This window comes from Pseudomonas sp. GW821-FHT03C07 (genome assembly GCF_059420925.1).
Genome location: NZ_JBWKUQ010000013.1, coordinates 55868 through 105363 on the forward strand (window position 1 = coordinate 55868; position 49496 = coordinate 105363).

General features: G+C 63.2%; 45 protein-coding genes (1 of these 45 cut by a window edge). 28 read left to right on the forward strand and 17 right to left on the reverse strand.

Annotated features, from left to right (window positions below; all coding sequences use genetic code 11):
- Positions 1-543 carry the 3' portion of a fimbrial protein gene (locus AC07VG_RS22755; protein ID WP_495003097.1) on the forward strand. 447 nt of this gene lie to the left of the window's left edge, so 543 of the gene's 990 nt are visible here — the last part of the coding sequence; the start codon falls outside the window, past its left edge; its stop codon occupies positions 541-543.
- 20 nt (positions 544-563) lie between these two features.
- Positions 564-1097: a fimbrial protein gene (locus AC07VG_RS22760; protein ID WP_248800128.1), complete on the forward strand. Its 534-nt coding sequence runs from the start codon at positions 564-566 to the stop codon at positions 1095-1097.
- A gap of 31 nt (positions 1098-1128) precedes the next feature.
- On the opposite strand, the gene AC07VG_RS22765 is transcribed toward AC07VG_RS22760, so the two are convergent.
- Positions 1129-1980: a hypothetical protein gene (locus tag AC07VG_RS22765; RefSeq protein ID WP_495003098.1), complete on the reverse strand. Its 852-nt coding sequence runs from the start codon at positions 1978-1980 to the stop codon at positions 1129-1131.
- A 124-nt stretch (positions 1981-2104) separates the two neighbouring features.
- Positions 2105-4036, reverse strand: coding sequence for an MAC/perforin domain-containing protein (locus AC07VG_RS22770; protein ID WP_495021901.1), 1932 nt, complete (start codon positions 4034-4036; stop codon positions 2105-2107).
- A 171-nt stretch (positions 4037-4207) separates the two neighbouring features.
- On the opposite strand from AC07VG_RS22770, the gene AC07VG_RS22775 reads away from it, so the two are divergent.
- Entirely contained in the window at positions 4208-7537 is a 3330-nt protein-coding gene (locus tag AC07VG_RS22775; RefSeq protein ID WP_495021902.1) for an ATP-binding protein, read from the forward strand.
- 26 nt (positions 7538-7563) lie between these two features.
- Here AC07VG_RS22775 and AC07VG_RS22780 read toward each other — a convergent pair whose 3' ends face one another.
- Positions 7564-8487 (reverse strand): LysR family transcriptional regulator, encoded by a 924-nt coding sequence (locus AC07VG_RS22780; protein ID WP_495003101.1) that lies wholly within the window; start codon positions 8485-8487, stop codon positions 7564-7566.
- 122 nt (positions 8488-8609) lie between these two features.
- On the opposite strand from AC07VG_RS22780, the gene AC07VG_RS22785 reads away from it, so the two are divergent.
- Positions 8610-8813, forward strand: coding sequence for a tautomerase family protein (locus AC07VG_RS22785; protein ID WP_495003102.1), 204 nt, complete (start codon positions 8610-8612; stop codon positions 8811-8813).
- A 144-nt stretch (positions 8814-8957) separates the two neighbouring features.
- Here AC07VG_RS22785 and AC07VG_RS22790 read toward each other — a convergent pair whose 3' ends face one another.
- Together AC07VG_RS22790 and AC07VG_RS22795 are read right to left on the reverse strand one after the other, a co-directional pair.
- Positions 8958-10169: an MFS transporter gene (locus tag AC07VG_RS22790; RefSeq protein WP_495003103.1), complete on the reverse strand. Its 1212-nt coding sequence runs from the start codon at positions 10167-10169 to the stop codon at positions 8958-8960.
- Between the two features lie 286 nt (positions 10170-10455).
- Positions 10456-14766, reverse strand: coding sequence for an Lhr family helicase (locus AC07VG_RS22795; protein ID WP_495003104.1), 4311 nt, complete (start codon positions 14764-14766; stop codon positions 10456-10458).
- A 337-nt stretch (positions 14767-15103) separates the two neighbouring features.
- Here AC07VG_RS22795 and AC07VG_RS22800 point away from each other — a divergent pair, with 337 nt between their 5' ends.
- Together AC07VG_RS22800 and AC07VG_RS22805 are read left to right on the forward strand one after the other, a co-directional pair.
- Complete coding sequence (locus AC07VG_RS22800; protein ID WP_495003105.1) at positions 15104-15988, forward strand: sugar nucleotide-binding protein; 885 nt, start codon at positions 15104-15106, stop codon at positions 15986-15988.
- Positions 15981-16910, forward strand: coding sequence for an NAD-dependent epimerase/dehydratase family protein (locus AC07VG_RS22805; protein WP_495003106.1), 930 nt, complete (start codon positions 15981-15983; stop codon positions 16908-16910). The genes AC07VG_RS22800 and AC07VG_RS22805 overlap by 8 nt, the downstream gene beginning before the upstream one ends.
- Before the next feature lie 129 nt (positions 16911-17039).
- Here AC07VG_RS22805 and AC07VG_RS22810 read toward each other — a convergent pair whose 3' ends face one another.
- The 5 genes from AC07VG_RS22810 to AC07VG_RS22830 form a co-directional block, all read right to left on the reverse strand.
- Positions 17040-17723 carry an OmpW/AlkL family protein gene (locus AC07VG_RS22810; RefSeq protein WP_495003107.1) on the reverse strand — a complete coding sequence of 228 codons (684 nt, stop codon included), beginning with the start codon at positions 17721-17723 and terminating at the stop codon, positions 17040-17042.
- Positions 17724-18016: 293 nt separating this feature from the next.
- Positions 18017-18550 (reverse strand): DUF3299 domain-containing protein, encoded by a 534-nt coding sequence (locus AC07VG_RS22815; protein ID WP_495003108.1) that lies wholly within the window; start codon positions 18548-18550, stop codon positions 18017-18019.
- 8 nt (positions 18551-18558) lie between these two features.
- Entirely contained in the window at positions 18559-19824 is a 1266-nt protein-coding gene (locus tag AC07VG_RS22820) for an ABC transporter permease (RefSeq protein ID WP_495003109.1), read from the reverse strand.
- Position 19825: 1 nt separating this feature from the next.
- A complete protein-coding gene (locus tag AC07VG_RS22825) occupies positions 19826-20536 on the reverse strand; it encodes an ABC transporter ATP-binding protein (RefSeq protein WP_100944382.1) in 711 nt (236 codons plus the stop codon).
- A 129-nt stretch (positions 20537-20665) separates the two neighbouring features.
- Positions 20666-21277, reverse strand: coding sequence for a DUF2796 domain-containing protein (locus tag AC07VG_RS22830; protein WP_495021903.1), 612 nt, complete (start codon positions 21275-21277; stop codon positions 20666-20668).
- A gap of 135 nt (positions 21278-21412) precedes the next feature.
- Here AC07VG_RS22830 and AC07VG_RS22835 point away from each other — a divergent pair, with 135 nt between their 5' ends.
- Positions 21413-21763 carry a hypothetical protein gene (locus AC07VG_RS22835; protein ID WP_495003111.1) on the forward strand — a complete coding sequence of 117 codons (351 nt, stop codon included), beginning with the start codon at positions 21413-21415 and terminating at the stop codon, positions 21761-21763.
- A 141-nt stretch (positions 21764-21904) separates the two neighbouring features.
- On the opposite strand, the gene trxA is transcribed toward AC07VG_RS22835, so the two are convergent.
- The 3 genes from trxA to AC07VG_RS22850 are packed head-to-tail and all read right to left on the reverse strand — an operon-like array spanning position 21905 to position 23949.
- The gene (gene trxA, locus AC07VG_RS22840) at positions 21905-22777 is read right to left on the reverse strand and encodes a thioredoxin (RefSeq protein ID WP_495021904.1); all 873 of its coding nucleotides are present in this window, start codon (positions 22775-22777) and stop codon (positions 21905-21907) included.
- Positions 22778-22807: 30 nt separating this feature from the next.
- A complete protein-coding gene (locus AC07VG_RS22845) occupies positions 22808-23494 on the reverse strand; it encodes a class I SAM-dependent methyltransferase (protein WP_495021905.1) in 687 nt (228 codons plus the stop codon).
- Entirely contained in the window at positions 23491-23949 is a 459-nt protein-coding gene (locus tag AC07VG_RS22850) for a hypothetical protein (RefSeq protein ID WP_495021906.1), read from the reverse strand. Before AC07VG_RS22850 ends, AC07VG_RS22845 begins: the two co-directional genes overlap by 4 nt.
- A gap of 141 nt (positions 23950-24090) precedes the next feature.
- Between AC07VG_RS22850 and nrdR the strand changes: the two genes are divergently transcribed.
- The 11 genes from nrdR to AC07VG_RS22905 all read left to right on the forward strand — a co-directional run bounded on the left by nrdR (position 24091) and on the right by AC07VG_RS22905 (position 31997).
- On the forward strand, positions 24091-24555 hold the full coding sequence (gene nrdR, locus AC07VG_RS22855; protein ID WP_164886258.1) for a transcriptional regulator NrdR: 465 nt from the start codon (positions 24091-24093) through the stop codon (positions 24553-24555).
- Positions 24552-25691: a bifunctional diaminohydroxyphosphoribosylaminopyrimidine deaminase/5-amino-6-(5-phosphoribosylamino)uracil reductase RibD gene (gene ribD, locus AC07VG_RS22860; RefSeq protein WP_495003115.1), complete on the forward strand. Its 1140-nt coding sequence runs from the start codon at positions 24552-24554 to the stop codon at positions 25689-25691. Before nrdR ends, ribD begins: the two co-directional genes overlap by 4 nt.
- A 45-nt stretch (positions 25692-25736) precedes the next feature.
- On the forward strand, positions 25737-26399 hold the full coding sequence (locus AC07VG_RS22865; RefSeq protein WP_495003116.1) for a riboflavin synthase: 663 nt from the start codon (positions 25737-25739) through the stop codon (positions 26397-26399).
- Between the two features lie 31 nt (positions 26400-26430).
- Positions 26431-27522 (forward strand): bifunctional 3,4-dihydroxy-2-butanone-4-phosphate synthase/GTP cyclohydrolase II, encoded by a 1092-nt coding sequence (ribBA, locus tag AC07VG_RS22870; protein ID WP_100944390.1) that lies wholly within the window; start codon positions 26431-26433, stop codon positions 27520-27522.
- 91 nt (positions 27523-27613) lie between these two features.
- Positions 27614-28090: a 6,7-dimethyl-8-ribityllumazine synthase gene (ribH, locus tag AC07VG_RS22875; protein WP_495003117.1), complete on the forward strand. Its 477-nt coding sequence runs from the start codon at positions 27614-27616 to the stop codon at positions 28088-28090.
- The gene (gene nusB, locus AC07VG_RS22880) at positions 28087-28587 is read left to right on the forward strand and encodes a transcription antitermination factor NusB (RefSeq protein WP_177101688.1); all 501 of its coding nucleotides are present in this window, start codon (positions 28087-28089) and stop codon (positions 28585-28587) included. Before ribH ends, nusB begins: the two co-directional genes overlap by 4 nt.
- An 18-nt stretch (positions 28588-28605) precedes the next feature.
- Entirely contained in the window at positions 28606-29571 is a 966-nt protein-coding gene (gene thiL, locus AC07VG_RS22885) for a thiamine-phosphate kinase (protein ID WP_495021907.1), read from the forward strand.
- Positions 29568-30071, forward strand: coding sequence for a phosphatidylglycerophosphatase A family protein (locus tag AC07VG_RS22890; RefSeq protein WP_495003119.1), 504 nt, complete (start codon positions 29568-29570; stop codon positions 30069-30071). Before thiL ends, AC07VG_RS22890 begins: the two co-directional genes overlap by 4 nt.
- 10 nt (positions 30072-30081) lie before the next feature.
- Positions 30082-30864 (forward strand): ABC transporter substrate-binding protein, encoded by a 783-nt coding sequence (locus AC07VG_RS22895; protein ID WP_495003120.1) that lies wholly within the window; start codon positions 30082-30084, stop codon positions 30862-30864.
- 99 nt (positions 30865-30963) lie between these two features.
- Entirely contained in the window at positions 30964-31581 is a 618-nt protein-coding gene (gene ribA / locus AC07VG_RS22900; RefSeq protein ID WP_495003121.1) for a GTP cyclohydrolase II, read from the forward strand.
- Positions 31578-31997: an MFS transporter gene (locus AC07VG_RS22905; protein WP_495021908.1), complete on the forward strand. Its 420-nt coding sequence runs from the start codon at positions 31578-31580 to the stop codon at positions 31995-31997. Before ribA ends, AC07VG_RS22905 begins: the two co-directional genes overlap by 4 nt.
- A gap of 127 nt (positions 31998-32124) precedes the next feature.
- Here AC07VG_RS22905 and dxs read toward each other — a convergent pair whose 3' ends face one another.
- The 4 genes from dxs to AC07VG_RS22925 form a co-directional block, all read right to left on the reverse strand.
- Complete coding sequence (gene dxs, locus AC07VG_RS22910) at positions 32125-34023, reverse strand: 1-deoxy-D-xylulose-5-phosphate synthase (protein WP_495021909.1); 1899 nt, start codon at positions 34021-34023, stop codon at positions 32125-32127.
- Between the two features lie 112 nt (positions 34024-34135).
- On the reverse strand, positions 34136-35023 hold the full coding sequence (ispA, locus tag AC07VG_RS22915; protein WP_495003124.1) for a (2E,6E)-farnesyl diphosphate synthase: 888 nt from the start codon (positions 35021-35023) through the stop codon (positions 34136-34138).
- A complete protein-coding gene (locus tag AC07VG_RS22920; RefSeq protein WP_100944400.1) occupies positions 35020-35262 on the reverse strand; it encodes an exodeoxyribonuclease VII small subunit in 243 nt (80 codons plus the stop codon). The genes ispA and AC07VG_RS22920 overlap by 4 nt, the downstream gene beginning before the upstream one ends.
- Before the next feature lie 609 nt (positions 35263-35871).
- Complete coding sequence (locus AC07VG_RS22925) at positions 35872-36243, reverse strand: LysR family transcriptional regulator (protein WP_495021910.1); 372 nt, start codon at positions 36241-36243, stop codon at positions 35872-35874.
- A 409-nt stretch (positions 36244-36652) separates the two neighbouring features.
- Here AC07VG_RS22925 and AC07VG_RS22930 point away from each other — a divergent pair, with 409 nt between their 5' ends.
- From AC07VG_RS22930 to AC07VG_RS22975, 10 genes are all read left to right on the forward strand, one after another.
- Positions 36653-37252 (forward strand): chorismate--pyruvate lyase family protein, encoded by a 600-nt coding sequence (locus tag AC07VG_RS22930; protein WP_495021911.1) that lies wholly within the window; start codon positions 36653-36655, stop codon positions 37250-37252.
- Between the two features lie 91 nt (positions 37253-37343).
- On the forward strand, positions 37344-37658 hold the full coding sequence (locus AC07VG_RS22935; protein ID WP_152742125.1) for a transcriptional regulator: 315 nt from the start codon (positions 37344-37346) through the stop codon (positions 37656-37658).
- Positions 37651-37935 (forward strand): helix-turn-helix domain-containing protein, encoded by a 285-nt coding sequence (locus AC07VG_RS22940; protein ID WP_495003128.1) that lies wholly within the window; start codon positions 37651-37653, stop codon positions 37933-37935. Before AC07VG_RS22935 ends, AC07VG_RS22940 begins: the two co-directional genes overlap by 8 nt.
- Before the next feature lie 358 nt (positions 37936-38293).
- Positions 38294-39085 carry a YfaP family protein gene (locus tag AC07VG_RS22945; RefSeq protein WP_495003129.1) on the forward strand — a complete coding sequence of 264 codons (792 nt, stop codon included), beginning with the start codon at positions 38294-38296 and terminating at the stop codon, positions 39083-39085.
- Positions 39086-39120: 35 nt separating this feature from the next.
- A complete protein-coding gene (locus AC07VG_RS22950; RefSeq protein ID WP_495021912.1) occupies positions 39121-40845 on the forward strand; it encodes a DUF2138 domain-containing protein in 1725 nt (574 codons plus the stop codon).
- Positions 40830-41492, forward strand: coding sequence for a DUF1175 domain-containing protein (locus AC07VG_RS22955; protein WP_495003131.1), 663 nt, complete (start codon positions 40830-40832; stop codon positions 41490-41492). Before AC07VG_RS22950 ends, AC07VG_RS22955 begins: the two co-directional genes overlap by 16 nt.
- Complete coding sequence (locus AC07VG_RS22960; RefSeq protein WP_495021913.1) at positions 41489-46060, forward strand: alpha-2-macroglobulin family protein; 4572 nt, start codon at positions 41489-41491, stop codon at positions 46058-46060. The genes AC07VG_RS22955 and AC07VG_RS22960 overlap by 4 nt, the downstream gene beginning before the upstream one ends.
- A gap of 1 nt (position 46061) precedes the next feature.
- A complete protein-coding gene (locus tag AC07VG_RS22965) occupies positions 46062-47708 on the forward strand; it encodes a DUF2300 domain-containing protein (RefSeq protein ID WP_495021914.1) in 1647 nt (548 codons plus the stop codon).
- A gap of 3 nt (positions 47709-47711) precedes the next feature.
- Positions 47712-48530: a YfaP family protein gene (locus AC07VG_RS22970; RefSeq protein ID WP_495021915.1), complete on the forward strand. Its 819-nt coding sequence runs from the start codon at positions 47712-47714 to the stop codon at positions 48528-48530.
- A gap of 396 nt (positions 48531-48926) precedes the next feature.
- Positions 48927-49184 (forward strand): DUF6429 family protein, encoded by a 258-nt coding sequence (locus tag AC07VG_RS22975; protein ID WP_495003135.1) that lies wholly within the window; start codon positions 48927-48929, stop codon positions 49182-49184.
- Positions 49185-49496 lie beyond the last annotated feature (312 nt).

Here is a 49496-nt window from a genome sequence, read left to right on the forward strand (position 1 = left end):
CAGGCGCGTTTTTACAAGATCGGGCCAGTTGCCAGCGGCACCTACGCTAGCGGGAATCTCCATGAAAACAGATGGTATGGAAACAATATCCATACGGCGGTCCTGAACACGGCCGTGCGCTTTGTCGCCCCCAGTGCCACCTGCGATCTCGCCGCCGGCGATGTCAACCGCGCCATTACCTTGAATAACGTGCGCGTCAGTGATTTCACCAACGCAAACTCGGCGGGCGCCCGCGACTTCGAGTTGACGGCCAATTGCAGCGATGCCTCCAGCGTTACCTTCGCCTTTTCCGGTACGCCCGCTCCCGGGAGCAGCTATCGCTTCGCCAACACCGGCACGGCCAGCGGTATCGGCCTGCAGCTCTATTCACGCATCGGCGGAGTCGCCCAGACCATCCGTGCCGACGGTACCGACAGCCGGCGCACCGTGGCGGTGTCCGGCAACCGCGCGGTGCTACCGCTGGGAGCCTCGTACTGGAAGATCGGCACGGTCGGCAAGGGTACGCTCGCCAGTACCGCCACCGTCTCTATTACCTATAACTGAAACCGCATGAGGACTACCCGATGAACCTTCGAGCCTTGCCTTTGCTGTTGGCGATCAGCGTCAGTATTACCGCCAGCGTGGCCCACGCCGCCACTACCGGCATCCTGCGTTTCAGCGGTCGGATCGACGGTGGTACCTGTAACCTGGCGCTCAGTGATGTGAACCGCCCGATCACGCTGCCCACCGTCAAGGTTCCGGATTTTGAGGGCGTCGCGCATGCTGGAAGCTACAACTTCCAGATCAGCGCCAACTGCGATACGGACATCCGCAATGTGACCTTCCTGTTTGCTGGCACGCCTGCCGCCGGGGATGGCGCGCGCTTTGCCAATACCGGGACCGCGAGCGGTATCGGCCTGTGGCTGGCGCAGCGGCCGGCAGGTGGCGGGACCTCGACCATTCCCGCCAATGGCACGGTTGCCCAGCGCAGTCGCACTGTGGCGACGACCGGTAGCCTGGCGGTCCTGCCGTTGCTCGGGGCCTACCACAAGACCGCTGGCGCGCTCGGCCAGGGGACCCTGGCCACCAACGTGACCATCTCGATCACTTACGATTGATTCCCGGGGCGTCACGGCTGCCGATGGTGTATCAGAGGAAATCCGCCGGTGTTTCATGCCGGGTCGGCGCCTGTTCTTCGTGATAGTGGGGCCTGCCCGTTTCGGAGTTCATCAGGTCATGATTGGCCAGGATGGTTTCCGTCAACAGGCTGTCCTCACCCTCCTTGAACCAGCAGGCGAGGGCTGAGTTTCGATTGCCGTGCATATCGACGATCTTCAGGCGCTTTTGCTCCGGGGACGCGCCGGACAGCGGGGCATCGGGAAAGGTCTTGGGGGGCAGTACCAGCGCGTCCCCGGGGCGCAGCCACAGGTCGGCGAGAAAGATCTCGTCCACGAAAGGCCGCCAGCGCGCCACGCTGATGACCAGTGGCAGCCGGCCATAGCGGGAAAAAAACGCATGGGGAAAGGCGTGGTATTCCAGGTCGGTCGGATTGTAGGTCAGCAACTCGCGCTGGCGCGCCACAGCGAGGTAGGGCGATTGGTGCCCGGCCCATTTGCCGTAGGTGTACTGGCCCAGGATCAGTTGCTCATAGTCGAAGCGGATGCATTCACCGCTGCGCAGCAAGGTCATGCCAAAGGCCTGCGCCGTTTCTTCCGTGGCCCACATCGGTTCATAGCGCACTTCGCGGGCATGAAAGTCGAACGACTTGATCGTGTAGGAACCGCTGCTGGTGGGGATTTCCTTGGGCTTCCAGGTGATGCCTTCATAGCGGGCCCCCCGTTCAAGCTCGGGGTTGTCCGGCGCCAAGTGGATCAACCGACCCTCTTCATGAGCCTTGAGGCGTGCCAGGCCATGGTCGTTGTATAGATAAGGGAACTGGCGGGTGTCGAGATCGACCTCATCGCCATCGCCGATAAAAGGTACGCAGTTGAAGACTTGCATCGTGGTCGGACCGCCAAGGTAAGAGTGAGGCTGCAAAGGCCGCAGTGTTCCGCTGCCTGTTCAAGACTGGTCGCCCCGGCGTACGGGCCGGGACGACGAGCGTTATCCGCCAGGCGTCATGCCGTCAATTGAACGGCACATGCGCCTCGCGAAACCAGTCCATGCCATGGGGCTCGCGCCAGGGGCGTACCGCCGCGCGCTTTTCGACCTGAGTCAGATTCAGATGGTGGTGATGGTAGTACACCATCAGCAGGTGAAAGACATGGTCGCCACGCCGGTCCCAGATCACGTCGTCCTGCTGCCGGCCAGGGCCCATGGGGGTCAGACGGCAGTCGCCCTGGTCGAGCATGCCTTGCAGGCAAGTCCCCGTCTGGTAGTTGATCAGCAGAATCGGGTGGTTGATTTCAGGGTAGGGCTTTTCCAGTTCGGGCATGTACCAGAATTGCCCGGGGTTTTGCGTATCGGGTGTCTGCATCGCCACCCGGTCCTGGTGTTGCGGATCCATGGCCAGCGCCGGGTTGGCGCCGGTGTTGTTGCGCACGATATACAGCACGGTTTTCGGGTCTTCGAGGGTCTTGCCCGTCTGGACCACTTTCACCCGGCCGAACGAGTCATGGGCAAGGCGTGCCACAACCTTCACCGTCGGGTTGAGGTCTTTTCCTGGCTGACCGAAACCGGCGATCAGGCCATCGACCCCTGGAAATTCGAAGTCATTGCCGGCCAGCACATAGGTCAGGCCGGCGATCGGGTTGGCTTGGCTTTTCTGGGTCAGGCTTTCCCAGCGTTGCAGCGATCGCTCGCTGGCGCCGTTCTGGCGCAGCGCCTCACGCATGGACGGGCTCGGGTAGTGTTTTTTATCCCGTGGCCAGCGTTCGGTCGCCATCAGCAACTTATAGCCGGTCTTTTGCTTGAGCAGCAGGGCCAGGGCGTCCCAAAACTGATCGAAAGTTTCCTGGGAGGCATCCGCCTGTGGGGGATAGTGAAAGCTTTCGCTGGTGCCTTTGCTGTTGCTGTCGACGAACACCATGCGCAAGGCCGGGCCTTTTGCCGCGGCGTTGACGGTGGTCGGCAGGCTGGAGCGGCCGACGATAATCACCGACTCCTTCCAGTTCGCTTCGATTTCCGTCTTGTAGCTGGTGTACCACTGGTAGGCCGCTTCCAGCGCGGTGCGGGTGTCGCCCTCTTTGACGAAGAGGTAGATCGGCACCAGTTTCAGCTCCACGACCTTGGGGTCATCGGGCAGGGATTCGCGCCAGGCCATGAAGTCCGCGTTGCAGTTGGCGGGGGCGCCAGCATTGAAGTTGATGGAGTGCGTGCCGCCCTGGGTGGTCAGGCTGACGCTGCGGTGGGCCAGGTGTTTCTTGATCTCCTCCGAGATTTCGGTGCTGGCTTTCGCGCTGATGAACGTGCCGTACTCGGCCTTGACCATGGCATCGAGGGTATTTTTCTCGCTGAGATAGGTCTTTAGGGCCGTCATCGCATAGTTCAGTGCGCCGCCGACGACTACCTCGTTGACGATATCGGCACCGAAGTCGACAAAGAAGTTGAAGAAGGCTTTGGGGTGCGCCGGATCAAAGCTCGTCGGCAGTCCCTTGACCCTATCCTTGAATGCTTCGGTACTGTTCGCCGGGTTAACCTCGAACGTCAGTTTCCACAGCCGCACGGTGTGGTTGTAGATCGCCGCTTCACGTTCTTCGAGCTTTTTGATATCGGTGCCGAAGGTGGCTTTGAAACCGCCGGAAAACGCACCGTAGCTGCCCGAGACTTCGACGCTGGACTGGGTGTGCTTCTCGTATTCGTCCCGTGAGAGAAACGTCTCGGTGAAATAGTTTTCCTTGGTCACCGTGGTCACGGTGACGTGTTTGCCCACGTTGTACACGGTGTCCTTGTAGGGCACGGGCCGCTTGGCGGCCTCGGTGTCGCCTACTTTCTGGCATTCCTTGCTCTCTTCGGCCCAGTCCAGTCGGTTCAAGCCTCGTCCCAACAACTGCGAACCGCCGATATCCCGTGGCGTCTTGTCCGAGCTGCCTACGCTGTCCTTCATCTCGTCGCTCATTGCTTTCTCCCATCGTCCTGGTGTGATCAATTGGGCTCAATTGATGGGGCCCAGTATCGGAAGCACGGTGTCGACGAGACAGTCCAGAGCAGTGTCAGTGCGGTATCAGTTCGGTATCAGATGTGGAGTACACTCGTGCGGCTGCCAGGCGTCGCCCCGGGACTTAACGACATGGACTCCAAACAGAGCGCATTTTCTGCTGTGCCCAAGCGGGCCCCTGCGGTTTCCGATGGGCGCGTGCTACTGGATGCCGGCTTGTTGAAGGGGCTGCGCAAACAGCACGGCCTGAGCCAGGAAACCCTGGCCGAGGCGTGCCTGAACCGCCACCTGTGTGTGTCGATTGCCTCCATCAAGCGTGCCGAGACCGGCAAGCCGGTGCTTTATCGGACGGCTCGTCACCTGGCGACGGCTTTCGAGGTCGACGTCGGGGCACTGCTGGGGCATTCGGTCACCAGCGCTCTGGTAGAAATCGAGCAGTCGATTGCCGATCTGCACCAGACGGTCCTGGCGACACAGATGTCTCGGCCGATCGACGATGATGTGATCCGCTATGTGCTGGAACTGAGCTTTGAAACCGATGTGCTGGGGGCCGCCATCAGCCCTGAGCGACGTGCGCCGTTGCTGGCGGAGATCGAGCGCCTGATCCGTCAGTTCGGCGGGGTGCGGGTAGAGCGCCGCGGCGATGTCATCGTGGCACAGTTCGGTGCCCCGCAGGCCTATCGCAGCGACAGCGAACGCGGCCTGTTATGCGCCCTGGCGTTGAGCCGTGAACCGTTCGCCAGGCCCGGCCACGGGATCGTGCTGCGGCTGGTTCGTCAGGGCGCGGATGCTTCGGCGGACGACGAGGAACTGTTCCGGCTACTCGGCCACAATCGCCGTGACCCGCATGGCCATGCCCCGGTTCATGTCGCCCGGGGGTTGCTGGAGCAGCTTCGCGCCCGCTTCGAGTTTTCTACGCTCGAGGATGGTTTTCCTGCTTATCGCCAATGCCTGCGTCTGCGTCACCTGGACGAAAGCGCCTCGCGCCCGCTGGTGGGCCGGGCCATCGAAGTGCTGCAGTTCAAAGGCGTGATCGAGGCCACCCAGGCGTATCAGGACGGGCATGTGGTTTACGTGCGCGGCATGGCGGGCATCGGCAAGACCCGCTTGGTCACCGAGTTCTGCGAGATGGCGCGGCAAGGTGGTTTCTCCTGGCATCGCAGCGACGTGCTGGATTTCGGCATGGACAACGCCTTATGGCCCTTGGGGCAGTTGGTGCGAAGCCTGCTCGGCTTGGGCACGCGGCCCCGGGTCGGAGCGGCGGAGTTGGAAGGCGCGTTGCTGCGCTTGAAACTGGCGGACGAGCACTCGATGTTCCTGCGGGTGCTGATGGGGGAGCATCGGGCCGACGAGCCCCTCAAGCATTATGCGGCGATGAGCAACGAGGTACGGACCCAGGGCTTGTTCATGGCCCTCTTGCAGTTGTTGCTGCGGGTGGCGGTGCTACAACCGTTGTTGATCTGTATCGAGGATCTGCACTGGGCGGATGTCGTGCTGTGCACCTTGCTGGGCAAGCTGCTCGATGCCACCGACGAGGCGCCGGTGGTTTGGCTGTTGACCTCGCGGCATGAGGGCGATCCGCTGGAAAGCGCGCTGCGCCCGTATTGCACCAATCCCATGAGCCTGCTCGATATCGCCCCGATACGGGCGCGCGACGCCAGCCTGTTGGCGGATCAGTTCAGCGAGGTCGATCCGGACTATCGGGCCGACTGCGTCAAGCGTGCTCAGGGTAATCCGCTGTACCTGACGCAACTGCTGTCGAGTCGTGAGGGTGTTTTCCCCGACAGCCTGCGTCATCTGATCCAGACGCGTTTCGACCGGCTGCTGCCCGAGCAGCGCCGTGCCCTGCGTTACGCCGCGATCTTCGGCAACCGCTGTGAGTTGGCGCTCTGGCGCGAGGCCCTGGGGCAGCCCGACTATCTTCCGAGCGCGGACATGCGCCAGGGCCTGCTGCGGGAAACCGAGCCAGGCCGCTACCTGTTCGTCCATGACCTGGTCATGCACTGCCTTTACGACACGATGCCGGATGCCGTGCGCGAGCAGTTGCACCGTGAGGTCGCGGGTCTGTACCGCGAGCGTGATCGAGCCCTGTATGCCCAACATCTGTTACGGGCCAGGGATCCGGCGGCCTTCGATGCGCTGCTGGTCGCCATGGAGGAAAAACTGCAGGCCTGCCAGTACGACAGCGTGCTCGCGCTGGCGCAGCAGGGAGAGGGTTTTGTCGAGCGCGCCGCTGGCAGTTTTACCTTGGCTCTGCGCTGTGGTCAGGCCCATGCGGGCTTGGGGCAAACGGCCCAGGCGCGGGATTGTTTCCAACGCGCACTGGTGTTGGCCGGGCCTGCACAGGAGCGGATCGAGGCGGCCCTGGGGCTGGCTCCGGTCCTCAATACGCTCGATTGCCTGGAGGATGAGGAGCAACTGATCGAGGAGATACTGCCTATCGCCCGTGCGCTGCAGGCGAACACAGCGCTGGCTTGCCTGTATCAGCTACACGGCAATATCTATTTTCCACGGGGTGACTACGCCGAATGCCGACGCCTGCATGAGGCATCGTTGTCCTTTTCGCGTCTCGCGGCGAACCTCGAAACCGAAGCCAAGGCCCTGAGTGGCATTGGTGATTCCTACTATGCCCAGGGGCGGATGCAGACCGCCTATGAGGTCTTCGACCAGTGTGTGCGCTTGTGCGAGCGGCACGGGTTGGCGCATGTCGAGGCGGGCAGCCGTAGTGCCCGTGGCTCGACGCATTTTTACCTGGGCCAGCCGGCGCTGGCATTGCGTGACGCCATGGACGCGGTTGTTTGCAGTCGCCAGATCGGTAACCGGCGCGCGGAGGTCTTTTCCCGCCTGACCGCTGCCTGGGTGCTGGTGGCGACGGGGCAGGACGAGCAGGCCGGGCAGGAACTGGCGGATGCCCTGGCATTGGCCCGTGGCATAGGCGCCAGTCGTTTCGAGGCGATCCTGCTGGAGGGCTTGGCCCGTGTCGCCTTGCGCCGGAATGAACGCGACCTGGCGCAGGCACTGATCCAGGAGTCCGTCGGGTTGGTGGAGCGTTTCGCGTTGCAGCGTTACATCGGCCCCTGGGTCTACGGCAGCCTGGCCTTGATCGTCGACGACGCGCAACTGAGCCGCCAGGCGTTGCTGCGTGGCGAAGCCTTGCTCACTCAAGACGGCCTGGCGCACAACGCCCTGCGCTTCAGGGTGGCGGCGGCTGAAACCTGCCTGCTCCAGGATGACTTCGCGCAAGCGAGCCGACAGGCTCAGGCCCTGGCGGCTATCGCCCAGGCGGCGCCTTGCGCCTGGGTCAGCCATCACGTGCGTTTGATCGAGGTGGCCGGGCAATGGTTGCCGCGTTGCGATGGCTCAAATATGGAGGCCTTGAAGGTATTGCTGCGCGAATCGGAGCGGTTGGGATTTGTGGCGACGATGCCGCGTTTGATGCAAAGGCTGAATCTTCCAAGCTAGGGGTTGCCTGTTGATCCTGGGGATTTTCAGGCGCTCCAGCGCTGGCGATATTCCAGCAAAAAATCGACAAACGCCTTCAACCGCAACGGTACATGTCGCCCATGCGGATAGAGCAGGGTGAAGGGCCGCGAGCGGCCGGCGAAGGGTTTGAGCACTTCCACCAGCGAACCGTCGGCCAGTTCGTTCTCGACAATAAAGCGATAAGTCTGGAACAACCCGGCACCGTTCTTCGCCAGTGTCACTCCGCCCAGTACATCGTCGGAGCAGCAGTAGCTGCTCTCGGTCTGCAACTCCCGCTCCTTACCCTCGGCATCCTTGAACAACCAGGCAATCCGGCGCCCGCTGCTGGGCAGTTCGAACTGGATGCACTCGTGCTGTTGCAGGTCTTCCAGCGCCAGCGGTGTACCGGCCTGTAGCAGGTATTCAGGGGTGGCGATCAGCACCAGCGCGGCGTCTTCCAGGTGCCGGGCAATCAGCCCCGAATCGGGCAGCACCCGCACCCGGATCGCCAGGTCGTAGCCTTCTTCGACGAAGTCGATATTGCGGTTGCTGATATGCACTTCGACCTTCACCGCCGGATAGCGTGCGCGAAAGGCCGGCAGCAGCGGCAGGATGCGGTGGTGGGCGTAGGTGGTGGGGATGCTGATGCGCAAGGTGCCGGCCGGCTCCTGCTGTTTGCCCATGACTTCCCGCTGCGCTTCGGTCAGCTGGGTCAGGGCCTGGCGGCATTGCTCGAAGTAGCTGCGCCCGCCCTCGGTCAGACGCACGCTGCGGGTGGTGCGGGTGAACAGGCGTACGCCGAGGCGCTCTTCCATGCGGGAGATCGAGCGACTCACCGCGGCCGGCGTAACCCCGGCCACCTGCGCGGCGGCGGTGAAACTGCCGGCCTCGGCGGCCAGGCAAAACAGCTCGATGCTGCCGAGCATGAGGTCGTCGAACTGTCGTCGCATGATTGATTACACTGGGGGATCAAATGAGGTACGAGTACTCGTATTTATCAAATGAGTGTGGGGCAATAGAGTCAGTTCCACCAGCGTATCGGTAAACCTTCTTTCAACCACTGGAGCACAGCATGCCTTTTGTCAGCGTTCGTATTACTCGTGAGGGCGTGACCCGCGAGCAGAAAGCCCAGGTCATTGCCGAAATCACCGAGACCCTGCAACGGGTCCTCGGCAAACCGCCGGAGTTGACCCATATCGTGATCGAGGAAGTGGATACCGATAACTGGGGGCATACCGGCCTGACCGTTACGGAGCACCGCAAGCCCAAGGCATGAACACGGTCCCCTTGCAGGAGCCAGCTTGCTGGCGATTCGATCTGATGGCCGACATCGCCGTCGCCTGAGAAAACGCTATCGCCAGCAAGCTGGCTCCTACAGGGATCGTGTTTCACGGTGGGTCTTGTGGTGTCAGGGCTGGCCTCAGTGGCCTGCCACCACCCGTGCCGAACCTTCGGCAGGCTCCGCATATCCCGACCCTAGTCGATCCAAGCGACCGCTCCAGGCGGTCAGCGCCAGGGCCACCAGCACCACCAACCCGCCAATCCAGGTGGTGTGGATCAGCCCCAGGTTGGCGACGATCAAGCCGCCGATCCAGGCCCCGCCGGCAATGCCGAGGTTGAAGGCGGCGATGTTCAGGCCCGAAGCCACATCCACCGCATGGGGGGTGTGATGCTCGGCCTGGCGCACCACATAGATCTGCAGGCCCGGCACGTTGCCGAAGGCTACAGCGCCCCAGGCCAATACGGTCAACAGGACCAACCATGGATTGCCGGCGGTGAAGCTCAGCACGAACAGCACGACCGCCAGCAGCAGGAAGATCAGCTTCAGCGCACCGATGGGGCCGCGCTTGTCCGCCAGTTTCCCGCCCCAGATATTACCCACCGCCACCGAGACGCCGTAGACCAGCAGCACCAGGCTGACGGTGCCGGGCTGAAAGCCGGAGATGTCCTGAAGGATCGGCGCCAGGAAGGTGAACGCGATAAAGGTGCCGCCATAACCGGCCGCGGTCATTGCATACACCAGCAGCAGACGCGGTTGCTTCAGCACTTGCAGTTGCTGGATCAGCGAGGCCGGCTTGTTGTGCGCGATGTTCTTCGGCACATAGATCAGGCTGCCGATAAAGGCGATCACGCCCAGGGCGGATACGGCGAGAAAGGTTTCGCGCCAGCCGAAGTGCTGGCCGATAAAGGTCCCCAGCGGTACGCCCGTGACCAGGGCCACGGTCAGGCCGGTGAACATGATGGCTATCGCGCTGGCGGCCTTTTCCTTCGGCACCAGGCTGGTGGCGATGGTCGAGCCGATGGAGAAGAACACCCCGTGGGCCAGGCCGGTGACAATGCGCGCGAGGATCAGCGATTCGTAGCTCGGTGCTTGCCAGGCCAGCAGGTTGCCAAGGGTGAACAGCACCATCAGCGACAGCAGCAGGAGCTTGCGCGGGACCTTGCCGGTGAGGGCGGTCAGCACCGGGGCGCCGATGGCGACACCCAGGGCATAGAGGCTGACCAGCAGGCCGGCGGAAGGCAGATCGACACCCAGGTCGGCGCCGATGGTGGGTAACAGGCCAACGATGACGAACTCGGTCGTCCCGATGGCAAAGGCGCTGAGGGTCAGCGCCAATAAGGCAATAGGCATGGCTGCAACTCCGGTAGGTTTGATCAGGAGCGCAGTGTCGGGGTTTCACTTGTGCGGAAAAAGACAGGTAATGGCACAACATATTTGACTTGAAGGCAAAGATCCGTTGTTTCACGAAACCTTGAGAACGCCGCATACGCTGTTTGGGGCCCGGACACGAAACCATTTCTGTGGTCGAACACCGACCTGTGGCAGCCGGCTGGCCAGCGATGGCGGCCGGACCGTCGGTGCAAGGTTTGCGGGCCTCATCGCCGGCAAGCCGGCTCCTATAGGTTTTGTGGCGGTTTCAGAGGCGGTATTGGGTCAGTTTTTTGCGGACTTCGGCGGCGGCGGCCTGATCCAGCTCGAGCCAATACCATTGCTGGCCGGCAATCTCCGCCGCCGCCGGAACGCCATCGCGATACACCAGGCGATTCCCCGCCAACGCCGGGACCTTGTCACCGGGCAACAAGGTCCCCGCCAGGTTCAGCGGATCGGCGCCGCATACCGAGACCAGGCTGCCGTCCGTCGGACGCCGACGCACTTCGCGCAATAACGGAATCGCCTCCGGCAAGGCAAACTGCTCACCCGCCAGACCGCTGATAAAACGCCCGCCACGAATCTCGCCGCGAGCCTCCAGCCGATGAAAGGTGCGCAACAATTCCCGCCAGCTCGGCAACCAGTCCGCCTCGCGCTCCAGCAAGCGCCAGAACACCACGCCGTAACGCCGCAATAAGGTCATGGCGATATGTTCCAGGGTTTCGGCCGGCACCTGGCCGGCTGCCGGTGCGACCAGCGCCGAGCGCCGCAGCAAGGCCCAGCGCCCGGCATCGTCCATCCCGCCGACAAAGGCCCCGCGCCCACGTCGGGCACTGCGCGCCTGGCGTTTGCTGGCCGGGGTGATCAGCGCCCGCAGGCCGGCAAAGCTGTCGGCATTCACCCAGCCGGCACCGACCAACTCCTGCAAGGCGCTTTCCAGTTCCGTCGGCAACAGGTGGGCCTCGTGCAGCAGTTCGTCGAAAAACAGTGCGCCCTGTTGCGTCAGCGCGGCATAAACCTTTTGCGTGCGCGGCGACAACTCTTGCACCGCTGTCTGTTCGGCCAGACTGCTCCATAGCGCGACCTGGCCCCGGGGCAGCAACACCACCGGCGTACCGCGCGAGGCCGCGCTGGCGCTTTTGCCACGGGCACTGAGGCGCGCCCAGACCAGCCTGCCCGAGCGACACAATTCATCAAGCCAGGTCGGCGAATACTCTTTGAGCCGCGCGGCCAGTACATCGCTGTCCCAGGCCCCGGCGGCAACCGGATAGCCTTCGAACTGGCTGACGATCATCGCCAGGGCGGCGCTGCCCTGACCCTGGCAAGCGGGGGACAGGTGTTGCCAGTCGAACAGGAAGCGCATGAAGTCCTGCACCGCCACCGGCTCGATTTCCCGACGCAGGCGTTTGACCGTGTAGCGGTGGATACGCGCCAGCAGGTGACGCTCGCACCACTGTTCTTGAGGTGCCCCAGGACTGAACTGACCGCGCAGCACATAACCTTCGCTTTCCAGCTTGGCCAGGGCCCGGGCCAGTGTGGCGCAGGAGAGTGCCAGCGGTTCGGCGATCTCGGACAGCGTCAGCGGGGCAAAACCACTGAGGCGGGCGCGGACTACTTCGACGGCGGCTTCGTCGGCTTCCCAGGGTTGATCGAAACCCGCTGGCACTTGCAAGGAGGAGGGCAGCGCGGCCTGTGGATAAAGGGCTTGCAGGCAGGTCAGACGTTCCAGGGCCGTCCATAACGCGTGCGTCGTGTTGATTTGCAAACGCAGGGCACGCCCCTGTGTCGCGAGCGCCAGAAGCCAGGCTGCCCACGAAGGATTGGCCTCGGCTTCAGCGTCGGTGATCACCGCCAGGCTCATCAACGCCTCATGCATTTCATCCTCGCCATTGGGTGCGGGCCAGGCTTCCTCGGCCACGGCCTGGATGGCCTCGGCATCCAGCGCGCCGAGGTCGTCGGTGCTGCTCGGATCGGTCCAGCGCCGGTTCAGCACCGCCTGGGTACGACGCTCTTCCAGCGGAGCATCGTCGAGAAAGGTGTATGGCCGGGCGCTGAGAATTTCCGCCGCCAGGGGCGAGGGCGCCGGCAGGTCGCGGGCGATCAGTCGGATTTCGCCGGCCTCCATGCGCCGCAACAAGGCCAGCCAGCCTTCGCAGTCCATGGCCTCGTGCAGGCAGTCGTCGAGGGTCTGTTCCACCAGCGGGTGGTCGGGAATCTCGCGCTCGCCGGCGAGGTTTTCCAGGCAGGCGATCTGGTCCGGGAATACGCAGGCGGTCAGGTCTTCGCTTTTCATCCGCTGGATCTGCGGCGCCACCTTGCGCCCGCCGACAAAGCGCGGCAGCGCCAGCGCGACCCCGGCATTCCAGCGCCAGCGCACGCCGAAGAGCGGGGCGTCGAGCACGGCCTGGATCAGGATGTGTTCGGCCGTGCGGCTGTTGAGGTAACGCCAGACCTCGTCCAGGGCAAAGCTGTGACTGCTGGACAGCGATAGCACGATGGCGTCTTCGCTGGCGGCGGCCTGCAATTCGAAGTTGAAGGTGCGGCAGAAGCGCTTGCGCAAGGCCAGGCCCCAGGCGCGGTTGATCCGGCTGCCGAACGGCGTGTGGATCACCAGTTGGGTCCCGCCGGACTCGTCGAAGAAGCGCTCCATGATCAGGCTGTCCTGCGAGGGCAGGGCGCCGAGGCTCTGGCGGGCGCGGGCCAGGTACTCGACGATCTGTTCGGCGCTGGCCGGGTCCAGGCCAAGGGTCTGGCGCAGCCAGTCGAGGCTCGCTTGCAAGTCTCCCGGCGTGGCACCCAGCAATGCATCCAGGTGGGCATGCAAGCGCGCCACGGCAAAGGACAGCTCGGCACTGCGCCCCGGTGCCTCGCCGAGCCAGAACGGAATGCTCGGCGGCTGGCCGTGGGCATCCTCGACCCGTACCTTGCCGGTCTCGACCCGCAGGATACGATAGGAACTGTTGCCCAGTTGGAACACATCGCCGGCGATGCTTTCCACCGCGAAGTCTTCATGCACCGTGCCGATGTTCAGCGCCTGGGGTTCGAGCAGCACGCTGTAGTCGGCGTTGTCCGGGATGGTCCCGCCGCTGGTGAGGGCGGTCAGTTGGCTGCCACGGCGTCCGCGCAGGCTCCGGCTCAGGGCGTCACGGTGAATATAGGCGCTGCGCAGGCCCTGACGACTGTTGAAACCTTCGGCGAGCATCCGCAGCAACGCCTGGTAGTGGGGCTCGTCCAGCCCGGCATAGGGCGCGGCGCCGCGGATCAGTTCCAGCAGCGGCTGCTCCCGCCATTCCTGGCAACTGACCTCGGCGACGATCTGCTGGGCCAGCACATCCAGCGGCGCGCGGGGAATCAGCAAGGTATCCAGTTCGCCCCGGCGCACGCAGTCGAGCAGGGCGGCGCATTCGATCAACTCGTCCCGCGAAGTGGCGAACAGCCGACCCTTTGGCGTGCCGCCGACCTGGTGACCGGAGCGTCCGACCCGTTGCAGGAACGCGGCGATGGAGCGCGGCGAGCCGATCTGGCAGACCAGTTCCACCTCGCCGATATCGATGCCCAGTTCCAGCGAAGCGGTGGCGATCAGCACCTGCAACTCGCCGCGCTTGAGCCGTTGTTCGGCATCCAGGCGCTGTTCCTTGGCGAGGCTGCCATGGTGGGCGGCCACCGCCTCTTTACCGAGGCGCTCGCTCAAGTGCCGGGCCAGGCGTTCGGCCAGGCGTCGGGTGTTGACGAAAATCAGCGTGGTGCGGTGCTGCCGGGCCAGTTCGGCAAGGCGTTCGTAGACCAGCTCCCAGACATCGTTGGCCATTACCGCCGTCAGCGGCACGGGCGGTACCTCGATGCCCAGGTCGCGGGGGCGGGCGTGGCCGATATCGATGATTTCGCAGGCGCGCCCGGTACCCACCAGAAAACGCGACACCGCCTCAATGGGCTTTTGCGTGGCCGACAGGCCGATGCGTAGCAACGACTCGCCACACAATGCCTGCAAACGCTCCAGGCTCAGGGCCAGGTGGCTGCCGCGCTTGCTGGCGGCGATGGCGTGGATCTCGTCGACGATGACCGTACGAACAGTGCCCAGCATGCGTCGGCCGGAGTCGGAGCCGAGCAGCACATAGAGCGATTCGGGCGTGGTCACCAGAATATGCGGCGCGGTCTTGCGCAGGCGCGTGCGTTCGTTCTGCGGGGTGTCACCAGTGCGCACCGCGGTGCTGATCGACAGCGGCGGCAGGCCCAGGCGCTCGAGCTGTGCGGTGATGCCCGCGAGTGGGTCCTGCAGGTTGATGCGAATATCGTTGGACAGCGCCTTGAGCGGCGAGACATAGACGATCAGGGTTTCATCTGGCAGTTCGCCACCCTGGGCCAGGCCCTGCTGAACCAGGTCGTCGATCACCGCGAGGAAGGCCGTCAGGGTCTTGCCGGAGCCGGTCGGCGCGGCGATCAGCGTCGACCGGCGCTGGCGGATCAACGGCCAGGCACGGGCCTGGGCGCCGGTCACGTCGGGGAAGGTATTGCGAAACCAGGCGCTGACGGCCGGGTGGAACCCTGCCAGGGCGTCGTGGACCGATTCGGGAAGATTCATGGGTTTATTTATGCGGTCGTACGGCCCAAGTTGCAAGTAGTGAGGGGGCTTGAGTCCAGCTCCGTCGGTGGCGAGCGGGCTTGCCCGCGCTCGACTGCGAAGCAGTCGCAAACCGCTCAACCTGTTCCATCTGGTACGCCGCGATCTCAGGTTTCAGGGGCGCTTCGCACCCCAACGGCGGCAAGCCCCCTCGCCACAACGGTACCTTCAGGCAGTTTATCCGTGACGGTTGCGCGCAAAACCCGCAAAATGCAAGGATTCTGGCTATTGCCAGCGGTCGGCCACAAGCTGGCCGCCAATCACCATCGTTCTGAACAGACTTGGGCCTGCTGACTCTATGCGAATGCGCCTTATGTTACTGGGCGGCGGAAATGCCCTTGGGCAGGCGCTGATTCGCCTCGGTGCGGAGGAAGATATCGGTTTCCTCGCCCCCCGTCCGCCACAAGAAGGCTGGGATGCCGCGAGCCTCACGCAACTGCTCGACGACACCCGTCCGGATGCGTTGATCAACCTTGCCTTCTACTTCGACTGGTTCCAGGCGGAGACGGTCGGCGAGGCGCGCCTGGCCGACCAGGAGCGCGCGGTCGAGCGGCTGGCCGAACTCTGCCAGCATCACAACATCATCCTCCTGCAACCTTCCAGCTATCGGGTGTTCGACGGCTCGCGGGCCACCGCCTACAGCGAAAAAGACGAACCCGTGCCCCTGGGCCTGCGTGGCCAGGCGTTGTGGCGGATCGAGCAGAGCGTGCGCGCGACTTGCCCGCAACATGTGCTGCTGCGCTTTGGCTGGTTGCTCGACGACAGTTCCGAGGGCACTCTCGGGCGCTTCCTGGCCCGGGCCGAGCAGCCCGACGAACTGCTGATGGCCGATGACCGGCGCGGTAACCCGACCCCCGTGGACGACGCGGCCCGGGTGATCATCTCGGTGCTCAAGCAACTGGATTGCGCCGCGCCGCTGTGGGGCACCTACCACTACGCCGGCCACGAGGCGACCACGCCGCTGGCCCTCGGCCAGGCGATTCTGACCGAGGCCCGGCAACTGCACCCGCTGGCCATCGAGGCGCCGACCGCCCAGGCCCACGCCGCGCGTCCGGATGCGGCGGAAGAGCCGCAGCACGCGGTGCTGGCCTGCAAGAAAATTCTCCATACCTTTGGCATCAAGCCCCGTGCCTGGCGTGCGGCATTGCCGGCGCTACTCGACAGGTTCTATCGTCATGGCTGAGGCCCCCATTCTTATCACCGGCGGCGCCGGCTTCATCGGCTCGAACCTGGCCGAAGCGCTGCTGGCAAAAGGTTACTCGCTGCGTATCCTCGATGACTTGTCGACCGGCAAGCGCAGCAACCTGGCCCTGGACAATCCGCGGGTCGAACTGATCGAAGGCGATGTCGCCGATGCCGCCGTCGTGGCGCGGGCGCTGCTTGGCTGTCAGGCCGTGGTGCACCTGGCGGCGGTCGCGTCGGTGCAGGCGTCGGTCGAGGACCCGGTGCGGACCCACCAGAGCAACTTCATCGGTACGCTGAATGTCTGTGAGGCCATGCGCCAGACGGGCGTCAAACGGGTGTTGTTCGCTTCCAGCGCGGCGGTCTACGGCAATAATGGCGAAGGTGAGTCCATCGTTGAGGACATCGCCAAGGCCCCGCTGACGCCCTATGCCTCGGACAAGCTGGCCAGCGAGCAGTACCTGGACTTCTACCGCCGCCAGCATGGCCTGGAGCCGGTGATCTTCCGTTTCTTCAACGTCTTCGGACCGCGCCAGGACCCGTCCTCGCCGTATTCCGGGGTGATCAGTATTTTCTGCGAGCGGGCCTTGAAGGGACTGCCGATCACCATCTTCGGCGATGGCGAGCAGACCCGGGACTTCATTTACGTCGGCGATCTGGTGAAGATCCTGGTGCAGGCGCTCGAGGCGCCGCAGGTGCAGGAGGGCGCGATCAACGTTGGCCTGAACCGGGCGACGACGCTCAAGCAGATGCTGGTGGCGCTGGGCGAGGTGGTCGGTGCGCTGCCGCCGGTGACCTATGCGCCGGCGCGCTCGGGTGATATTCGCCATTCGCGGGCGAACAACCAGCGGCTGCTGGAGCGTTTCGAACTGGCCGAGCCGACGCCGATGAGTGTCGGATTGGCGCGTTTGCTGGGGCGCTGAAGTCGATTGTTGCAAATGAAAAAAGGCGCCTGATGAGGCGCCTTTTTCATGGGGGTGATGGAACGCTGATAGGTGGCGAGCGGGCAAGCCCGCTCGCCACAAAGTGAGTACTGGAACTCAAGGTAGAGCTTAGAATTTGTAGCCGATACCGACCATGTAGACCCATGGATCGACCTTCACATCCACCTTGGTCTGGCCTACGCCCAGGGCGGTCGGCCCGTCGACGGTGGCCTTGGTGTCGATGTCCACATACCAGACCGAGGCGTTGAGCAGCATGCGGTCGGTGAGCATGTAGTCGAAGCCCAGTTGTCCGGCCAGGCCCACCGAGTTCTGCAGCTTCATGTTGCTGAAGCCTTCATCCTTGCGCTTGCTGGTCAGGTCTTCGCCGAAGAACATGGTGTAGTTGATACCGACACCGGCATAGGGCTGGAACTTGGAGCTGGCATCCAGCGGGTAGTACTGCAGCGACAGGGTCGGTGGCAGTTGCTTGATATCCCCCAGCTTGCCATCCAGCGCCGGGCCGAGGCCCTTGACCGATACTTCGTGATGGAACGGCGTCGCGGCCAGCAGTTCCAGACCGATATGGTCGGTGAACATGTAGGCGAAGGCCAGGCCCAGCTGGGTGTCGCTGTCCACTGTGGCCTTGGTGCCGGAGATTCGCGCGCCGTCGAGTTTCAGGTCGCCGCTGCTGTCATTGGGCGAGACGGTGGCGGCACCGGCGCGGACGATGAAATCACCCGCCTCGTGGGCGTGGGCAAGGGGCGCGGCGAGGGCGAGCGCAACGAGAGAGGCGCTGAGCAGGGATTTTTGCATTGGGGGGGGCTCCAAAGGACGGTTCAAATTCACTGGGTCCAATGGTAAGGAGCGAGCTGGGTCGGTCGTTGACTCAGCTCAACGGAAGGCAGGGCTGGTTGTTGACCCAGCTCAATGAAAAGCCAATGGTCGAGTTGGGGCAGGAACTTTTGGGTTGTTTCTGCTGACGCTATCGCGAGCAAGCTTGCTCCTACAGGATTTGTGTCGTACGCAAAATCTGTGCACGACGCTCAATTTGTCTGAGCAAGCTTGCTCGCGATGACGCCCTTGAAAACACCAGTGAACGAGCGGTCTTACTCCGGCAATTCGTACACGTAGATCTTCTGTGCCGCCATGCTGTACCCCGCATCCGCCAGGTCGCTGGTGCTCTGCTTGACCTGCATGTCACCCTCGATCCAGTACGGCTGATACAGCTCGTCAACCTTGACCCCCAGCTCACTGGTCACATGCACGATCTGGTTCGACGGCGGTGGCGGCACATGGATGCAGGCGCCGAAATACGGCACCAGCAGGAATTCCGTGGTCCGGCCTTCCTCACTGACTTCCAGCGGCACGATATACCCCGGCAGGCGCACATGCTGGCCATCCAGGGCCTTGACCACCGGCGCATCGGGTAACGACTGCTTGGCCGCTGGCGCGGCTTCGACGTTCATGCTGCCGATTTTCGACAGGTCATGCAGCGGTGCCATCTGCGGGACTTCCGGCGGCGCATCGGGCGGAATCATGTCCTGCCAGGCCAGCTCCTTGGGTTTGTCATCGGCCCACAGCGGCGTTGCCGTTACCACGGACAGCGCCAGCAACACGCCGACCAGGACTTTATTCTTCATCGCAGCACTCATAAACGGATGGACAGGCCATCGGCCAGGGATTGTCGATAGGCGCGCCACGCCGGCACGCTGCCCATCAACAGGGCGGCAACGAGGATACCGCCGAGCAGCGTCCATTCATATTCGCTCGGCCAGGACAGCGGCAGGTACAGCCCGTAGTTCGATTGCACATAACCCTGGGCGAGGGCGATGCACAGGTAGAGCAAACCGACCCCGGCCACTACCCCGGACAACGCCAGGGCAAAGGCTTCCAGTATCAGCAGACTGGCGATATGCCAAGGCCGCGCGCCCACCGAGCGCAGGATCGCCATCTCCCGGCGGCGTTCGTTGAGGCTGGTGAGGATCGCCGTGAGCATGCCGATCAAGCCGGTCAGGACCACGAACAGCGAGACCACGAACAAGGCTTTTTCCGCCGTGCCCATCAGGCTCCACAGCTCCTGCAAGGCCACGCCTGGCAGGATCGCCAGCATCGGCTCGCCACGGAACTCATTGATCTCGCGTTGCAGGGCGAAGGTCGAGACTTTGTTGTTCAGGCCGAGCATGAAGGCGGTGATGGCTTGCGGCGTCAGGTCCATATTGCGTGCCTGGTCGGCGCTGATGCGTCCGGCGCCGTGGGCGGGTACACCGTCGTGCCAATCGATATGGATCGCCTCCATGCCGCCGAGGCTGATATGCAGCGTGCGGTCCACCGGTGTACCGGTGCGCTTGAGGATACCGACCACGCTGAAGGGTTTGTCGTCATGCTTGACCAGGCTGATGGCCGCCACGCCGTGGGCCAGCACCAGCTTGTCGCCAAGCTTGTAGTGCAGCGCGTCGGCGACCTCGGCACCGAGCACCACCTCGAACGGGTCGGTGGCGAACGGGCGGCCTTCGGCCAGTTGCAGGTTCTGCTGGTGGCCGTACTGGTAATGCTCGAAATAGGCCTCGCTGGTGCCCAGTACCCGGTAGCCGCGATGGGAGTCGCCGAGGGACATTGGGATCGCCCACTTCACTTTCGGGTTGTTGGCGAAGTGCTCGAAGCTGTCCCAGCGGATGTTGTTGGTGGCATTGCCGATGCGAAACACCGAGTACAGCAGCAGGTTCACCGAGCCCGAGCGGGCGCCGACGATCAGGTCGGTGCCGCTGATGGTGCTGGCGAAGCTGGCGCGGGCTTCGGTGCGCACGCGCTCCACGGCCAGCAGCAGGCAGACCGACAGGGCGATGGCGAAGGCCGTGAGCAGAGCGGTGAAGCGGCGGTTGGCCAGGCTGGCCAGGGCCAGACGAAACAGATACATCTCAGACCTCCGCGGGCGTGGCCGCGCGATTCAATTCGGACAGCGACAGGTGACGGTCGAACAGCGGGGCCAGACTCTGGTCATGGCTGACGAACAGCAGGCTGGAGCCGGCTTCGCGGCATTCGGCGAACAGCAGTCGGATAAAGGCTTCGCGGGCATCGTAGTCCAGCGCCGAAGTCGGCTCGTCGGCGATCACCAACTCCGGCTGGCCGATCAGCGCGCGGGCGGCGGCGACCCGTTGCTGCTGGCCGATAGACAGCGAGTCGGCGCGACGTTCGAGCAGGGCCGGATCGCTCAGACCGAGGTGGGCGAGCAGGGTCGCGGCGGCCTGGTCGGCACTGCCGTGGCGCTGGATCGCGCGGCTGGCGCGCAGTTTGGAAAAGTGGCAAGGCAGCTCGACGTTCTCGCGTACCGAGAGAAACGGCAGCAGGTTGAACTGCTGGAAAATATAGCCGGTGTGGTCGACGCGAAAACGGTCGCGGGCGCCGGCCCCCAGTTCGGTGAGTTCCTGGCCGAGCAGGCGGATGCTGCCTCGGCTGGGTTTCTGCACGCCGCCCAACAGGCCAAGCAAGGTGGTCTTGCCGCTGCCGCTGGGACCTTTGAGGAACAACGTTTCGCCCGGTTCCAGACGGAACGCCGGGATATCCAGCAACTGCGGATGGCCGGGCCAGTTGAAGCCGAGGTCGGACAGTTCGATAAGTGCTTGGGTCATAAAGGCCGATTCACAGGTGGGTACTCATGTAGGAGCCAGCTTGCTGGCGATTCAGACGCCGCGGTGTTTCAGGCAGACCGCGTTATCGTTCATCGCCAGCAAGCTGGCTCCTACAGGGATGGAGGCGGATCAGAACTTCAGGGTGGCAGCCTCTGGCGTGGCGTCAACCCCTTGTTGGCCGCTGCCGGAAATCAATTGCACCTGGATCTTGTGAGTGGCCGGGAAAGTCTTGAACACCTGGCCCAGGTCCAGGGTCTTCAACGCGGCCGGAGTGGCGCAGGTGAATTGGTAATGGGCGTGGATCTCGCTGTGGTCGTGATGGTGCTCGGCACCGGCGACTGGGGTGGAGCCGGCGGCTTCAGGGGCGTGATCGTCGTCATCATCGTCATCGGCTTCTTCAGGCGCCGGATCGCCGAACAGCGGGCTTTCCAGCGTTTGGCTGGCGACGACGCAAGCGGCGGCTTTCGGCAGGTTGAACAGCTCCAGCGGCTTCTCCAGCAACAGGTGTACGGCCGCGACCTTGGCCTTGTCGACATCGCTGGTGGCCGGGTGTTCGAAGCCCACCAGGTTCATCGCCGGGCTTTGCAGTTCCAGTTCCAGGGTCTGGCCGTCGAGTGCCGCGTTCAGCCGGCCCACGCCGTGCTCGTGAGCGCCGAGGCTGCCGTGTTCGTGGGCGTCATGGGCCTGGGCGGCAACCAGCGGGAGCAGGGCAAAAGGCAGGGCGAGCAGCAGGTGGCGCATGGCGTTTCTCCAGGAACGGCAACAAGGGTGTTTTGTTATGTGATCTTATAACAATTTATGGCTTGTTCGGCCACTGGCTTGGCGTGTCGGGTGACGCATGGGAGCATGGGCGCCTGCAATCGCGAGGTGAGCATCATGCTGCGAATTCGAGGCACCATCGGCCAATGGCCGGTGGATTTGACGCTAGAGCTGGATGAAGGCGACTGGGCGCGGTTGGGCGCGCAGTTGCAAGTGAGCGTGCCGCCAGACGCGGGCGCTGCGGTGGTGGCCCGGCCGGTGAGCCAGGACGAGGCCTTGTGGCAGACGGCCAGGGATCTGGTGCGCCAGGCCGGGCAGATCGACGGGCCGCAGTTGCTCGGACAATTGGAGGGGCTGGCGGGGAGTACGGCGGCGGCCAAGCGCCTGTTGGTGCGCTTGCGCCACTGTAGCGAGGTCAAGGTGCTGAGCGGGACGGATTCGCCGCTTTACAGTTGGGTCCAGGCTTGAGGGCGGGGCCCCAACCTCAAACACAACACACATCCTGTAGGAGCCGGCTTGCCGGCGATTCAGACGCTGCGGTGTTTCAGGCAGACCGCGTTATCGTTCATCGCTGGCAAGCCAGCCCCCACAAGGGCAATGCAGCGGTGTTTAGTACAGCGCGGCGAACAGTCGGCGACGGTAGGTGGTCACCAACGGGTGGTCGTTGCCCAGCAGATCGAACACCTGCAGCAAAGTCTTGTGCGGCAGGCCTTCGCTGTAGCCGCGATTGCGGGTAAACAGCTTGAGCAAACCGTCCAGCGCCGCTTCGTATTGCTGGCGCGACAGTTGCTGCACCGCCAACTGGTAGGCCGCTTCATCGTCCTGCGGGTTCTGCGCCAGGCGCGCTTTCAAGTCAGCGGCCTCCGGCAGGTCAGCCGCCTGACGCAAAAAGGTCAGTTGCGCCTTGGCCCCGGCCAGCGCGGCCTTGTGCTCGTCGCTCTTCACCGCGTCGAGCACCGCCTGGGCTTCGCCCAACTCGCCGCGCTCGGCCAGACAACGGCCATAGAGGATCAGCGCCTTGGCGTTGTTGTTGTCTTCGCCCAGCAGTTCCTTGAGGGCCGCTTCGGCATCACCGATCCGACCTTCGGCGAACAGCGCCTCGGCTTGCTCAAGAGGATCGGCCGCCGTCGGCGGCGGCATCTGCACATGCGGCTCGAGCATTTTGCGCACCGCCGATTCCGGCTGGGCACCGGCGAAACCATCCACCGGCTGGCCGTCCTTGAACAGCACCACGGTGGGCAGGCTGCGAATGCCGAAACGGGCGGCGATGTCCTGCTCGGCATCGCAGTCGACCTTGGCCAGCAGCAGCTCACCCTGATAGCTCTCGGCGATCTGTTGCAGCATCGGCATCAGCGCCTTGCAGGGCGCGCACCACTCGGCCCAGAAGTCCACCAGCACCGGCTTGTGGAACGAGTTCTCGATCACCGACTGGTCGAAATCAGCGGTGGTGGCGTCGAAGATGTAGGGGGTGGGCTGAGTCATCGGAATCTCGGAAAGCGGGGAATGGGACAACTATAAAGCCTGGGCTCGATGGCCGAAAGCCGGCTGACGCCGGGCATGGTAGAGACTGACCTGGCGAAACTCCTCCGGCTCGGCCAAGTCCGGCAGCGTGAAGGCTTCGAGCATTTCCACGCGGCGATACAACGGATGACGGAAATCCCGCACCCGCGAATCGGCCACCAGGGCCTCCTGGCCCCGGCTGAGAAACTGATCGAGCAACGGCAGGTTTTCCCGGTCATACAGCACATCCGCCACCAGGATCAGATCGAAACGATCGCTCTCGGCAAAGAAGTCCGCGCTGTAGCGCAGTTCCACCCCATTGAGTGCCGCATTCGCCCGGCAAGCCGCCAACGCCAGTGGATCGAGGTCGCAGGCCACCACTTCCCGCGCCCCGGCCCGGGCCGCGGCGATCGCCGCCACACCGGAACCAGCGCCGAAATCCAGCACTCGCTTGCCCGCCACCCAGTGCGGGTTTTCCGCCAGGTAGCGGGCCATGGCCAGGCCGCTGGCCCAGCAGAAACTCCAATAAGGCGGTTCATGCAGGATTCGCCGGGTTTCTTCGGGGGTAAAGGCGCGATCCATGTTGTGTGCATCGATCAGCCACAACTGCAACGCGGTCCCGGGTAATTCACAGGCCACCAGTTGCGCATCGCCCAGCAACTCGCTCAAGGAACGTTGCAGGTCCGCCGGTGCACTCATGGCGCGGTAAAAAATTGCAACTGGCCCAGGGCCTGGGTGGTCGGCTCGGTGATGATTCGCGACGGCAGATGCAAGATCAATTGCCCGGACTGGCTGGCCCGTCCGCGCAATTCCACCCGGCTGCCCACCGGGAACACCTCCGGGTTGAAGCGCAGGCGGAATGGCAGGACCTGGCCGGTGCCGTTGATCTTGCTGCTGGCCAGCAATTGCTGTGGACGACCGCGCTCGTCGATCACCAACAGCGCCAGTTCTACTTCCGCGCCTGCCGGCACGCCTTGCAAGGTACCGCTCAATTCACGCTGAAAGCTGGGCAATGGACCGAGTTCTTCATAGGGATTGACCGGTTTGTTTGCCTGTTGCTGGGCTGGCGCCACCGGGACGGGCTTGGGTGGTGGGCTGCCACAAGCGGCCAGGAGGCCGGCGAGACTGAGCAAAACAAGCGGTCGTACTGACATGAACGGCTCCAACCCAAGGCGAAATACGCTGCATCTATCTGTATAAAAGGTAGTCGGGCGACTGTATACCGCAAACCCTATGGCTTGTCTTGCCACGGGGATGCGCTACCATGGCCCTCCCATTTTTTGTTGCCTGCCACCATGCACTGTCCCTTCTGCGGTGCCAACGACACCAAAGTCATCGACTCGCGTCTGGTCGCCGAGGGCGAACAGGTGCGCCGCCGGCGTGAATGCCTGGCCTGCGGTGAACGTTTTACCACCTTCGAGACCGCCGAACTGGTCCTGCCACGCCTGATCAAACAGGACGGCAGCCGCCAACCCTTCGACGAAGACAAACTTCGCGCCGGCATGCAGCGCGCGCTGGAAAAGCGCCCGGTCAGTGTCGAGCGCCTGGAAGCCGCGCTGGTGCATATCAAGCACAAGCTGCGGGCCACCGGCGAGCGCGAGGTCAAGTCGCTGGTCGTCGGTGAACTGGTGATGGCCGAGTTGCAGAAACTCGATGAAGTCGCCTATATCCGTTTTGCTTCGGTCTATCGCCGCTTCCAGGACCTCAACGAGTTCCGCGAAGAGATCGACCGCCTCGCCCGCGAGCCCGCCAAAGAATGAGCCGTCCAACCGAGCAGGCCGTCCTCGACGCCCACTATATGGCCCGTGCCCTGGAGCTGGCCCGCAAGGGCCGCTACTCGACCCATCCGAATCCACGGGTTGGCTGTGTGATCGTGCAGGCGGGCGTGGTGGTCGGCGAAGGCTGGCACGTGCGCGCCGGCGAACCGCATGCCGAGGTGCATGCCCTGCGCGAGGCGGGTGAAAACGCCCGTGGGGCCACGGCCTACGTCACCCTTGAGCCGTGCAGCCACTTTGGTCGTACGCCACCGTGTGCCGACGCCCTGGTCAAGGCCGGCGTGGCGCGGGTGGTCGCGGCCATGCAGGACCCCAACCCGGAAGTCGCCGGCCGTGGCCTCAAGCGTCTGGCCGACGCCGGCATCGCCGTGCACAGCGGTGTGCTGGAAGGCGAGGCGCGGGCACTGAACCAGGGCTTCCTCAAACGCATGGAACACGGCGTGCCGTTCGTGCGGGTCAAGTTGGCGATGAGCCTGGACGGGCGCACCGCCATGGCCAGCGGCGAAAGCCAGTGGATCACCGGGCCGCAGGCGCGTTCCGCCGTGCAGCGCCTGCGGGCCCAGGCCAGCGTGGTGCTGACCGGCGCCGACAGCGTGCTGGCGGACAATGCGCGGATGACCGTGCGCCCGGCCGAGCTGGGCCTCGATCCGGAACTGAGCGCCCTGGCCGAGCGCCGTCCCCCCCTGCGGGTGTTGATCGACGGGCGCCTGCGGGTACCATTGGATGCTCCATTCTTCACGGCGGGCCCGGCGCTGGTGGTGACCTGCATTCCGGGCGCCGCCGAACGTTATCAGGCCCTGGGCCATGAGCTGCTGGAAGTCCCTGGCGCCGAAGGTCACGTCGACCTGCGCCGCTTGCTGACCGAACTGGCCGCCCGTGGCGTCAACGAAGTGCTGGTGGAAGCCGGCCCACGCCTGGCGGGTGCCTTTGCCCGGCAGGGTCTGGTGGACGAATACCAATTGTTTGTCGCCGGTCAGTTTCTCGGCTCCACGGCGCGTCCATTGTTGGACTGGCCGCTGGAGCGGATGGACCAGGCGCCTCGGCTGAAGATCATCGAAATGCGCGCAGTCGGCAGTGACTGGCGAGTCACCGCAATACCTGACCCGGCACCCGGCGTATAATTTTTGGCTTGCGCCACGCGCGGGCCTGTTCTCGAGGAGGACTTCATGTTTACCGGCATTATCGAATCCATCGGCAGTATCCGAGCCCTGAACCCCAAGGGCGGCGACGTCCGCGTCTACGTGGAAACCGGCAAGCTGGACCTGGCCGACGTCAAGCTCGGCGACAGCATCGCGGTGAACGGCGTCTGCCTGACCGCGGTCGAACTGCCGGGCGACGGCTTCTGGGCCGACGTCAGCCGCGAAACCCTGGACTGCACCGCCTTCAACCAGTTGAAAGCCGGCAGCCGGGTCAACCTGGAAAAAGCCTTGACCCCGACCACCCGCCTCGGTGGGCACCTGGTCAGCGGCCATGTCGACGGTGTCGGTGAAGTGGTTGCCCGTGAAGAAAACGCCCGGGCCATCCAGTTCCGCATCCGCGCGCCGAAAGAACTGGCCAAATACATCGCCCATAAGGGCTCGATCACCGTCGACGGCACCAGCCTGACGGTCAACGCGGTGAACGGCGCCGAGTTCGAACTGACCATCGTCCCACACACCCTGGCCGAAACCATCATGGCCGACTACCGTCCTGGTCGCCAGGTCAACCTCGAAGTCGACCTGCTGGCTCGTTACCTGGAGCGCCTGCTGCTGGGCGACAAGGCTGCGGAGCCGTCGAGCGGTGGCATCAGCGAAAGTTTCCTGGCCGCCAACGGCTACCTCAAATCCTGACACTCAAATTTTGAAAGAAGGGGGGTGCCGCGTGGCGCTCAATACGATTGAAGAGCTGGTCGAAGACATTCGCCAGGGCAAGATGGTCATCCTCATGGATGACGAAGACCGCGAGAACGAAGGCGACCTGATCATGGCCGCCGAATGCTGCAAGGCCGAGCACATCAACTTCATGGCCAAGCACGCCCGTGGCCTGATCTGCATGCCGATGAGCCGTGAGCGCTGCGAACTGCTCAAGCTGCCGCTGATGGCGCCGCGCAACGGTTCCGGCTTCGGCACCAAGTTCACCGTATCCATCGAGGCCAGCGAAGGCGTGACCACCGGCATCTCCGCCGCCGACCGCGCCCGCACCGTGCAAGCGGCAGCGGCCAAGGATGCCAAGGCCGAGGACATCGTCAGCCCCGGCCATATCTTCCCGCTGATGGCCCAGCCCGGCGGAACCCTGGCCCGCGCCGGCCACACTGAAGCGGCCTGCGACCTGGCGCGCATGGCTGGTTTCGAGCCAAGTGGCGTGATCTGCGAAGTGATGAACGACGACGGCACCATGTCCCGTCGCGCCGAACTGGAAACCTTCGCCGCCGAACACAACATCAAGATCGGCACCATCGCCGACCTGATCCACTACCGGATGATCCACGAACGTACCGTTCAGCGGATTGCCGAGCAGCCGCTGGACAGCGAACTGGGGCATTTCAACCTGGTGACCTATCGTGATTCGGTGGAAGGCGACGTGCACATGGCGCTGACTTTGGGCAGCTTCTGCGCCGAAGAACCGACCCTGGTGCGGGTGCATAACATGGACCCGCTGCGCGACCTGTTGATGGTCAAGCAACCCGGGCGCTGGAGCCTGCGCGCGGCCATGGCCGCGGTGGCCGAGGCCGGTAGCGGCGTGGTGCTGCTGCTCGGTCACCCGCTGGATGGCGACGTGTTGCTGGCGCATATCCGCGAGACCGCCGAGCAGGTGCCGGCGAAAAAGCCGACCACCTACAGCATCGTCGGTGCCGGTTCGCAGATCCTGCGCGACCTGGGCGTACGCAAAATGCGCCTGATGAGTGCGCCGATGAAGTTCAATGCGATATCCGGTTTCGACCTGGAAGTAGTAGAATACGTGCCCTCCGAATAAAGACTGGCTGCTCGCGGCCCTTGATTCGCGGTTCAAATATCCCTGAGGGGCGCGTACTAGGCGCGCCCCGGCTCTTTAAGAGAATTGTCGAATGACCCTGAAGACCATCGAAGGTACCTTCATCGCCCCCAAAGGCCGCTACGCCCTGGTGGTCGGCCGCTTCAACAGCTTCGTTGTCGAAAGCCTGGTGAGCGGCGCTGTTGACACCCTGGTTCGCCACGGTGTCAGCGAAAGCGACATCACCATCATCCGCGCACCTGGCGCCTTCGAAATCCCGCTGGTGGCACAAAAAGTCGCGCAGAAAGGCGACTTCTCGGCGATCATCGCCCTCGGCGCGGTTATTCGTGGCGGTACTCCGCACTTCGAATACGTGGCGGGTGAATGCACCAAGGGCTTGGCCCAGGTCTCCATGGAGTTTGGCGTGCCGGTCGCGTTTGGCGTACTGACGGTCGACTCCATCGAACAAGCCATCGAACGTTCCGGCACCAAAGCCGGCAACAAAGGCGCCGAAGCCGCCCTTTCCGCCCTGGAAATGGTCAGCTTGCTGGCGCAATTGGAGGCTGTGTGATTAGCGACGAAAGCGATCGTTTCAACCCGCGCGATCCGAAGCCTGAAGGCGCCGGCAAGCCCTCCAAGAGCGTCAAGCGTCGCGAAGCCCGTCAGCTCGCGACCCAGGCCCTGTACCAGTGGCACATGGCCAAGCAGTCGCTGAACGAGATCGAGGCGCAGTTCCGGGTCGACAACGATTTCAGCGATGTCGACGGCGCTTACTTCCGTGAAATCCTGCATGGCGTTCCGCAGTTCAAGAGCGAAATCGACACCGTTCTCAAACCTTGCCTGGACATCGAGATCGAAGAGCTGGACCCGGTTGAGCTGGCGGTATTGCGCCTGTCCACCTGGGAACTGCTCAAGCGCGTCGACGTGCCGTACCGCGTGGTGATCAACGAAGGGATCGAACTGGCCAAGGTCTACGGTTCCACCGACGGTCACAAGTTCGTCAACGGCGTGCTCGACAAACTGGCGCCGCGCCTGCGTGAAGCTGAAGTGAAGGCGTTCAAGCGCTGATCCGCGCTTGACCTTTGCATGGGCGAGTTCGAGCTGATCCGCAATTTCTTCGCCGCCGCGCCCTGTGCGCAGGCCGGCGAGGGTGTTGCCCTGGGCATCGGCGACGATTGCGCCCTGCTGAGCGTCCCCGCCGGGGAACAACTGGCGATTTCCACCGACACCCTGGTGGCGGGTGTGCACTTCGCCGATCCCTGCGACCCTTTCCTGCTCGGCCAGCGTGCGCTGGCTGTTGCCGCCAGTGATCTGGCCGCCATGGGCGCCACGCCCCTGGCCTTTACCCTTGCCCTGACCTTGCCGCACAACGCCGCCGACTGGCTGCAGGGCTTTGCCCGCGGCTTGAACCTGATGGCGCAACACTGTGGCTTGCGCCTGGTAGGTGGTGACACCACCCGTGGGCCGTTGTGCCTGACGCTGACCGTGTTCGGTCGGGTACCGACGGGCCAGGCGCTGACCCGCAGTGGCGCGCAAGTCGGCGACCTGCTGTGTGTCGGCGGCGACCTGGGCAATGCGGCGGGTGCCTTGCCGCTGGTGCTGGGGCAGCGTACGGCGGCGCCGGCGATTGCCGAGCCGCTGTTGGACCACTACTGGTCGCCCAAGCCGCAACTGGCATTGGGTCAGTTCTTGCGCAACAAGGCGACCTCGGCACTGGATATCTCCGACGGGTTATTGGCCGATTGCGGGCATATCGCGACGGCATCTTCCGTCAGGTTGCAGGTGGAACGTGATGCGCTGCCCTTGTCTTCGGCGCTGCAGGCCTTTCTCGGTCAGGAAGGGGCCCGCGAGGCGGCCCTCAGCGGTGGTGATGACTATGTGTTGGCCTTTACCCTGCCAGCCGCCGAGTTGCCCGGGTTGCTGGCCGCGCACCCAGCGGTACGGGTGATCGGCCAGGTACTGGGCGGGCAGGGCGTGATCCTGGTGGACAGCGCCGGCCGCGACATCACGCCGGCACGCCGGGGCTACCAACATTTTCCGGAGACACCGTGACAGATCATCCCAAGCAGGTCCCGGCCGAGTTCGTGCCGCCGTCGGTCTGGCGCAATCCCTGGCATTTCCTGGCCTTCGGCTTCGGTTCCGGCACCTTGCCCAAGGCTCCGGGCACCTGGGGTTCGCTGGTTGCGCTACCCTTTATACCGTTATGGCGGATGTTGCCCGACTGGGGCTACTGGCTGATGCTGGGCGTTACCCTGCTGTTCGGCTTCTGGCTGTGCGGCAAGGTCGCCAACGATCTGCGGGTGCACGACCACGAAGGCATTGTCTGGGACGAGATGGTCGGGATGTGGATCACCCTCTGGCTGGTGCCGGACGGTTGGTACTGGTTGCTGGCGGGTTTTGCGCTGTTCCGTTTTTTCGACATCCTCAAGCCCTGGCCGATCCGCTGGATCGACCGGCATGTTCATGGCGGCGTCGGCATCATGCTCGACGACGTACTGGCCGGGGTTTTCGCCTGGCTGGTCATGCAAGGGCTGGTGCACCTCTTTACCTGAGGATTCGGGCATGTTTGGCTGTCGGTTGTGGGTGCTGCTGTTCTGTCTGTTGACGGGTGGCGTTGTAGGTAATGTTGTTCAGGCGCGTGAAGAAACTTCCTTGCCTGGGGTGGTCCACCTCTCCAGTGAGGAATGGGTCGACTACACCGGTGCCGACGGTCGCGGCATGGCCTGGGATGTCATGCGCGAGATTTTCGAGCCCAAGGGCGTCAAGGTCTTGATCAGTATCGAGCCCTATACCCGGACGATCGGACTGGTGCAGCGGGGTGACGCGGACGCCTGGGTGGCGGCTTATCGCGACGAGGTGGTGGGTGCCCTGTATCCGCGCTGGCATTTCGATGTCGATCATCTCTATGCCCTGGGGCTGGCGAGCAATCCGCAGCCGACTCTGGAGACGCTGGGCATCTACCGCCTGGCCTGGATGCGTGGCTACAAATACCAGCACTACTTGCCCAATATCCGGCATTACAACGAAATCGTGCGCCGGGATGGGATCTTGCCGATGCTTTCCCACAGCCGCGCCGACTACTACATTGATGCGTTGTCTGAGGTGAACGAGGTGCTGGGCCAGGCCGCGCACCCGGAAATGTACCAGCGCACCCACTTGTTGGACCTGCCGCTGTACCTCGGATTTGCCAACACGGCGCGGGGACGGGCGTTAATGGCTTTGTACGATCAACGTATGGACGAACTGGTCAAAAGTGGTGAGTTGCGGGCTATTTTCGAGCACTGGAAGCAGCCTTATCCGTTCGACTCCATGCCGCTGCCGGTGCCAACGAATCAAACCTATTGATAGTTATCATGGATAATTCAGCCTAAGCGTCTGTAGGAACCTACTGTTACAATGCGACTTCTGCGAATTTCCAGTCCTCATACTGATCAGGAGCACACGGTGCCCGTCGTTTTCGTCGCCGCTTCCAAACTGCCAACCCCCTTTGCGACCTTCACCATGAATGGCTTTCTCGAAGAAACCACCGGTCGTGAACACGTCGTGCTGACTCTGGGGGATGTGGCGGATGGCGCACCGGTTCTTGGCCGTGTGCATTCCGAATGCCTGACCGGCGATGCCTTGTTCAGCCAGCGCTGCGATTGCGGCTCTCAGCTGGAGGCGGCCCTGCGGGCGATCGCCCTCGAAGGTCGCGGCGTGTTGCTGTACTTGCGCCAGGAAGGTCGCGGCATCGGTCTGATGAACAAGATCCGTGCTTATGAATTGCAGGACGGCGGTGCCGACACCGTCGAGGCCAACGAGCGCCTGGGCTTTGCCGCTGACCTGCGCGACTACGCCATTTGCCGGCCGATGCTCGAATACCTGGGCATCCAGTCGCTGCGCCTGATGACCAACAACCCGCGCAAGGTCAAGGCCTTGACCGAGATGGGCATCACCGTGGCCGAGCGCGTGCCGCTGCAAACCGGACAGAACCCGCACAACAAACTCTACCTGGCGACCAAGGCCGGCAAGCTCGGCCATATGATGGGCAACGAGCACCAGAGCGAGGCGGATCCGGCGTGACCCGCGGCCAGGTGAAGCGTCGGTTGTCGGTGGGCTGGTGGAAACAGCTGGTGCTGAGTGTGCTGCCGCTGTTTGTCGCGAACTGGCTTTTTGCTCAGACGGATCCGTTGCTGCCGGTGCTGGCGATGCCGTTTTTCATTGCCGGGGTGGCTTCGATGTTTGTCAGTCTGCGCTTTTTCGGGGCTTACAAGCGGTCGCTGATCGCGACGCAGACGGCACTGGATACGCCGGAAGAGCCTGCGGCCTGGATTGAGCTGGCGAATGTGCGGCGCAAGGCCCTGGTGGTAGCGGCGTTGCCGACCTGGATCGGCACCCTGGCGGTGTTTGTCGGGCTGGATGCGGTGCCGTTGATGCTGCTGGTGCTGTCCACCGTGGTGCTGTTCTACCTGTACCGCATTCCGCGGCAGCTGGGCTGATAAGCCCGGCGCTGCTTTCCCCCTGTAGGAGCGAGCTTGCTCGCGATGGGCGCCAACGATAACGCGGGGTGCCTGACGCCCCGCGGTGTCCCTACCTCCATCGCGAGCAAGGGGGCGTAGCAAGGGTCTACAGCCCCAGCAGCTTCATCCGCTCAGTCACCGACGCTTCGATCCCCGCCACATCCAACCCGCACTCCGCCAGCATCTGCGCCGGTTTCGCGTGTTCGACGTACACATCCGGTAACCCCAGGTGCAGCACCGGCTTGAGCAGGTTGTCCCGCGCCAGGAACTCGCTGACCGCCGCTCCGGCGCCGCCCATGATGGCGTTTTCTTCGATCGTCACCAGCAACTCATGGCTGCCGGCCATCTCACGCACCAACGCTTCATCCAGCGGTTTGACGAAGCGCATGTCGACCACGGTCGCATCAAGCTTCTCGGCGACGATCAAGGCCTCGGTCAACTGCACGCCAAACACCAGCAGGGCCACATTGCTACCCCGACGGCGAACCACGCCCTTGCCGATCTCGATCGGTTCCAGGTCTTTCTCGATGGTCGCGTTCGGCCCGGTACCGCGCGGATAGCGCACTGCCGCCGGGCCGTTGTACAAATGACCGGTGCTGAGCATCTTGCGCAGTTCGTTCTCGTCACTCGGGGTCATCACCAGCATGCCGGGGATGCAGCGCAGGTACGACAGGTCGAAGCTGCCAGCGTGGGTCGGGCCGTCTTCGCCCACCAGGCCGGCGCGGTCGATGGCGAACAGCACGTCGAGGTTCTGCACCGCCACATCGTGGACAAGCTGGTCATAACCGCGTTGCAGAAAGGTCGAGTAGATCGCCACCACCGGCTTGGCGCCTTCGCAGGCCATGCCGGCGGCGAAGGTCACCGCGTGTTGCTCGGCAATCGCCACGTCGAAGTAGCGTAGCGGGAAACGCTCGCTGAAGGCCACCAGATCGGAGCCTTCCTTCATCGCCGGGGTAATGCCCACCAGGCGCGAGTCGGCGGCGGCCATGTCGCACAGCCATTCGCCGAAGACGCCGGAGTATTTCGGTCCGCTGGCTTTCTTCGGCGCGGCGGCCGGGGCGTCCAGGGGTTCGAGCTTGGTGATCGCGTGGTAACCGATCGGGTCGAGTTCCGCCGGGGCGAAGCCCTTGCCCTTCTTGGTCACCACATGCAGGAACTGCGGGCCCTTGAGGTCGCGCATATTGCGCAGGGTGGCGATCAGGGTCGGCAGGTCATGGCCGTCGATCGGGCCGATATAGTTCCAGCCCAGCTCTTCGAACAAGGTGCCGGGGACCAGCATGCCCTTGGCGTATTCTTCGGTACGCCGGGCGATTTCCCAGGCCCCGGGCAGGCGCGACAGCACTTTCTTGCTGCCTTCGCGCATGCTCGCATAGGTACGGCTGGAGAGGATCTTCGCCAGGTAGTTGGACAGGCCGCCGACATTGCGCGAAATCGACATGTCATTGTCGTTGAGGATCACCAGCATGTTGGCGTCGACTTCCGGCGCGTGGTTCAGCGCCTCGAAGGCCATGCCGGCGGTCAACGCGCCGTCGCCAATCACGGCGATGGCCTTGCGCTCGCTGTTCTGCAGGCGAGCGGCGATGGCCATGCCCAGGGCGGCACTGATGGAGGTGCTGGAGTGACCGACGCCAAAGGTGTCGTACTCGCTCTCCGAACGGCGCGGAAAGGCGGCCAGGCCGTCTTTCTGACGCAGGGTGTGCATGCGCTCGCGACGACCGGTGAGGATCTTGTGCGGATACGCCTGATGGCCCACGTCCCACACCAGCCGGTCGTCCGGGGTGTCGAAGACGTAGTGCAACGCGATGGTCAGTTCGATCACGCCCAGGCCGGCACCGAAGTGCCCGCCGGTCTGACCGACCGAATAGAGCAACTCCTGGCGCAATTCATCGGCCAGGGTTTCCAGCTCGGCTTCACCTAACCGGCGCAGGCCGGCCGGCGTGTCGGCACGGTCCAGCAGGGGCGTGGTCGGGCGCTTGCGGGGAATCTCATGGAACGTCGTGGGCATCAGGCGAATCGTTATAGGTATAGAAGAGGCGGCAGTTTACCTGATGCATCGCACGCTGCCCACGCGGAGCGTCGAAGTTGGCCGATATGCGGCCTTGAGCGCGGCGTTTGACTCAGCTGCGACGTTCGACGATATAACGGGCCAGCTCGCGCAACGGTTCAGCGCACGCGTCAAACGGTCGCAGGGCGTGCAGCGCCTGGTCACGCAGTTCCAGGGCATAGGCCTTGGCCGCGTCCAGACCGAGCAGGGCCGGGTAGGTCGGCTTGTCGCGGGCGATATCGGCACCCTGACGCTTGCCGAGGGTAGCGGTGTCGCTTTCCACGTCGAGAATATCGTCCTGCACCTGGAAAGCCAGGCCAATGGCCTGGGCATAGGCCTGCAGCGAGCGCAATTCGTCCTTTTGCGCCTGGCCGCTGGCCAGGGCGCCGAGCTTGACGCTGGCTTCGATCAGCGCGCCGGTCTTGTGCCGGTGCATGTATTCCAGGGCCTTCTGGTCGAGCTTGAGGCCCACCGCGCCGAGGTCGATGGCCTGGCCGCCGACCATGCCGGCAGGGCCAGCGGCCTGGGCCAGGGTGGTGACCATGTTCAGGCGGATGTCGGCGTTCAGCTCGCTCAGCCCCGGGTCGAGCAGGGCGCTGAAGGCCAGGCTTTGCAGGCCGTCGCCGGCGAGGATCGCGCAGGCTTCGTCGAAGGCTTTGTGGGTGGTTGGCTGGCCGCGACGCAGGTCGTCGTCGTCCATGGCCGGCAGATCGTCGTGGACCAGCGAGTAGGCGTGGATCAGTTCCACCGCGCAGGCCGCGCCGTTGGCCTGTTCAGGGTTGCCGCCGAGGGCTTCGCAGGCGGCGTAGGCCAGCAGCGGACGCACGCGCTTGCCGCCGTTCATCACGCTGTAGCGCATGGCTTCATAGAGGCGTGCGAGTTCGGCGCTGGGGGCGTTGAACAGCGTCTCGAGTGCGGCGTTGACCCGGGCCTGGCTGCTGGCCTGATAGGCTTTGATCATTCTGCTTGTTCCGCGTCGAAGGGCTCTTCGGCCAGTTCGCCGTCGCGCTCGAGGAGGATCTGCACCTTCTGCTCGGCCTGGGCCAGGGCACCCTGGCAATCGCGGGTCAGGCGGATGCCTTGCTCGAAGGCGGTCAGTGAGTCTTCCAACGACAATTCGCCGTTCTCCAGGCGTTCGACCAGGGTTTGCAGGTCGGCAAGGGATTGCTCGAAGTCCAGGGAAGCTTTTTTGCGGGCCATGGCGGCGATCTCGGTAGGCGTTGAACGGGCGCGACACTAGCAGACAGCGGGTTTAGGGGCAAATGCGAGGGGTTGGCAGTCAGGGGCCTGGTGTAGGCCGTTGTCGACAAATCATCCTGATACCGGGCGCACAACCCAGGGACAACACGTCCACTGTAGGAGCCGGCTTGCCGGCGATGAGGCCCTAGAGTCATGCGGCGCTCGTGTGGACGCTATCGCCGGCAAGCCGGTTCCTACAGGTTTTGCAGCATGATCTGAACCGTTATCGCGGGGGGGGGATTATCCCGGTTTTCGGCGCGGCGTATCCCGGTTTGTCCTGCTAGTCGGCACAAAATTGTCTCTTTTATAGTAGTCCATCGATCAAGGATGAATGATCGACATGGACCTCCCTCTCGTCGCCTCCGATTTTCTCCTGTGCTTCTACACCCATAAGGCTGTCATCCATGGCGTCTTCTTCCGCTCGTATTCCCGGTTCCGGCGTACTGCTGTGCCGGTGGGTATTGCGCTGCTGGCCCTGGCCTGGCGCTATCTGAAGGAAACCGAACGGCATACCGGTCACTTCGATCTGGCGGGGGCCTTGACCGTCACCTTCGGCATGAGCGCGCTGGTCTACTGCTTTGTCCGGGCCGGTGCCCAGGGTTGGAATGACGCGCTGACCCTCGGCGCGCTGACCCTGACCCAGTTCGCCATGTCGGTGTATGGCGTGAAATGGCTGGCGCGGTACATGAGTTCGGCGCTGATGTTCTGCAGGGCGTCGCGCACCGCGCCGCTGATCTCGAAGGCGTAGTGGGTCGGCGTCATGCCCTTGCCGGTGCGCACGAAAATCTCCTTTCCGACGCTGTCGCGCAGACGCGAAAGCGCATGGCTGACCGCCGACTGACTCAGGTGCAGACGCTGGCTGGCGCGCAGGACGCTGCGCTCCTCCATCACGGCGTCGAAGACCCGTAGCAGGTTGAGGTCGAGGCGATCGAAAGCAATCATTCAGGCAGCTCTGGTGGCGATAGGGAATTCTGTGCTGAGCGGGGACGCTGAGCAATCGGTGATGCCCCCGTTTCACAGGCGCGGACGACAATCACGCTTGAACACATGCACCGAACATCACGCCCGAACGCGTACTTTGTAGGAGCAGAGCTTGCTCGCGAAGGGGCCAGTGAGACCGTCAAAAGCTTCGCGGGCAAGCACCGCTCCCACAGTCCCCGCTATTGCTTTCAGATTGCACGCTGACATCAGGGCCCAGCGCCATCAACAAGGTTGTGCTCAGACTTGGCGGCCATTGAGACGTGAATCCTCTGCACTTCGACAGTGCAGGAATGTCCCTTCGGCCCTACGGGGCCACGTGTGACCCTATGGCCCACGCCGCACGGTCGGTTTCAACAGGTGGAAAAACGCGATGTTCGACAATGTGAGAAATCATCGAACTCTCTGTGCCGACCCTAAGGTGCAGTGGCGGTCGGTCGAGCAACTGGGCGCTCGACTTGAGGAGCCTATGGCCGATTATCTGCTGGCCCCGGGATCATTGACCCAGCGTCTGGTCGAGGTTTCCGACGGTCGTTTCGGTGTCACGCCTTTATATGAGCGCGAGGCCGTTTTGCTGCGCGGTGAATGTACGGCGTTGCGCTTGCCCCTCGGCAGCCGTGGCTGGGTGCGGGAGGTCTATCTGAATGGGCAGGGCGTTCCGTGGGTATTTGCCCGGACCGTGATCCCGGAGGCGGTGCAGCGCAGCACGGGCCTGGATTTTCGCGCCTTGGGCGATCAGTCGATTGGTCCGTGGTTGTTCGGTGAGCTCGATTTTCGGCGTGGCGCGATAGAGCTGTGCCGCCATGAGGACTCGGTCGATGACGGTCAGTTGGCCGCGTCCCCGCTCTGGGCCCGGCGCTCACACTTCGAGCGGGGCGACCTGGGGATTCTGGTCTCGGAGGTGTTTTTGCCGACGTTCTGGGCGAGGGTGGATCGGTCGGTCAGCGCGACTGTGGAAGAGCGCAGGGCTTGAGTGATAAGCGACGGGGATGCCGTCGCGATTGTAATAACACGACACAGGTGTATGATTGCTTGAAGGTACGGCATTGCCGTATTTTTCGCCCATGCATACGATCATTGAAACTGAAGTATTCAAACGTTGCGCTGAGGCCATCTGGAATGACGGCGAACGCCATGAGTTCATTACCTGGATCGCGGGCAACCCGCTGGCAGGTGATGTTGTTCCCGGCAGCGGCGGATTGCGCAAGATTCGCTGGTCTCGTACGGGTATGGGCAAGCAAGGCGGTACGCGGGTGATTTACTACAACAGGCTTGCCGACGGTTGTATTTGGTTGTTGATTGCCTATACGAAGGCCAAATTTGACAACTTGCCTGCCGCGTTTCTGAAGCAATTGAAGGAGGAACTCAGCGATGAGTGATGAACTGGAACAATTCCAGAAGGACTTGCTGGCCTCAGTCCGGCAAATGAAGGCGGGTAAAGCGGCGCGGGTCACCAAGGTGACATTGACCGCAGCTGCCGAGGCTCGGACAAAGGTCGGTTTGTCCCAGAGTGATTTCGCCAAGCTTCTGGGCGTCAGCCTGCGGACTTTGCAGGACTGGGAGCAGGGGCGTCGACAGCCCACGGGTGCGGCGCAAACGCTGCTGCGTGTTGCGAGCCAACACCCGGAAGCGTTGCGTGATCTTCAAACGGTGTGACCCTGAACGTGCCACTGGTAATCAAGTATCGAACGTTCGCTCCGCAGGTTTATTGGACAGCATCGCCTACCTGTTTCCTGCTGATGCAGAAGCCGTATGCTGATCAGGAAATCTTGCCTGAATAGTGGCATTCTGCCTTGTTTTTCAGTGCTTTTCGGTTCAAAAGCGACGATCCCAGCTCATTTGATGAGCCACCTCACAAATACCGCCTTACCTCCATTGTCTAACAACCGCCGAATCGCTAACCTCTGCGGCTTCCCCTACCTGTCATCGACAGGTCTTCTCTGACCGATACCGTGTCGGGAGTGCGCTGTGGATTCTGCGCAGGGTTTTATAAAGCATGGCAAGGAGGCTGTTGATGCGCCGGTTTTTCCCCATCCTGATCGCCCTCTGGGCCACGACCGCCTGGGCTGAGCCCTCGGCCGAGCTCCAGGAGCCGACCGGCGGCTGGCGTTACGCAGGTCTCCTCGACCACAAGGATGCGCCGCAGGTGGCCTACCCCACGCCGCCCATCGACCGTGGCATCCAGCGCAGCCGCACCCCCATCGAAGGCCGGATCAATCCGCCCTCCGGCCCGCGTGAACCCCATATCCTGTCGGTCAACGGCAACCCGCTGAATCTCTACACCGACGACGCCGGTCGTTTCGTCCGTCCCTATGCCTTCGGTGCCGGCTCCAACAGCGTCGAAGTGCGCAGCTCCACGGGCAAGTCGCTCAAACGTGTGCAGTTCTACGAGGCCAACAAGCAGATCACTCCGGCGCGCATCCGCGTGGTCCTCGGTTGGGACGACCCCAAGGCCGAACTCGACCTGCACATCATCACCCCCGACGGCCAGCACGCCTTCTACGCGCATCCGGCGTTGACCAATGGTGGTGGCCTCGACCCGGATGGCGTCGACGGCCCCGGCCCGGAAATGTTCACCATGACCGCGCCGCTGCACGGCACCTACCTGATTTATGTGAACTACTGGGGCAACTACAGCGCCAGCGACGGCTATAACTTTACCGAGCACGCCAACCAGAACGAGGTCATCACCTCGCAGATCAATCTGGTGCTCAACGAAAACACCGTCGATGAAAAGCGCGAGAGCTTCACCGTGCCCCTGCGAGCCATCGGCGACCTGCTGCTGGTCAAGACCTTCAACTATTGAACATCCCGCTCCACGGATGAATGGGCTTTGCGAACATGAGCGATAACACAGCTTCCCCGGACGCCGTTGTAGCGGCTACCCCTCAACCTGCCGGCTCGCGCCGTTGGCTGGGTCTTGTGCTCGGGCTTTGCGTGGCCGGTACGGTGGCGGGCGGCCTGGGCTGGTTTTTCCACCACAAGCCGGCCGCCCCGGCGCCGGAACTGGCCCTGGAGAAACTCGGCGTGAGCCGCCCGGACGCGCTGCTGGAAACCGCGTCGCTGAGCCAGTTGCCCAAGGACCTGCTCAGCGTGCCGTTCCTGCGCGACACCCTGACCGAGGATTTCGTCTTCTATTACGAAACCCACGGCGACCGTCTCGGCCTGATCGGCAGCCTGCGGCGGATCATCTACGAGCATGACCTCAAGCTGCAGGACAACCTGATCGAGCAACTCTTCGACCAGCCGGCGGATATCGCCCTGTGGCGCGGTGCCGACGGTCGTCTCAAGGACTTCCTGCTGGTGATGGACCGTGGTGGCCTGGCCAAACTGCTTGAGCCCCTGGCCCATGTCGCGCTGGACGACACCCAACTGACCAAGGTCGGCGAAGTGAAAGTCGCCGGTGACAGCGTGCCGCTCTATCGCCTGGCCTACAACGCCAGCAAAGCCCTGTTGTTCGCTTCCCGTGGCGACAAACTGGTGGTGCTGTCCAATCCGGATCGACTCTACGAGCAAACCAGCGACGACAGCGAATTGGCCCCGGGCGAGGTCTCGACCCAGGCCCTGGCGGCGTTGCTCAATGGCGACAAATTGTTTCCCGAAGCCTTCGGTCTCAAGCCTCGTGAAACCGTCGTGAAGCAGCGCATCTCGATTGCTTCCAGTGTCCTGGCCATGGGTTACCAGCGCTTTATCCCCAACTTCGCCGGCCTGCGCCTGGACATGGACGACAAGGGCTGGCACAGCTTCCTCGCCCTGGATGAGCAGGACAAAGCCGCCGACTTCGACTTCAAGCCGATCTGGCAAGCCATGCCGGTGGGCGCCAGTGCCTGCGTCGCCCTGCCGTTGGCTGCCGAGCAGCAACAACCGCTGCTGGTCAAATTGGGTGCCGACGAAGCCACCGCGAAGAAACTCACCGAACACATGAGCGGTGCCGCCGGCCTCTGCTGGTACGCCGACTCGCGCCTCTACACGCCGTTGCTGGTGGCCAACCTGACCAAGGACAACGACAGCCTCGACGCCGACCTGGGCAAGCTGTTCGGCTCCATGGTCGGGAGCAAGGAAAGCGCCGTCGACGGCGGTCTGTTCCCTATCGCTGAGCAACAGAAAGACGGCGTCCATGAGTGGAAGCGTCAGGTCAGCTCGACCTTCGGCCAGTACGCCGCCAAGGAAGCCGAGAACCCCGACGCCATCACCGGCAAGGGCTTCTTCCGCGTAAGCCTGGCGCGGCACGGTTCGACCCTGCTGTTCTCCCTGGATGACAAGCTGGTGGACAAGGCCCTCGGCACCCTCGACAAGCACTTTCCGCCGCTGGCCGACGTGCTGCCCAAGGACGTGCTGATGCCGGTCTACCTCGGCCCGGACTCCCTGGCGCAACTGATGCGACAGGAAACCCTCGACAGCTTGCCCCAGGACATGGAGCCGGTGTTCCGCAACGCCGCGCAGACCCACCTGATTCCCAAGCTGCAAAAGCTCGCCGGTTTCGGCAAGTACGCCCTGACCCTGCCGGAAGGCAGCGAGCCGGATGGCCACTGGCAGTGGTTGCCTTTGCAATGGCGTGCAATGTGATTCCTCTGTTCAAGAGGTTGGGCCTGCTGGCGCTATTACTGAACACCGTGTTCAGTGCGCCCGCGTTCGCCGTTGAAGCACCGCCGCTGGACGTCGAGCAGTCCCAGGTGTTCCGTGCCTGGTTCGTGCGCATCGCCCAGGAGCAACTGACCCAAGGCCCGAGCCCGCGCTGGTACCAGCAGGACTGCGCCGGGCTGGTGCGCTTCGCCGCCAACGAAGCGCTGAAAACCCATGACGACAAATGGTTGCGGGCCAATGGCCTGTCCAACCGCTACCTGCCGCCCGAACTGGTCCTGAGCGAGGGCCAGCGCAACCTGGCCCAGCAATGGCAGCAGGGCGGCGGCAAGGTCGGGCCCTACGTCAATGCGATCAAGCTGATCCAGTTCAACAGCCAACTGGTCAGCCGCGACCTCAACCAGGCGCGGCCCGGCGACCTGTTGTTCTTCGACCAGGGCGACGACCAGCACCTGATGATCTGGATGGGCCGCAACATCGCCTATCACACCGGCACCACCACCCCCACCGATAACGGCATGCGCTCCGCCAGCGTGCAGCAACTCATGACATGGAAGGACACCCGATGGATACCCGATGCAACGAACCCCAACTTCATCGGCGTTTACCGGCTGAACTTCCTCTCTCGATGAACGGGTCTCCCATGAAGCGTCTGTTTTCCCGAATGGTTTTCGCCCTGGCCGTGCTGCTGCCGGTTGTCGCCGGCGCCGCCGATGACTCGGTGCCGCCGAGCAACTACACGCCGGTGGCCGGCGAGAGTTTCTTCCTGCTGGCCGACAGCAGTTTCGCCAGCGACGAGCAGGCCCTGGTCCGCCTCGAAGCGCCGGGCCGCGACTACCGGCGTTTCCGCATGGAACCCTACGGTGGCGCGGATATCCGCGTGTACCGCATCGACCAACCGCTGGAATTCCTCAAGCGGCAGAAGAACCTGCACCGGGTGGTCAGCGATGGCCAGTTCAAGGGCGAAGGGCTGTCCAACACCCTGGCCTACCTGTGGGACAACTGGTACCGCAAATCCCGCCGCGTGATGCAGCGGGCGTTCTCCTACGAGTCGCGCAAGCAAGTGACCGAGGAAGTGCCGGAACTGAAAATGGGCCAGGCCATCGCCGCGCCGACGCCGTACGACAATCATCCGCAATACGCGCCACTGCCCGGTCTGCCAATGGTCAGCCAGTTCCGTTACCCGCTGTGGGACGCCAAGCCGATCCAGCCGCCGAAGGGCGTCGACCTGGCCGGCTCTTCCAGCCAGTTCATCAGCGTCGCACCCGGCAACGTCTATATCCCGCTGGGCAAACTCAAGCCAGGCCTGTACCTGGTGGAAGCGCTGATCGGCAAATACCGTGCGACCACCGTGGTGTTCGTCTCCAACACCGTGGCCGTGAGCAAGATCGCTGGCGACGAATTGCTGGTCTGGGCGGCACGCAAACATGAAGGCAGCTCGGTGCCCAAGGTCAAAGTGCTGTGGACCGACGGCTTGGGCGTGATGAGCAGCGGCGAGACCGATGCCGATGGCCTGCTGCGCCTCAAGCACGTCAGCCCGGAGCGCTCATTCATGATCGGCGAGGACGACGAGGGCGGGGTGTTCGTCTCCGAGAACTTCTATTACGACAGCGAGATCTACGACACCAAGCTCTACGCCTTCACCGACCGACCGCTGTACCGGCCGGGGGATTGGGTGTCGATGAAAATCGTCGGTCGCGAGTTCAAGAATGCCCGCGACTCGGTCAACCCGACCACCGCCCCGGTGCGTGTCAGCGTGCTGGATGCCACCGGCACCACCTTGCAGACCCTGGACCTGAACCTGGACGCCAAGTCCGGTACCCAGGGCCGTTTCCAACTGCCGGACAACGCCGTGGCCGGTGGTTATGAGTTGCGTTTCAACTACCGCGACCAGACCTACAGCAGCGCCTTCCGCGTCGCCGAGTACATCAAGCCGCACTTTGAAATCTCCATGGACCTGGCCAAGCAGGACTTCCGTACTGGCGAGCCGATCAAGGGCAAATTGCTGCTGCTCTACCCGGATGGCAAGCCAGTGGCCGATGCCCGGGTGCAACTGAGCCTGCGTGCCCAACAACTGTCGATGGTCGACAACGAGCTGCAATACCTCGGGCAATTCCCGGTGGAACTGACCAGTGCCGAACTGACCACCGACGACAAGGGCCAGGCCGTGCTTGACCTGCCGGCGGCGGAAAAGCCCAGCCGCTACATGCTCACCGTGTTCGCCAGCGATGGCGCGGCGTATCGGGTCAAGACCACCAAGGAAATCCTGATCGAGCGTGGCGCGGCGCGCTATCGCCTGTCGGCGCCGCAGCGTTTCAGTGCCACCGGCGAGAAGGTTGCGTTCGGCTACGTCAGCGAGTCCACCGTCGCCCAGCCGAATGCTGGCACGCCAAGCACCTATAGCTGGGTCCGACTGGAAGACCAATCCACCGGTGGCGGCAAACTTGGCGCGGCAGACAAAGGCTTCAGCATCACCTTCGACCGTCCCGGCACCTACAACCTGTCGCTCAAGGACGACCACGAACGCATCCTTGGCGCCGCCGGCCATTCGGTGACCGGTGACGGCGTGAAAGCCGTACCCGGCACCGTGGAAATCCTCCTCGACAAACCCGAGTACCAGGCCGGTGATGAAGCGCTGGCGTTGATCACCTTCCCGGAGCCGGTCACCGACGCGCTGCTCTCGCTGGAGCGTGACAAGGTCGAGGCCACCGCGCTGCTGTCCAAGGGCGGCGACTGGTTGCGCCTGGAAAAAATCAGCGACACCCAATACCGTGCGCGGATTCCGGTGAAGGACAACTATGCCCCCAACCTGACCTTCTCGGTGCTCTACACCAAGGGCGGTGAATACAGCTTCCAGAACGCCGGCCTCAAAGTCACCACGCCGCAGATCGAGGTGGCCATCGCCACCGACAAGGAAAGCTACCAGCCGGGCGACACCGTCTCGGTGGACCTGACCACCCAGTTCGCCGGCAAGCCGATTCCGGCGCACCTGACCGTCAGCGTGGTGGATGAAATGATCTACGCGCTGCAGCCGGAAGTGGCGCCGAGCATCGACCAGTTCTTCTACCACCCACGGCGCAACAACGTGCGCACCAGCGCCAGCTTGTCGTTTATCAGCTACGACGTGGCATTGCCGGGCAGCCCAGGCGCGCCGGGCAAGGCCAACCGCAGCGAGCGCGGCGTGAAAGTGCTGGAGCGGCCGCGTCGCGAAGACGTCGACACCGCCGCCTGGCAGCCTGAGCTGGTCACCGACGCCAACGGCAAGGTGCGTTTCACCTTCCGCATGCCGGACTCCCTGACCCGTTGGCGCATCACCGCCCGGGCCATCGCCGATGCCGGGCAAGTGGGGCAGAAGAACCAGTTCATCCGTTCCGACAAACCGCTGTACCTGAAATGGAGTGGCCCGACCCACTTCCGCAGCGGCGACCAGCCGAAGCTTGGCCTGTTCGCTTTCAGCCAGGCCGACAAGCCGGTCAAGACTGAGCTGGTGATTCGTTATGCCGGCCAGGAACAGCGCCTGCCGCTGTCCCTGAACAAAGGCATCAACTACATCCCGCTGCCGGCGACCTCGCTGAGCAGCGGCGACTGGAGCGCCGAGCTGCAACAGGACGGCAAACCCCAGGATGCCCTGGCGGTGCGTTTGAGTGCAGTGGGTGACGGCTGGCAAGTGACACAAAGCCAGAGCCTGAGCGTGGCGAGCGGCGACACACCGTTGAGCCTGCCGGCAGACGCCAGCGATATTCGTCTGCGCCTCGACGACAGCCCGCAAGCGCTGTTCCGCGCCAACCTCGATGATCTGCTCAGCTACCCCTATGGCGGCGTCGAACAGACCGCCAGCCAGTTGCTGCCGTTGAGCATCGCCTACCCGGCGCTGTCGGCCAACGCCCAGGTCCGCGACCGTCTGCGTCTGATCATGCAGAACAGCCGCCTGCGCCTGGTCTCGATGGCCGGGCCGGATGCCTGGTTTACCTGGTGGGGTGAAGATGTCACTCCGGATGCTTTCCTCACCGGTTACGCCTATTACGCCGACTGGCACGCCAGCAAGGCGCTGGGTATCAGCCTGCCGCCGGATCACTGGCAGCGGGTGCTGGATGTCTACGGTAAACAGGCCACCGTCACGCCATTGCTGCAACGGGCGCTGGTGCTGTCGTTCGCCAAGGACATGCAACTGCCGGTGAACACCCTGTTGACTGGCCTGATGGACGAACTGGCGAAAGCCGGTGACGGTGCCGACGCCAACCTGATGGACGATGGCCAGGACAGCGTGATCATGAGCGCACCGGATTCGGCCCTGGGCCTGGCCAGTGCGCGGGTACTGACCGCTGCCCTGGCCCGCCAGAGCAAAGTCGCCTTGCCGGATGCGTTCAGCAAGCAACTGCCCGCGGCTGAACAGCGCCTCGGTGCCAGCTCGCAACCGTTCGCCAGTGCCTTGAACCTGTCGATCAAACCGTTTAACGCCGACTTGGCCCAGGACCTGTTGCAGCGCCTGTTGCCGCAGCAATCCACCCTGGAACGTGCGCTGGCCCTGACCTGGCTGCAACGCAGTGTCGAGCAGACCCCGAAAACGGTCACCCTGACCCCGGGCGAAGGCTGGCAAGCGCGCCAGGGCGGGACCGGTGAAAACTACTGGCAATGGCAGGGCGCGGGGCTACCAAGCGTGTTGACCGTGAGCGGTGCACAGGAGCGTCCATTGCGGGCCAAACTGAGCTACCTCAGCCAGCAGAAAGTGCCGGATGACCTGCCGGTGCAGATCAAACGCCGCCTGCTGGAACTGGTGCCGGGCGACGACGCCTACACCTTCAGCCTCAAGGCCGTGGGCGACAAGCCGTTGTCCAGCGACAGCCTCTACCTGGACGAAGTGATCCTCACCACCAAGAGCCCCAAGCCGTTGCGCTACGGCATGCTCGAAGTGCCGTTGCCGCCAGGTGCGGACGTTGAGCGCACCACCTGGGGCGTCAACCTTGCCGGGTTGGCCGGTGCCGAAGCCACGCCGCTGGAGAAGGCGCACTTCGAACCGGGGCAGATGGCGTATGGCGTACCGGTCAACAGCCTGAATGGCGAAGTGCGTCTGCGCCATCTGATCCGCTTCTCGCAGAAGGGCCAGTTCAAGTTGCCGCCGGCGCGTTTCAGCCAGATCTATGCGCCAGAGCATCAGGCTCAGGAGCAGAAACCGGCCCTTGGGCAGATCACGGTCGAATGACATGACCCGCCGACTGGCCTGGCTGCTGTTGTGCATCGTTCCTCTGCTGGCGACGGCAGAGGAAGCGCCATTGCGCCTGGCCTGGAAAACCGCCGACGGCTATGAGTTAGTGCAACTGAATACCACCCAGGTGCTCAATCGCGAACCATTGCCGGCGGATCTGCAAACACCGCTGGGCAGCCTGTGGAAACTCTTCGTCTATGCCTGGCTGGTGGACACCAACCAGCAGGAACCGGCCTACGATTGTCATGGGCAGGATCACGAGGAAGTCTATTGCTGCACCCCGGGCGGCAGTATTGCCCGGGATGCGGCGTTGGTCCGCTCCTGTGGTTTGTACTTTGATCCCAAGCGTTTGAAGATCGATGACGGCCAATGGCGCGGCTACTGGCAGGCACGTCAGGCGCCTAGTTGGCTACTGAGTTTCAACCAACTGCAACCGCAAACCCGTGTACCCGTGGTGCAATTGCTGGAAGCGCTACGCACGCTTCCGGTTCAGGGGACTGCGCGCAAACTGCTGCTGGACGTGGTGCTCAACGCTGCCGATGGTCAGGCGGTGGGGCTGCTCGGCGGGCGCGTGCGGGTCAAGACCTGGAGCTGGCTCGGCGACCAGGATTCGCAGTCACGCCAGGGCGGTTTTGCCGGTTGGCTGGAAGACGGCACGCCGCTTTGGGTGGGTGGTCGTGGTACCAGCCAGATGGTGCTGCGGCATTACTCGGATGTGCTGGGTAGCTTCTTGCCGTCGCCTTCGTCCGAAGATGCCGGGCGTTGCGTGCAGGTCGATCTGTTCTCCCGTTACCCACTGAAAGGCGTCACCCGCGCCGACGGCCAAGCCGCTCCCAACGGTGCCTTGCAAGGTCACTACCGAGTCGATTTCGCCAATGGCAACCAGTTGGAGATCGAGAGCGCGGGTGAACTCTTTCTGCTGCAGAACGCCGGTCAGCCGCAGCTGGTTGCGCGGCTGGACCGCGAGGAATATGTCGCCCGTGTCCTGCAACGCGAAGCCAAGACCGAACCCATCGAAGCCGCCAAGGCCCTGGCCGTGGCGATTCGCACCTACCTGTTGCAGAACGCTGGCCGTAGCGGCGACTGCCTGAGCATTGACGACAGCAGCGGCCGTCAGCGCGTTGCGCCACGCCCGGCCACTGCCGAAGCTCGGGGTATCGCGGCCTGGACCAGTGATCTGGTGTTGGCGGGCAGTCCGGTGACCTACCACTCCGACCAATCCGGCCCGGACAAGCTGTCCTGGCAACAGGCGGTGGAACAGGCCAACGGCGGCGAGCGTTACGACCAGATTCTCCAGCACGCCTACCCGCGTGCGAGCCTGAGCCGTTGGGACAACCCGGTGGCTTCGTGCGAGCCCTTGCCGGCAGCGCAGGAATGGTTGCTCAAACAGCGTCGCGTGTGGCGTCAGCGTCTGGATCAGGAAGTTGGCTATAACGAATTGAGCCAGTTTGCCGTCTGTCGGGTGTCCTACGGTCGGCCTTACGTCGACCGCGAACGTCAACGCATCTACGTGCGCGGTGTGCTGACACAACAGGACCGCCTCGACCTGACCCATGAATACCTGCACCTGGCGTTCGAGGCCCATCCGAATGGCCAGGACGAAGATTATGTCGAAGGGCTTGCCCGTCACCTGTTACTGGAATAGGCCATGAAATTGCGCATCTCCACCGTTGTCCTGTTCCTCAGCGCCCTGGTTGTGCTGAATGCGGCCCATGCCGACAGCGGCATCCAGCTCGATACCCCCAAGGGCGGCTGGCACGCCGGCTCGCCGGATGGCGAACACTTCCGCCAGACCGTCAACTACCCGGCCTCGTCGGTCAACACCCCACTGGGGCAGGCGGATACAGCGCGGATCATGGGCCAGATCAAGGGCGCACCGAAGAGCACCAGGGTGCCAGGGAACCTGATCGTCAATGGTGTGAGCATGCCGTTGAAGATCGATGAGTCGGGGAATTTTGATCGACCGTTTTCGTTTCCCACTGGCAGTAATAGCGTTGAAGTGCGCAGCCCGGATGGGCAGCAGCGCAAGCGCGTGCAGTTTCTGAATGTGGGTGGTGGGGCGACACCGGCCAAGTTGCGGATCTTGCTGTCGTGGGATACGGATGGTACTGACCTGGATCTGCATGTGGTGACGCCGGATGGCGCGCATATCTGGTACGGCGACCGGGTCGCGCCCAATGGCGCGGCGCTGGATGTGGACGTGACCACCGGCTACGGCCCGGAGATTTTCTCCATGCCTGCGCCGATCAAGGGCCAGTACCTGATCTATGTGAACTACTTCGGTGGCGGTTATCGCAGTGACGATGATGAGAGCGGCGGGCAGGAGAATGCCGTGCAGCCTCTGACCACGGCGAAGGTCACGGTGATTACGGAAGAGGGGACGGTGAACGAGAAGATGGAATCGTTCATCGTGCCGATGCGGGCACCGGGGGAGCTGACGTTGGCGAGGCGGTTTAGTTATCCCTGAGAATGCTCAGGTTCTGGCCTAACGTGTCGCTGTTTTGCGGTTTTGACGACACGTGGTGGGGATATGTCGCTGACGGCGACATGAGGGAAGAACGTGTCGCTGAAATCTCGTTTCAGCGACACGTCGGAAACTTCGCTCTTGTCTGGTCCCAAATGCTGATGCTAAGCGAGGATGTTGGGCGACAGACAGTCTCTGTGTGATGGTTAACGATGCGTGCCCAAGTCTGGGCATGTCTGTCGATCTCGCTGGATCAGCCCTCCCTGTAACAGATAACATTTCGGCCAATGCCGCCATCCTGCGCCCTCAAGGCAAAACACCATCCTGCCTGTGAAACTCGGATCTGTAGGTAGAGCTGGCTTTACGGTGAGCTTAAAGAGTATGAGCGGAGCAACGATCATGGAATACGACGATAAACTGATTGAAGAAGCCGTACTTGCGCTGTTGGCAACCTTCAGTTTTGATAACGGCAATGCTTGGAAAGGGTTCGACTTCGAGACCATGAACCGATTACATGAACGCGGTTTCATCAGCAATCCGGTGAGCAAGAACAAATCGATTTGGTTGACGGCTGAAGGGCTTGAGCGAGGCAGGCAGATAGCCGACCGGTTGTTTGGGGTAAGAACTCAAGTGAGGCAATCCGACTCGGATACCTGACTTCATACCACGGCTATACGGTGGGTGGGGTTTATGGATCGCAGACAAAGTCTTGGCCGATTTGGCCCGTGAGTCTGGACTGCTTCGTGAGCAGCGATGACTTGAACTTTTTCCGTAGGTCGCTCATAGGCCTCGAGTAGTCGTCGCCTGATGGGCGACTGCGGAAGTCGAGAGAAATACTTCGCGGTTTGTGTTGCTTGCTCGGGGACAGGGGATAGGCTTTGTCACCATGGAAGTCACCATGGAAGTCACCATGGAAGTCACCATGGAAGTCACCATGGAAGTCACCATGGAAGTCACCATGGAAGTCAC

Bases quoted from the DNA above. Each gene is read 5' to 3' on its own strand.
- AC07VG_RS22760 (WP_248800128.1), top strand. From the start codon at position 564: ATGAACCTTCGAGCCTTGCCTTTGCTGTTGGCGATCAGCGTCAGTATT.
- AC07VG_RS22765 (WP_495003098.1), bottom strand. From the start codon at position 1,980: ATGCAAGTCTTCAACTGCGTACCTTTTATCGGCGATGGCGATGAGGTC.
- AC07VG_RS22770 (WP_495021901.1), bottom strand. From the start codon at position 4,036: ATGAGCGACGAGATGAAGGACAGCGTAGGCAGCTCGGACAAGACGCCA.
- AC07VG_RS22775 (WP_495021902.1), top strand. From the start codon at position 4,208: ATGGACTCCAAACAGAGCGCATTTTCTGCTGTGCCCAAGCGGGCCCCT.
- AC07VG_RS22780 (WP_495003101.1), bottom strand. From the start codon at position 8,487: ATGCGACGACAGTTCGACGACCTCATGCTCGGCAGCATCGAGCTGTTT.
- AC07VG_RS22785 (WP_495003102.1), top strand. From the start codon at position 8,610: ATGCCTTTTGTCAGCGTTCGTATTACTCGTGAGGGCGTGACCCGCGAG.
- AC07VG_RS22790 (WP_495003103.1), bottom strand. From the start codon at position 10,169: ATGCCTATTGCCTTATTGGCGCTGACCCTCAGCGCCTTTGCCATCGGG.
- AC07VG_RS22795 (WP_495003104.1), bottom strand. From the start codon at position 14,766: ATGAATCTTCCCGAATCGGTCCACGACGCCCTGGCAGGGTTCCACCCG.
- AC07VG_RS22800 (WP_495003105.1), top strand. From the start codon at position 15,104: ATGCGAATGCGCCTTATGTTACTGGGCGGCGGAAATGCCCTTGGGCAG.
- AC07VG_RS22805 (WP_495003106.1), top strand. From the start codon at position 15,981: ATGGCTGAGGCCCCCATTCTTATCACCGGCGGCGCCGGCTTCATCGGC.
- AC07VG_RS22810 (WP_495003107.1), bottom strand. From the start codon at position 17,723: ATGCAAAAATCCCTGCTCAGCGCCTCTCTCGTTGCGCTCGCCCTCGCC.
- AC07VG_RS22815 (WP_495003108.1), bottom strand. From the start codon at position 18,550: ATGAAGAATAAAGTCCTGGTCGGCGTGTTGCTGGCGCTGTCCGTGGTA.
- AC07VG_RS22820 (WP_495003109.1), bottom strand. From the start codon at position 19,824: ATGTATCTGTTTCGTCTGGCCCTGGCCAGCCTGGCCAACCGCCGCTTC.
- AC07VG_RS22825 (WP_100944382.1), bottom strand. From the start codon at position 20,536: ATGACCCAAGCACTTATCGAACTGTCCGACCTCGGCTTCAACTGGCCC.
- AC07VG_RS22830 (WP_495021903.1), bottom strand. From the start codon at position 21,277: ATGCGCCACCTGCTGCTCGCCCTGCCTTTTGCCCTGCTCCCGCTGGTT.
- AC07VG_RS22835 (WP_495003111.1), top strand. From the start codon at position 21,413: ATGCTGCGAATTCGAGGCACCATCGGCCAATGGCCGGTGGATTTGACG.
- trxA (WP_495021904.1), bottom strand. From the start codon at position 22,777: ATGACTCAGCCCACCCCCTACATCTTCGACGCCACCACCGCTGATTTC.
- AC07VG_RS22845 (WP_495021905.1), bottom strand. From the start codon at position 23,494: ATGAGTGCACCGGCGGACCTGCAACGTTCCTTGAGCGAGTTGCTGGGC.
- AC07VG_RS22850 (WP_495021906.1), bottom strand. From the start codon at position 23,949: ATGTCAGTACGACCGCTTGTTTTGCTCAGTCTCGCCGGCCTCCTGGCC.
- nrdR (WP_164886258.1), top strand. From the start codon at position 24,091: ATGCACTGTCCCTTCTGCGGTGCCAACGACACCAAAGTCATCGACTCG.
- ribD (WP_495003115.1), top strand. From the start codon at position 24,552: ATGAGCCGTCCAACCGAGCAGGCCGTCCTCGACGCCCACTATATGGCC.
- AC07VG_RS22865 (WP_495003116.1), top strand. From the start codon at position 25,737: ATGTTTACCGGCATTATCGAATCCATCGGCAGTATCCGAGCCCTGAAC.
- ribH (WP_495003117.1), top strand. From the start codon at position 27,614: ATGACCCTGAAGACCATCGAAGGTACCTTCATCGCCCCCAAAGGCCGC.
- thiL (WP_495021907.1), top strand. From the start codon at position 28,606: ATGGGCGAGTTCGAGCTGATCCGCAATTTCTTCGCCGCCGCGCCCTGT.
- AC07VG_RS22895 (WP_495003120.1), top strand. From the start codon at position 30,082: ATGTTTGGCTGTCGGTTGTGGGTGCTGCTGTTCTGTCTGTTGACGGGT.
- dxs (WP_495021909.1), bottom strand. From the start codon at position 34,023: ATGCCCACGACGTTCCATGAGATTCCCCGCAAGCGCCCGACCACGCCC.
- ispA (WP_495003124.1), bottom strand. From the start codon at position 35,023: ATGATCAAAGCCTATCAGGCCAGCAGCCAGGCCCGGGTCAACGCCGCA.
- AC07VG_RS22920 (WP_100944400.1), bottom strand. From the start codon at position 35,262: ATGGCCCGCAAAAAAGCTTCCCTGGACTTCGAGCAATCCCTTGCCGAC.
- AC07VG_RS22925 (WP_495021910.1), bottom strand. From the start codon at position 36,243: ATGATTGCTTTCGATCGCCTCGACCTCAACCTGCTACGGGTCTTCGAC.
- AC07VG_RS22930 (WP_495021911.1), top strand. From the start codon at position 36,653: ATGTTCGACAATGTGAGAAATCATCGAACTCTCTGTGCCGACCCTAAG.
- AC07VG_RS22935 (WP_152742125.1), top strand. From the start codon at position 37,344: ATGCATACGATCATTGAAACTGAAGTATTCAAACGTTGCGCTGAGGCC.
- AC07VG_RS22940 (WP_495003128.1), top strand. From the start codon at position 37,651: ATGAGTGATGAACTGGAACAATTCCAGAAGGACTTGCTGGCCTCAGTC.
- AC07VG_RS22945 (WP_495003129.1), top strand. From the start codon at position 38,294: ATGCGCCGGTTTTTCCCCATCCTGATCGCCCTCTGGGCCACGACCGCC.
- AC07VG_RS22950 (WP_495021912.1), top strand. From the start codon at position 39,121: ATGAGCGATAACACAGCTTCCCCGGACGCCGTTGTAGCGGCTACCCCT.
- AC07VG_RS22955 (WP_495003131.1), top strand. From the start codon at position 40,830: ATGGCGTGCAATGTGATTCCTCTGTTCAAGAGGTTGGGCCTGCTGGCG.
- AC07VG_RS22960 (WP_495021913.1), top strand. From the start codon at position 41,489: ATGAACGGGTCTCCCATGAAGCGTCTGTTTTCCCGAATGGTTTTCGCC.
- AC07VG_RS22965 (WP_495021914.1), top strand. From the start codon at position 46,062: ATGACCCGCCGACTGGCCTGGCTGCTGTTGTGCATCGTTCCTCTGCTG.
- AC07VG_RS22970 (WP_495021915.1), top strand. From the start codon at position 47,712: ATGAAATTGCGCATCTCCACCGTTGTCCTGTTCCTCAGCGCCCTGGTT.
- AC07VG_RS22975 (WP_495003135.1), top strand. From the start codon at position 48,927: ATGGAATACGACGATAAACTGATTGAAGAAGCCGTACTTGCGCTGTTG.